This window comes from uncultured Cytophaga sp. (genome assembly GCF_937863595.1).
In the GTDB taxonomy this organism is placed as follows: Bacteria; Bacteroidota; Bacteroidia; order Cytophagales; family Cytophagaceae; genus Cytophaga.
In genome coordinates, this window is sequence record NZ_CALMGQ010000091.1 from 1 (window position 1) to 45,670 (window position 45,670).

40 protein-coding genes are annotated in these 45,670 nt (G+C 34.6%); 33 read left to right on the plus strand and 7 right to left on the minus strand.

What is annotated here, in order from left to right; translation table 11 throughout:
* From Q0543_RS08505 to Q0543_RS08515, 3 genes are all read left to right on the plus strand, one after another.
* The coding region (locus tag Q0543_RS08505) for a T9SS type A sorting domain-containing protein (RefSeq protein ID WP_299251318.1) at positions 1 to 1,801 on the plus strand (1,801 nt) is incomplete at its 5' end.
* Between the two features lie 373 nt (positions 1,802 to 2,174).
* Positions 2,175 to 3,722, plus strand: coding sequence for a protein adenylyltransferase SelO (locus Q0543_RS08510; protein WP_299251320.1), 1,548 nt, complete (start codon positions 2,175 to 2,177; stop codon positions 3,720 to 3,722).
* A 17-nt stretch (positions 3,723 to 3,739) separates the two neighbouring features.
* On the plus strand, positions 3,740 to 4,003 hold the full coding sequence (locus Q0543_RS08515) for a hypothetical protein (RefSeq protein ID WP_299251322.1): 264 nt from the start codon (positions 3,740 to 3,742) through the stop codon (positions 4,001 to 4,003).
* Between the two features lie 69 nt (positions 4,004 to 4,072).
* On the opposite strand, the gene Q0543_RS08520 is transcribed toward Q0543_RS08515, so the two are convergent.
* Both Q0543_RS08520 and Q0543_RS08525 read right to left on the minus strand, forming a co-directional pair.
* Positions 4,073 to 7,489, minus strand: coding sequence for a glycosyl hydrolase family 8 (locus Q0543_RS08520; protein ID WP_299251324.1), 3,417 nt, complete (start codon positions 7,487 to 7,489; stop codon positions 4,073 to 4,075).
* A 314-nt stretch (positions 7,490 to 7,803) separates the two neighbouring features.
* Entirely contained in the window at positions 7,804 to 9,069 is a 1,266-nt protein-coding gene (locus Q0543_RS08525) for an Hsp70 family protein (protein ID WP_299251326.1), read from the minus strand.
* A gap of 225 nt (positions 9,070 to 9,294) precedes the next feature.
* On the opposite strand from Q0543_RS08525, the gene Q0543_RS08530 reads away from it, so the two are divergent.
* From Q0543_RS08530 to Q0543_RS08550, 5 genes are all read left to right on the plus strand, one after another.
* Entirely contained in the window at positions 9,295 to 9,924 is a 630-nt protein-coding gene (locus Q0543_RS08530) for a hypothetical protein (RefSeq protein ID WP_299251327.1), read from the plus strand.
* A gap of 18 nt (positions 9,925 to 9,942) precedes the next feature.
* On the plus strand, positions 9,943 to 11,004 hold the full coding sequence (locus tag Q0543_RS08535; protein WP_299251330.1) for an arginyl-tRNA--protein arginylyltransferase: 1,062 nt from the start codon (positions 9,943 to 9,945) through the stop codon (positions 11,002 to 11,004).
* Between the two features lie 8 nt (positions 11,005 to 11,012).
* Complete coding sequence (locus tag Q0543_RS08540) at positions 11,013 to 12,326, plus strand: leucine-rich repeat-containing protein kinase family protein (RefSeq protein WP_299251333.1); 1,314 nt, start codon at positions 11,013 to 11,015, stop codon at positions 12,324 to 12,326.
* 93 nt (positions 12,327 to 12,419) lie between these two features.
* Positions 12,420 to 13,952: an OmpA family protein gene (locus Q0543_RS08545; protein WP_299251336.1), complete on the plus strand. Its 1,533-nt coding sequence runs from the start codon at positions 12,420 to 12,422 to the stop codon at positions 13,950 to 13,952.
* Between the two features lie 301 nt (positions 13,953 to 14,253).
* The gene (locus Q0543_RS08550) at positions 14,254 to 14,478 is read left to right on the plus strand and encodes a CDGSH iron-sulfur domain-containing protein (protein ID WP_299251339.1); all 225 of its coding nucleotides are present in this window, start codon (positions 14,254 to 14,256) and stop codon (positions 14,476 to 14,478) included.
* 121 nt (positions 14,479 to 14,599) lie between these two features.
* Here the strand turns inward: Q0543_RS08550 and Q0543_RS08555 are convergent, their stop codons facing one another.
* From Q0543_RS08555 to Q0543_RS08565, 3 genes are all read right to left on the minus strand, one after another.
* The gene (locus Q0543_RS08555) at positions 14,600 to 17,497 is read right to left on the minus strand and encodes a sensor histidine kinase (protein ID WP_299251341.1); all 2,898 of its coding nucleotides are present in this window, start codon (positions 17,495 to 17,497) and stop codon (positions 14,600 to 14,602) included.
* A 60-nt stretch (positions 17,498 to 17,557) separates the two neighbouring features.
* Complete coding sequence (locus Q0543_RS08560) at positions 17,558 to 17,914, minus strand: two-component regulator propeller domain-containing protein (protein ID WP_299251344.1); 357 nt, start codon at positions 17,912 to 17,914, stop codon at positions 17,558 to 17,560.
* Positions 17,915 to 18,235: 321 nt separating this feature from the next.
* Positions 18,236 to 20,200, minus strand: a complete 1,965-nt coding sequence (locus Q0543_RS08565; RefSeq protein WP_299251348.1) for a T9SS type A sorting domain-containing protein — start codon at positions 20,198 to 20,200, stop codon at positions 18,236 to 18,238.
* Between the two features lie 262 nt (positions 20,201 to 20,462).
* Between Q0543_RS08565 and Q0543_RS08570 the strand changes: the two genes are divergently transcribed.
* From Q0543_RS08570 to Q0543_RS08580, 3 genes are all read left to right on the plus strand, one after another.
* The gene (locus tag Q0543_RS08570; RefSeq protein ID WP_299251351.1) at positions 20,463 to 20,900 is read left to right on the plus strand and encodes an NUDIX hydrolase; all 438 of its coding nucleotides are present in this window, start codon (positions 20,463 to 20,465) and stop codon (positions 20,898 to 20,900) included.
* A 71-nt stretch (positions 20,901 to 20,971) separates the two neighbouring features.
* Positions 20,972 to 21,466, plus strand: a complete 495-nt coding sequence (locus Q0543_RS08575) for a cation transporter (protein ID WP_299251354.1) — start codon at positions 20,972 to 20,974, stop codon at positions 21,464 to 21,466.
* Complete coding sequence (locus Q0543_RS08580) at positions 21,466 to 22,458, plus strand: hypothetical protein (protein ID WP_299251357.1); 993 nt, start codon at positions 21,466 to 21,468, stop codon at positions 22,456 to 22,458. Before Q0543_RS08575 ends, Q0543_RS08580 begins: the two co-directional genes overlap by 1 nt.
* Before the next feature lie 14 nt (positions 22,459 to 22,472).
* On the opposite strand, the gene Q0543_RS08585 is transcribed toward Q0543_RS08580, so the two are convergent.
* Positions 22,473 to 22,799, minus strand: coding sequence for a DUF3817 domain-containing protein (locus Q0543_RS08585; protein WP_299251360.1), 327 nt, complete (start codon positions 22,797 to 22,799; stop codon positions 22,473 to 22,475).
* Positions 22,800 to 22,949: 150 nt separating this feature from the next.
* Here Q0543_RS08585 and Q0543_RS08590 point away from each other — a divergent pair, with 150 nt between their 5' ends.
* The 21 genes from Q0543_RS08590 (at position 22,950) to Q0543_RS08690 (ending at position 44,269) form a co-directional block, all read left to right on the plus strand.
* Positions 22,950 to 24,632 carry a C45 family peptidase gene (locus Q0543_RS08590; RefSeq protein ID WP_299251363.1) on the plus strand — a complete coding sequence of 561 codons (1,683 nt, stop codon included), beginning with the start codon at positions 22,950 to 22,952 and terminating at the stop codon, positions 24,630 to 24,632.
* Positions 24,629 to 25,012 carry a holo-ACP synthase gene (gene acpS, locus Q0543_RS08595; RefSeq protein WP_299251366.1) on the plus strand — a complete coding sequence of 128 codons (384 nt, stop codon included), beginning with the start codon at positions 24,629 to 24,631 and terminating at the stop codon, positions 25,010 to 25,012. The genes Q0543_RS08590 and acpS overlap by 4 nt, the downstream gene beginning before the upstream one ends.
* Positions 25,013 to 26,296, plus strand: coding sequence for an AMP-binding protein (locus tag Q0543_RS08600; RefSeq protein WP_299251369.1), 1,284 nt, complete (start codon positions 25,013 to 25,015; stop codon positions 26,294 to 26,296). It abuts the gene before it with no gap.
* 146 nt (positions 26,297 to 26,442) lie between these two features.
* Positions 26,443 to 27,975, plus strand: coding sequence for a histidine ammonia-lyase (locus tag Q0543_RS08605; protein WP_299251372.1), 1,533 nt, complete (start codon positions 26,443 to 26,445; stop codon positions 27,973 to 27,975).
* A 7-nt stretch (positions 27,976 to 27,982) separates the two neighbouring features.
* A complete protein-coding gene (gene fabG, locus Q0543_RS08610) occupies positions 27,983 to 28,726 on the plus strand; it encodes a 3-oxoacyl-ACP reductase FabG (RefSeq protein ID WP_299251375.1) in 744 nt (247 codons plus the stop codon).
* 63 nt (positions 28,727 to 28,789) lie between these two features.
* Positions 28,790 to 29,686 carry a lipid A biosynthesis acyltransferase gene (locus tag Q0543_RS08615; RefSeq protein ID WP_299251378.1) on the plus strand — a complete coding sequence of 299 codons (897 nt, stop codon included), beginning with the start codon at positions 28,790 to 28,792 and terminating at the stop codon, positions 29,684 to 29,686.
* Positions 29,687 to 29,715: 29 nt separating this feature from the next.
* Positions 29,716 to 30,786, plus strand: coding sequence for a class I SAM-dependent methyltransferase (locus Q0543_RS08620; RefSeq protein ID WP_299251381.1), 1,071 nt, complete (start codon positions 29,716 to 29,718; stop codon positions 30,784 to 30,786).
* Between the two features lie 2 nt (positions 30,787 to 30,788).
* Positions 30,789 to 31,214, plus strand: a complete 426-nt coding sequence (locus Q0543_RS08625) for a 3-hydroxyacyl-ACP dehydratase (protein WP_299251384.1) — start codon at positions 30,789 to 30,791, stop codon at positions 31,212 to 31,214.
* A 3-nt stretch (positions 31,215 to 31,217) separates the two neighbouring features.
* Positions 31,218 to 31,637 (plus strand): acyl-CoA thioesterase, encoded by a 420-nt coding sequence (locus tag Q0543_RS08630; protein WP_299251387.1) that lies wholly within the window; start codon positions 31,218 to 31,220, stop codon positions 31,635 to 31,637.
* Between the two features lies 1 nt (position 31,638).
* The gene (locus Q0543_RS08635) at positions 31,639 to 32,766 is read left to right on the plus strand and encodes a beta-ketoacyl synthase N-terminal-like domain-containing protein (protein ID WP_299251390.1); all 1,128 of its coding nucleotides are present in this window, start codon (positions 31,639 to 31,641) and stop codon (positions 32,764 to 32,766) included.
* A complete protein-coding gene (locus Q0543_RS08640) occupies positions 32,763 to 33,392 on the plus strand; it encodes a hypothetical protein (protein ID WP_299251392.1) in 630 nt (209 codons plus the stop codon). Before Q0543_RS08635 ends, Q0543_RS08640 begins: the two co-directional genes overlap by 4 nt.
* On the plus strand, positions 33,389 to 33,658 hold the full coding sequence (locus Q0543_RS08645; protein ID WP_299251393.1) for a phosphopantetheine-binding protein: 270 nt from the start codon (positions 33,389 to 33,391) through the stop codon (positions 33,656 to 33,658). Before Q0543_RS08640 ends, Q0543_RS08645 begins: the two co-directional genes overlap by 4 nt.
* A 15-nt stretch (positions 33,659 to 33,673) precedes the next feature.
* Positions 33,674 to 34,882, plus strand: a complete 1,209-nt coding sequence (locus Q0543_RS08650) for a beta-ketoacyl-[acyl-carrier-protein] synthase family protein (RefSeq protein ID WP_299251394.1) — start codon at positions 33,674 to 33,676, stop codon at positions 34,880 to 34,882.
* Positions 34,876 to 35,940 (plus strand): beta-ketoacyl synthase chain length factor, encoded by a 1,065-nt coding sequence (locus tag Q0543_RS08655; protein ID WP_299251395.1) that lies wholly within the window; start codon positions 34,876 to 34,878, stop codon positions 35,938 to 35,940. The genes Q0543_RS08650 and Q0543_RS08655 overlap by 7 nt, the downstream gene beginning before the upstream one ends.
* Positions 35,927 to 36,694, plus strand: coding sequence for a polysaccharide deacetylase family protein (locus Q0543_RS08660; RefSeq protein ID WP_299251396.1), 768 nt, complete (start codon positions 35,927 to 35,929; stop codon positions 36,692 to 36,694). The genes Q0543_RS08655 and Q0543_RS08660 overlap by 14 nt, the downstream gene beginning before the upstream one ends.
* A 6-nt stretch (positions 36,695 to 36,700) precedes the next feature.
* Positions 36,701 to 37,345 (plus strand): outer membrane lipoprotein carrier protein LolA, encoded by a 645-nt coding sequence (locus Q0543_RS08665; protein ID WP_299251397.1) that lies wholly within the window; start codon positions 36,701 to 36,703, stop codon positions 37,343 to 37,345.
* Positions 37,323 to 37,976 (plus strand): hypothetical protein, encoded by a 654-nt coding sequence (locus Q0543_RS08670; RefSeq protein WP_299251398.1) that lies wholly within the window; start codon positions 37,323 to 37,325, stop codon positions 37,974 to 37,976. The genes Q0543_RS08665 and Q0543_RS08670 overlap by 23 nt, the downstream gene beginning before the upstream one ends.
* Positions 37,976 to 38,347 carry a hydroxymyristoyl-ACP dehydratase gene (locus Q0543_RS08675; protein WP_299251399.1) on the plus strand — a complete coding sequence of 124 codons (372 nt, stop codon included), beginning with the start codon at positions 37,976 to 37,978 and terminating at the stop codon, positions 38,345 to 38,347. The genes Q0543_RS08670 and Q0543_RS08675 overlap by 1 nt, the downstream gene beginning before the upstream one ends.
* Position 38,348: 1 nt before the next feature.
* Positions 38,349 to 39,533, plus strand: coding sequence for a DUF2062 domain-containing protein (locus tag Q0543_RS08680; RefSeq protein WP_299251401.1), 1,185 nt, complete (start codon positions 38,349 to 38,351; stop codon positions 39,531 to 39,533).
* 11 nt (positions 39,534 to 39,544) lie between these two features.
* Positions 39,545 to 43,369, plus strand: coding sequence for an MMPL family transporter (locus Q0543_RS08685; RefSeq protein ID WP_299251403.1), 3,825 nt, complete (start codon positions 39,545 to 39,547; stop codon positions 43,367 to 43,369).
* A 27-nt stretch (positions 43,370 to 43,396) separates the two neighbouring features.
* Positions 43,397 to 44,269 (plus strand): cation diffusion facilitator family transporter, encoded by an 873-nt coding sequence (locus Q0543_RS08690; protein WP_299251405.1) that lies wholly within the window; start codon positions 43,397 to 43,399, stop codon positions 44,267 to 44,269.
* A 62-nt stretch (positions 44,270 to 44,331) separates the two neighbouring features.
* Here the strand turns inward: Q0543_RS08690 and Q0543_RS08695 are convergent, their stop codons facing one another.
* Positions 44,332 to 45,105: a hypothetical protein gene (locus tag Q0543_RS08695; protein ID WP_299251407.1), complete on the minus strand. Its 774-nt coding sequence runs from the start codon at positions 45,103 to 45,105 to the stop codon at positions 44,332 to 44,334.
* Between the two features lie 111 nt (positions 45,106 to 45,216).
* On the opposite strand from Q0543_RS08695, the gene Q0543_RS08700 reads away from it, so the two are divergent.
* Positions 45,217 to 45,489: a hypothetical protein gene (locus Q0543_RS08700; RefSeq protein ID WP_299251409.1), complete on the plus strand. Its 273-nt coding sequence runs from the start codon at positions 45,217 to 45,219 to the stop codon at positions 45,487 to 45,489.
* The last annotated feature ends 181 nt before the right edge of the window (positions 45,490 to 45,670 follow it).

Below are 45,670 nucleotides of genomic sequence, written 5' to 3' on the forward strand. Positions count from 1 at the left end.
TGGCTTCAGCTATGTTTGGAATAAAGATGCAACGCCAATTTCAGGTGCAACAACAGCTACGTATTCTGCAACAGCATCAGGTTCGTACACGGTAATCGTAAGTTCTAACGGATGTTCTGCTACATCGGCAGCAAAAGTGGTTACAGTAAATATATTGCCAACAGCAACAATTAGTACAACCACATCCACCACATTCTGCACAGGCGGAAATGTATTGTTGTCTGCGAATACGGGAAATGGCTTCAGCTATGTTTGGAATAAAGATGCAACGCCAATTTCAGGTGCAACAACAGCTACGTATTCTGCAACAGCATCAGGTTCGTACACGGTAATCGTAAGTTCTAACGGATGTTCTGCTACATCGGCAGCAAAAGTGGTTACAGTAAATATATTGCCAACAGCAACAATTAGTACAACCACATCCACCACATTCTGCACAGGCGGAAATGTATTGTTGTCTGCGAATACTGGAAATGGGTTCAGCTATGTTTGGAATAAAGATGCAACACCAATTTCAGGTGCAACAACATCTACCTATTCTCCAACAGTATCAGGTTCGTATACAGTAACCGTAAGTTCTAACGGATGTTCTGCTACATCGGCAGCAAAAGTGGTTACAGTAAATATATTGCCAACAGCAACAATTAGTACAACCACATCCACCACATTCTGCACAGGCGGAAATGTATTGTTGTCTGCGAATACGGGAAATGGCTTCAGCTATGTTTGGAATAAAGATGCAACGCCAATTTCAGGTGCAACAACATCTACATATTCTGCAACAACATCAGGTTCGTATACGGTAACCGTAAGTTCTAAGGGATGTTCTGCTACATCGACAGCAAAAGTGGTTACAGTAAATCCATTGCCAACTGCAACAATTTCAACAACAACATCCACCACATTCTGCACAGGCGGAAATGTATTGTTGTCTGCGAATGCGGGAAATGGGTTTAGTTATGTTTGGAATAAAGATGCAACGCCAATTTCAGGTGCAACAACATCTACATTTTCTGCAACAGCATCAGGTTCGTATACAGTAACCGTAAGTTCTAACGGATGTTCTGCTACATCGGTAGCAAAAGTGGTTACAGTATCTACTTCAGTTACCTGGTACCGAGATGTAGATGGTGATGGTAAAGGGGATGCAAGTGTATCGCAAACATCTTGCACGCAACCAATAGGTTATGTATCCATATCGGGTGATTTGTGTCCCTTAGATGTAAATAAATTTGCACCGGGAAGTTGTGGCTGTGGAAATTCAGAAATAGATACGGATCAGGATTTAATAGCAGACTGTATTGATACGGATGATGATAATGACGGAGTCTTAGATGCTGTTGATTGTAACCCATTAGATGCATCGATTGGCTCTAAAACTGTTTGGTATCAAGATGTAGATGGGGATGGTAAAGGGGATGTAAGTGTGTCACAAACATCTTGTACGCAACCAATAGGGTATGTTTCTGAGTCTGGAGATAGCTGCCCAACAGATGCTACTAAATTAAGCCCTGGACTTTGTGGTTGTGGCATAGTTGAAGGTACATGTACTACGACTGGTATTGTTGATTTGAAATCTACAGATGCAATTAAAATTATGCCAAATCCAAGTTCAGAACAATTTAACTTAGTTCTTAGTGAATCTGCAATGATATATATATCAAGTATCGATGGTAAATTGGTAGAAACATTTTCAAATGTTTCTGAACTTAAATTCGGATCGGATTATGCTAAAGGCGTATATGTCGTTCAAATCATGAATGGTTCTTCTTCTCAGATTCTTCGAGTTGTTAAACAATAATATTAAAATAGAAATCACGTATTTTATTTAAAATAAGCAGGTTTTTCCAGTCTTTTATAGATGGGGAAAACCTGTTTTTAATTATAAATGAATATTGGTGGTTACTTTTTTAAGCTAATTCCGTCTTTATTATAGAAATATCACATTCAATATAAAAACATTCAGGTGTGTTATTTATATTGAATAAAAGGGAATCATTGTGTTCAACCAATTAGATGCTATGATTTCTTGATATCTTTCCTGTTTAGTAAAAGGCATACGTGGTAACATGTATGCCTTTTTTTATTCATAAAAACTGGTTTAAGCTTTTTTGTATTCAATCTCTTTCATTTTTACTAACTTGTATCTACATATAGTTGAGTGAAGAGTACGGATGGAGCATTTATATAAAAAACAAATCAGCAACGCATTTGTAGATACATTTCCTGGAGATGTATCCATGAACAATGCCAGAAGACAAACACCTGGCTTCTTGTATTGTAGTGTTTTACCTACTCCTGTTCAGAAACCACGGTTGTTGGCATGGTCAGAAGATGTAGCTACTATATTGGATCTAGAGAGCCCAAATGAGGGAGATGTACAAATACTAGCTGGGAATGTTGTAAGTCCTACAATGAAGCCGTATGCGTCCTGTTACGCAGGTCATCAGTTTGGTAACTGGGCTGGTCAACTTGGGGATGGTAGAGCCATTTCATTAGGCTTTTGCCAAGGGAAGGATGGGAGTGAATACGAAATGCAATTGAAAGGAGCTGGTCCAACGCCATACTCTAGAAATGCAGATGGTAGAGCCGTATTGCGTTCTTCTGTTCGCGAATACTTGATGAGTGAAGCCATGCATTACTTGGGTGTACCAACAACACGTGCACTTAGTTTGGTTTCCACAGGAGATGATGTATTGAGAGATATGTTTTATAATGGTCACCCTGAATATGAACAAGGTGCGATTGTATTGAGGGTAGCTCCTTTATTTGTTCGTTTTGGGAATTTTGAAATGTTGGCAGAACGAAATAATCTAGTTTTGAGTAAACAGTTATGTGATTGGGTGATTGAACGATATTATCCTGAAATAGTAGGCGAGGATCGTGTCGTAAAACTATTTCAAGCAGTAGCGGAACGTACCGCGGATATGGTTATTGGTTGGTTGCGAGTAGGTTTTGTACATGGTGTTATGAATACAGATAACATGTCCATACTTGGATTAACAATTGATTATGGTCCGTATTCGTTTATGGATGATTACGATGCACGCTTCACACCTAATACAACTGATTTGCCAGGTAGGAGATATGCTTTTGGAAATCAGGCATCTGTTGCTTATTGGAATTTAGGAAAGTTGGCAAATGCTTTCGCTTTTTTAGTACCCGATACGGATAAATTGGTTGAAGTATTAAACAACTATCAAGGTTTATACGAAGGTAAGTATTATTCTATGATGGCGAATAAATTAGGCTTTGATGTGTTACGTGAAGAGGATCCTGTATGGATAGATTCTTTTGAAGAAATGCTACGAATACTTAAGCCAGACATGACCATCTTTTATCAATTATTGATTGATTTACCTGAAAAAATTGGTACTGCTGCTGAACTCAAACAATACTTTCAAGAATCGTTTTATACAGAACCAGATGAAGCATTGTTACATGCTACATTGAAAGCATATGCTGAAAGAATTAAAACAAATACGTGTTCAAAAGAAATCTCTAAAAATAAAATGCAAGTTTCAAACCCTCGTTTTATTTTAAGAAATTATATGTTGCACGAAGCAATTGAAAAACTTGAAAAGGGGGATGATTCTTTGTTTAAGAAATTAGAAGAATTTTGTAAGCACCCCTATACGAATAAGGGTGATGCATATTTTATAAAACGTCCAGATTGGGCAGCACAAAAAGCTGGCTGTTCTATGTTGTCATGTAGTTCTTAATATATCTGTAATGAAATATGAAAACGGGTCCTAGATATATTGGGGATGTAAACTATGCATCCATACGTGCACACATAGAAAAGTTAAACATTCGGGATGGATATAAAATTAAAATGAATCCGATTGATTTTGAAAAACTTGTTGTAGAATATCGACAGTTGTTTCAAAAGGATTTTTATGTAGTTATGGAAATTGCAGGTATTTCTGTAGAACAATTTCAAGCAACACCTGTGAATCGGATTTGTGTTGTAGAAAATAATTCAGATGGATGTGTGATTTAGAATGAAAACTAAAAACCGCCAGGTTACAATATGTTTCCTAGGCGGTTTTTAGTTTGATTAATAGTTGTTTTAATATTTAATTATTTTTTGAATTACTTTGTGCGAATCCCAAGTAAGTAGCAATTGATACATGCCAGAACTATAGGGCATTTCAATCACAATTGGAACAACTGAATAGGCTTGCGTTGAAGTCAACACAACATTTCCAATCGCATCTATAAGTGTATAGGTAATATCCGTATCTATTGATTCCGTTAATTCGATAGTGATTTTATCGGTACATGGAATGGGATATATCTTAATGGATGACTCTATCGTTGAAACAAGTATTGGAGTAGTCGTTCCAACAGATATCGGTAATGAAAGTGTTGATGTTTGTCCACCTGATTTTGTTTCAATCAAGGTAACATTGCCGCTCGATGTTCCAAAATTTACAACAATTGAATGCGTTCCTTGTCCACTTACAATCGTTGCACCTGCTGGTACAGACCACGTATAGGTCATTCCTGTTTGACTTGGCACCGAATAACTTACAGATGTTTGATTTGAAACTACCGAAGTTGGTCCAGTAACATTTAAATCAAAACCAGGATTTGCATTTACTGTAACCTTAATTGAATTTGAATTCGCCTGAGGGGTATTTAGGCAGGCTGCATTTGAAGTCATTGTTGCTGTTATAGCATCGTTATTTGTTAATGCCATTGTTGCATAACTTGAATTCGTCGCTCCTGAAATAACGGTTCCATTTTTTTTCCATTGGAAAGTAGGAGCGTTTCCACCATTTGTATAGTTAACTGTAAATGTAGCAGATTGACCTGCATAGATGGTATTACTTGGTGTAACACTAATGGAAATAGTGGGTGTAACCTTTGCATTCACGGTAATTACTTTTGCTGTGCTGGTAACAGATACGTTCGATGGACAGCTGATATTGCTTGTCATTGTTACGGTATAGCTATCATTGTTTGCAGCACTATTTGTGGTATAACTTACGTTGGTTGCGCCACCGATTGTAGTTCCTCCTTTTTTCCATTGGTAGGCAGTGTTCGTTCCTCCATTTGTAGGCGTTGCTGTTAGTGTAATACTTGTTCCTGCACAAATGGATGTTGTTGCAGTGTTTATTGTTACAACTGGCGTAACAGTTGCATTCACAGTAATATTTATAGTGCTTGGTGAACCACTACCGCAGGTATTTGTAGGCGTAACTTTTATTGTTCCACTCGTTGTTCCCATTTTGACAGTAATCGTATTTGTACCAGAGCCAGCTGTGATTGTTGCACCTGATGGAAGAGTCCATGTGTAGCCTGTTGCATTTGATACAGATGAAATACTGTAAGTTACATTCGTGGAATTTGCACATACAGATGTTGAACCTGAAATGCTACCTGCAGCTGAGGGAGCAGTACATGCAGAACCTACTAGAATAGCTGTTCCTGCGTATGAAGGATTTGTCCATGCTTGATCTGCACTTGCAAACCAAGACATTTTTCCATCTCGCGCATTGCCATCATCGTCATCATCTACTTCCACATCAAATCCAATCAATTGATTGTTTGCTGGTGTATTGTTAATGGTAGACCAAGGAATTCGTATTTCCGTAATATAGCCACCAGTTTTTGCAACGTGTGCAAAGGTAATTCCTGTTGTTGATTTATTGTTCGCTTCAGTTACTGTCGCATCATTCCAACGGAACATGTATTGAAAGTAATTACTACCAACAGATGTTGCTTTTGTATTTCCAACATCAAAAAATACTTCAATATTGTCATCGTCGTATTTATTTGTTCCACTGTCATTTATTAATATATTATCGTTTAAATCAACAAGTAGATATACATAGGTATTGTCCCATAATGCTTTAAATGTTCCTGACAAATCAGTGGCATTACTTATTGTTCCGGATATAACAGTATTCAAATTTCCTGCGTTATTTGTATTCCATATGGCTTCTATAGTTCCATCAATGGTAGGAGCTGTAGATGTTTGATTAATCGCTTTATATACATTTAAAGATACAGGAGTACTTGTGCCCGTTGCAGAACTTGAATTATATGCTACGGCAGTGATAGATACTTTTCCTGAAGTATTAATTGTCCATGATACATTATAAGGAGATGATGTTTTTGTACCAATAAGAGTAGTACCATTATAAAATTCTACTTTAGAAATTGTTCCGCTAGTAGTTGTTGCTGTAGCAGTAAGTGTTATTGTTGCCCCTTCTGTATAATTTCCCGCTGTTGGAGAACTTAAATTTGCAGTAACAGCAGTCGTAGTTAGAGAACTGGGATTCCAGAAATTGCCAGTTTGCATAAATAAGGAAATAACTCTTAGTGTGTTTCCAAAATAACCCGATCCATCAACCGTATTTACTGTCTTTGTATACATGCTATTCATAATATTTTGGTAGGTGGAGGTAGCTCCACAAATGCCAGCAGCATACATTGATACAAACGTCGCATTAACCGTTCCGTTTCCGCCTGATTGTGCTACTGGTCCACCTGCATTATTTGCACCCTTACCGTTTACATAGGCCGCAATGGGAACACAAAAGTTCGTTTGTGCAGTTGTATTTCCAGTCCATAATACTTCCGTCGCCATTCTCCATGGACTGCGGCAAGCATCGTATCCATATTCATTTGACCCATTACAATTATTTGGTGAACCATTTTGGTCTGACCAATTACTTACTAAACCTGTTGTCGTATTTCTATTTGCGTTTATAAGATTGTAAGCTGCTGTTATTGCACTGTTCCATGTACTTGCTTGTGAGGATACCAGGGTAGCAAATTGTCTGTAATAAGCAGGTGATTGATAACTTGGATTTCTACAGTTTGAGCCCATTCCCCAACCATCACCGTTGATTGATTGAAAAGATGTATTATGTATTTCGTATGTTTTAATTGCCGTAATTAATGTAGTCGCTTCAGTGCTATATTTGTATGGACTAGTTGCAGAAGGCCATTGTTTTGATGCAACGATTAATGCCATTGCTGCATCAAGGTCTGCGTCTGTGGCACCATTCGAACCTGATGCTCCGGAACAACCACCAATCTTCCAATTCATCAATCCATTGTTATTGGAATTTGTTTTATAGTAAGCCCACAAGCCATCAAATAATGCTTTGTCAGCTGCATAGGCAGCTATCAGCATCCCGTATCCAATTCCTTCTGAAACAGTGGAAGAATTATCATCAAATAGAACTCTGTATTGCGAGCCACATGCTTGTACGTATTTTGTTTTCCATGAAGTATATGCGCTATAGGCGTCCTGTGATTTTCCATATTGATTACTTGCTGGTGTATAAGCACCAGTAGGTAGTGTAGCAGGTATAATTCCATATCCATACGGATTAGCTGATGCCGCTATTTTAGAACCAAAAGGTACAGCTGGTGCACTCGGTGTATTAACTTGTGCGTATGAGCGCGAAATAAGGGTTATTAGGATTACAGTAAATAACCAATTTATACACTTGTAAATAATCTTCATAGGATTTCTTTAAGGCGATGTTTCTACTTATAATTTAGCATAAAAACCTATAACTTATTGAAATGATGACAGAAAATATCAATAAAATCACATTTTAAATTAATTGAATGGATTATATCCTCATAATCAATGGAGTTGAAAAGTACTATTTAAAAAATAAAAGGGATAGTGTACTATTTATCAGATGATTTATCGAAATGCAAAATTAGATAGGGTACTCTTGAAAATGCGGAGATTGTTGATCGTATTGAAATTTTGGTTAACAGATATGATAACTATGTCAGGGTCTATTTTATTATTAGTGGTTATTTCTTTTACTCAAACAAATAACCACTATAGGCCAAACCCTTAGCTACGCTTACAAAATTATCATCTGATTTAATTGGTGTATTCGGGAATACACTTTTAAATAAGTCCTGTACAGCCAATACCAATGAACTTCCACCCGTAATGAAAAGTGTATCTATGTCTGTTAATTTAATGTCGTTTTGCTCTAAAAAAAGTAGTAAGTATTTTTTTATTTTAACAATGTCTTTACCGATGATGCTATTGTAATCTGTTACGCTTAGGTGTTCTTCAATATCGATATCCAATGCATGATATTCAAATGTAGATTCTGATTTTTTTGATAATTCTACTTTTGTTTTTTCTATGGATTGAAAAATGGAATACCCCAAATTATTTTCTGTAAGTGTTATGAGATTTTTAATTTTTTTATTTTGATTCGTATAACTATAATATTGCCTCAAATCATTTTGCACTTTTAATCCATTAAAGAAATTCATTTTTTCCCATGAGCAAATGTTGCTAAAAAAACTTGGTGGAACGTCTACTTGCTTACCTGGCATGGATTCGTAGGTAAGTCCACGACCAAAATTAGGTGTGCCTTTGTCCCACATCAAGGCCGAATCAAAACTATCGCCACCAATATAGATACCACCTGTAGCAAGTATGTCTTTTCTTCTATCTTTTTCAAACGTTCTGTTGGGGTCTAATTTTATGAAGGTAAAATCCGTTGTACCTCCACCTAAATCGGCTACTAGAACGTGTTCTTTCTTTGAAATCGTTTTTTCATATGCAAATGCTGCACCAATCGGTTCAAATTGAAATCGAACGTCTGTTAATCCCGCAATATCGGCGGCTTTTAGTAAACGTTTTTGGGCCAATGAATCAAATTGGCTGTTGTCTTCATCAAAAAATACAGGTCTTCCTATGATTGCTTTTTTACAATCGTAACCAACGATGCTGTCTGCTTTTTGTTTTAAATCTTTTAGGATCAAACTAATTAAATCCGAAGCATTATATGATTTAGTATGTATTCGGGTTTCAGTAAAATTACTTCTCGGTAATACACGTTTTATGGATTTCATAAAACGTCCTTTCATTCCATCTTTTACATAGTTTGTTATTGCTTCTTCGCCAATAAAATAAGATATAGGTTTAGTTACATCAAAATCATTGGGGAAATATAATATAGAAGGTACTGTAATGGTGTTAATTAATTCATTTGTCTCTTCATCAAAAATACACAGAACGGAATTAGAAGTTCCGAAATCTATACCATAAAGGTGCTTACTCATTATTTGTTCTAGATTTAAGCGTGATGGTTATTCTAATAATCATCAATTTGAATGTCTTTTTTGTAAAGGTACACATTCAAATGAACCATTTAAAATTGCGGACAAAATTATTGAAGATTTAATTTGTTGGTAATTGGTATATTGAATCTTAGTAATGTGGAAACCATGTATAATAGGATTTAATTTATTACATTTAATTAAATAAATCTAGGAATAAAATACAATATGAATATTCGTACTTCAGTTTATATATTTTTTTTGACCCTATTTATTCCTAAAATATGTTGTAGTCAAATATTTAGTAACGGAGACGAACGTAAAATCGAAGTTTCAGGTCAAGTTGGTTGGTTGTTGGCTGGAAGAAATCCTGGTGCCAAAATAATTAATGCACCAATCTATTCGCTGTCTGCTGCATATGTTCGTAATCCTCAAGTTTCATATGAAATAAATGTAAATACATTCTACTCTAAGATTGTATTTAATGGCTATCAAGGCAAGTTTGATACTACGGCACGATATTCTCAAACGTATGTAATGTTTGGTATCGTTCGAGCTTTTAATATTGATATTAAAAATTTTACACCATACCTTTCTACATTGATTGGCTTTTCAAGTTCTACAATAAAATCAAATGCAACTGCTCCTCAAACGCAACTTGCAGCTGGTATAATGGGCGGTGTTAAATATGATCTAACTTCTAGAATGGGGGTTAAATTTCAAGCACGTATTCAAGCACCATTAAGTGGTATTGGTTTGGGCTTAAGTATTGGTAGCGGCGGACCTTCTGTAGGTATAGGAAGTTATTCTAGAACCATACAATTTGATGTATCAGCAGGCGTATTTTTTAAATTATAATTGTTTAATCTATAAAATATGTTTGCGAACGTTCATAACCCAGAAACATTAACTGGTGAAGAGTTGGATAGATATTTATCTGATGGGTGGTTTCGAAACGCACAACGTATTTTTACAACCAATTTTTTAAGTTTTAATAAAACTTTTTACAGTGCTATTTGGCTTCGCATTCAATTGGATCAGTTGGTTGAAAATGATACTTTCAAAAAGTTATCTCATATCAATAAGAATTTTAAGATTACCATTCAAGAAGCAAGTATTACAGATGAGAAGGAAGCTTTATATGAATCCTACAAACAAGGGATTTCGTTTTCAGCATCACAATCACTTCACGCACTTTTACTTGGTGATTCCAGTCGTCGGATCTACAATACCTACGAAGTGCTTCTGCATGATGGAGATGTGCTCATAGGTGTTGGGTATTTTGATGTGGGTGATCGCACAGCCGCAGGTATTGTTTCTTTTTACAATCAAGCATACAAAAAAAATAGCCTAGGCAAATACTTAATTTTATTAAAGGTTAATTATTGTAAAAAAAAGCAATTAGATTATTTTTATCCGGGTTATTTTGCACCCAATTATCCAGCATTTGAGTACAAACGTTCCATCGGTAAAGAAGGCTTACAATATTTGCAATTAGCCACTTCAAAATGGATTCCTATGAATCAATATGTTCATTCTGATGATATATATTCGGTGATGCATGCGAAACTTTTGGAAGCATTGACAACATTGCAGGACAACAACATTCAAGCGAGTTTATTGCATTATACCTTTTTTGAAGCGAACATTATTCCCAATTTAGCAGGGCATCACTTATTTGATTTTCCTGTTTATATAAGTTGTTTTAGTATAATAGAAGGGGTTATAAATCCCATGATTGTATTTAATATCCAGACAAATTGCTATCACATTATTGAATGTATGAGTGTTTGGAAGGCAGATGAGAGCGAGCAGGAAGTTGGATTTTATGCCGAACATTTATTGAAGTTAAAACGCGTCGTTTACTCATGTGCGCATGCGGATACATTGGTTGAAAAAGTAGCTCGAATATATTTAAAAAATCCTCAAATTGATTAAGATGAAACATGCAAACACTAGAAGAAGTAAAATCGGGTAAAATAATCGGCATTACAAATATTAAACTCTCGGAGGAGATTACTTCGTTTCCAACTGAATTATACCAATATGCAGATACCTTAGAAGTACTAGATCTAAGTGGAAATAAGCTTAGCGAACTGCCTTCAGAATTTACTTTATTTAAAAAACTTCGAATTTTATTTTTATCAAATAATTTGTTTGAACTATTTCCAAGCGTATTAGCAGAATTGCCTATTCTTGATATTGTAGGTTTCAAGGCAAATAAAATTAAGACAATATCTGAAAAGGCAATTCCAAAATCGTTGCGTTGGCTTATTTTAACAGACAATAACATTGAGGCTTTGCCAAGATCAATTGGAGAATGTAGTTCATTGCAAAAAGTAATGTTGGCTGGTAATGCGCTAACAACTTTACCAGATGAGATGGCTGCTTGTGTACATATAGAATTGTTACGGATTTCTGCAAATAAGATTGAACAATTACCTACATGGTTATTTACACTCCCCAAGTTGGCTTGGTTGGCTTTTTCGGGTAATCCATGTAAAGAACTTCAGCTAGATCAATATTCAACCGAACCAAATATTAAGTCTATTCCTTGGAGTTCCATTTCATTAGAAGAACAAATAGGAGAAGGTGCATCAGGTACGATTTACAAAGCTCGAGTAACAGAAACGAATGAAGCAATCGCTGTAAAAATATTTAAAGGTTCTATTACGAGTGATGGGTTTCCAAAAGATGAAATGGATGCGTGTATTCACGCGGGAGTCCATAAAAACCTAATCTCTGTACAGGCTGTTATCTCTGAACATCCGGAAGGTAAATCAGGATTAATTTTTAAATTAATCCCTAGAAACTTTACAAACTTAGGTTTACCACCAAATTTCGTAACATGCACGCGGGATACGTTTGATCCATTTGTTAAAATAAACCTAGATGGTATTCGTAAAATAGTATACCAAACGGCCTTAGTTATGGAGTTTATGCATGCACGTGGAATTATGCATGGGGATTTTTATGCGCACAATATTTTAATCAATGAAGAATATACTCCATTATTAAGTGATTTCGGAGCGGCAACAAGGTATTCCCAAGAAAATAAGGAGCATTCAATCTTATTGCAAAAATTAGACGTTCGGGCATTTGGCTGCTTGATAGATGATTTATTGAGACTTCAAGATGTGAGCGAAGGTGATGCATTTGAAGCATTGATACAACTTCGAAATGAGTGTTTGGATGCTAATACTTGTACGCGTCCAATATTTAAATATATTTTAGAAAGATTGTTGTCTAATTCGATATAATAAAGACGAATAATATTTGTAAAATCATATTCAAACAACTAATTTAGCTTGTATAGCTATGTTTATAGTGAAAAAGTATAAAATTTGAGTAAAATGAAAATTAAAATCTTTTTAGGATTATTTTTGGTTAGTAATGTTTTACTAGCGCAAGAATCAAATGAAGTATATCTTCATCAGAATTTAGGTGAAAATATCAATTCAAAAGCTACGGAATTGACACCTCGTATTTCTGCAGATGGACAAATGATGTTTTATGTGCGAGATGGTCACCCAGATAATAAAAATCAACAAGATATATGGTATTCTGTAAAGGATAGTGTAGACAATTGGTCACCTGCAGTACGTGCAAATGACAATATCAATCAATTGCCAGCCAATTGTGTTTGGTCTGTAAATGCAGATGGTAAAACACTTATGATTCGTGGGGCATACGATAACGGTAAGTATATTGGTAAAGGTTTTTCATTGACGCGTTTATCAAAAGAAGGCTGGTCTAACCCACAAATGTTAGAGATAAAAGATTTAGATAAAGTGAATTTAGGTGAAAGTGATGGAGCTTATTTATCTATTGATGAGAATGCAATCATTTTTACGATGTGCGATAAAAAGAAATGTACGCTTTATGATTTGTTTGTGAGTACAAAGCTGAATGATGGTACATTTACTAGACCAGTAAAATTGAGCAAAACTGTTAACTCTACGGATTATAACGAATTTGCACCATTTTTAGCTGCAGATAATACTACGCTTTATTTCTCTAGCGATCGCCCAGGTGGTTTAGGTTTAACGGATGTATACAAGATTGAAAGATTGATTGATTCGTCTTGGTTGGAGTGGAGTACACCGATAAACTTAGGTCCGCAAGTAAATACTGAATCTAAAGATGCATACTATGTTACAGATGCAAAAGGAGAGTATGCATACATGGTTTCAGACCTTAATTCATATGGAAGTGCTGATATCGTTCGATTTAAATTGAAAGCAGAGAATAAGCCTAAACCGGTAGCATTATATGATGGTAAAATCTATAATGCAAAAACAAAAGAGGTAATAAAAAATGCTACAATTGAATACAAAATTTATCCGGATGAATCTGAAGAAGGTGTCGCATACACCGATCATGAAACAGGTCAATACAAAATTATATTACCTTTTGGTCATAGTTATTCAATAGATGTATTTGCACCAGGTTTTGTACCTGATTACGATACTATTTCTGTTTCGAACAAGAATGAATACAGTGAAATAACACGGAACTTTTTTCTAACGCCTATTGAAGTAGGACAAAGTATTCATTTAGATCACATCTATTTTGAAACTAGTAAATACGATTTATTGACGCAATCTTATTATGAATTAGATAAAGTTGTTAAATTATTGAAAGAAAATCCCTCTATGAAAATTGAAATAGAAGGACACACGGATAATGTAGGAAGTCCTGAAAAGAATCAAGTATTGTCTCAAGATCGTGCAAATGCTGTTATGAACTATATTATTTCTAAAGGTATTATGTCTAACCGAATAACTGCTAAAGGTTTTGGAAGTACAAAACCTAGAGTTGAAAATGATACGCCAGAAAATCGTCAATTGAATAGGAGAGTGGAGTTTACGATTAAACAAAAATAATGTCCATCCTTTTTATTCAACACATTTTAAAAAAAGGATTCAACGTAAGTTGAATCCTTTTTTTTATGCATCTCTATTAATTCAATCAGAATAATCGTATATTTGTTATGCAAGCTTGTATACATTGTCAATGGCCGATATATACGCATGGATATAACAAAAAATCGTCTATCTGTACTGTCAAAAGTCACATAACATTTTTTCCAAAACATAAATATGCGTGTGCCGACAGTGAATTCACAAGCTTGCTTTTTTAATTTAGTAAAACTGAAAATCATCCCTATTTATAACTCATAAAATTATGTCAACTACAAAAATTACTATTAATAACAACGGATCCGTAAAAATTGATGGCGATTTCGAAATTGTAGATATGGCAGGAAATAGCTATGACTTACAAGGAAGAACAGTTATTTCACTTTGTAGATGTGGATTGTCTGCAAATAAGCCCTTTTGTGATGGTGCACACAGACAAGGGTTTACGCACGAAGCAATTGCATTTGGCTTACCTCCTAAGAAGGTGTAAGTAAGTGGTCAGTGAACAGTAGTTTCATCTGGCTGTTGTTCGGTGTTCCAGCCCGTACAAATATTTAATCGTGCAGAATCCAAATCGTCGGTCATCAACAACTTGCTGAAAGTATCAGGAGTTATTTTTTCTTATATGGTGTGTAAATATAAAACGTAGCGCCCGAACCTTCAATGTGCGCGGCTTCAATCCATCCTCCTGTTCTCTTAAGCATGTCGTTGCAGATTGCCATTCCTAAGCCTGCACCACCAGTTAAGCTGGATTCTTTCATGCCTTTAAATGCTTCACCTTGTATCATTTTATTGACCTCGTCCACATCAAATCCTTCTCCAAAATCTGTTATTCTCAATCGAGTATAAGTATCATCAACTATATCAGAACAGATTTCAATTATTCCTGCTTCCTTTGAAAAACGTATACTATTTGAAAGTATATTTCTAATTGCCGCCAATGTAATTGGCGGTACACCAATAATAATTTCATCATCTGAAACTGCTATTTGAACTGTTATTTTCTTTGCTAAATATTCTGTTTCAAGTTCCCTATGTGATTTGTCAACCACTGATTTCCATGAGAAGGTAGTCGTTGATAATTTATTTTCATCTTCTTTTAGTGTAGCCCAATCTAATAGATTTGTTGCTAATAAGGAGATGGAAGTAGACATCTCTTTCATTTTTTCCAATGCCCATTCAGCAGAATCAGAATCCATGTATTTAAATAACATGGAAAACTGATGTAATGGTCCACGAATGTCATGGCCTATAATAGATATTAAGCGTTTTTGAAATTCATTCGATGCTGCTAATTGTTTGACATTTTCTTCTAAAACGTTTTTCTTTACAAGTAACTCTTTTTGTTGATTTAAAATCTGAATCGATTGAAATTCTACTTTAGTTTTTTGTTCTGTTAAAATACTATTCGTGTTTTCAAGTTCTTTTGTACGGTCTATAACTAATTTATTTAACCATTCATTTCGATTTTTTATAGATTTTATTCGAATTGAAATAAACGCATATATTAAAATAATTACACTTAATAGGATGATTACATTGAACCACCACGTTTTCCAGAATGGAGGACGGATTGTGATTTTAAATTCAGTTGTTACTGCATCATCCCAAATATTTTTATTATTAGATGCTTTCACCTTGAAAATATACACGCCAGGATCTAAATTAGTATACTTAGCAATTCGTTGATTATCAGTAAATGTCCATATCTTGTCAAAACCTTCCAGCATATAGGCGTAATGGTTTTGTTTTGGAATGATGAAGTTTAATGCTGCAAAACTGAAACTTAAGGTGTTTTGATTATAATCTAATTCTATTTCTTTGGCTTCTTCAATTGCAATGGGTAATGGTGTGTTTTTTAACGTAGGTGTAATTTGTAAATTGAAGATTCTAAAATCTGTAAGTATTACTTTAGGAAAAGAAGAAGATGCATTTGATAGATTCGGATCAATAATTAAATATCCATCATTTGTGCCAAAATATATTTTACCCTGAGCATCTTTAAATGTAGAATTTGGGTAGAATGATTTTATAGGTAAGCCGTCATCAATACCGTAATGTGTGGCTAGGCGCTTTTCAACATTAAATTTTGTAATGCTATTTTTATTCGTAAGCCATATATTGCCAATGTTATCTTCAATAATTGCCTTTACAGAGTTATCCGACAGACCATTTTCAATAGAATATGAAATGTGTTTTTGTGTATTAATGTCAAATAAAATCAAACCGCCGCCTTGCGTTGCCACCCATAGATTTCCTTTTTTATCTTCTAGTATATCAAATACAAAATTTATATCAGAGTTTATTGATTTTTCAAATATGTATTTTTTAAATTGATTTGTTTCTGGAATATATTCACAAATACCCTTATTGGTTCCCAGCCAAAATCTGTTTTTTGAATCCCTTTTGAATACATTTATCCAATTAGTATGAATTGAGTTGGTATCGGTCGGATTATTTTTGTAATGTCTAAATTTTTGTGATGTTAGATTAAATATACTTAATCCCATGCCATAGGTACTGAGCCAAATTTCATTATTATATTCACCAACACCTTTTATTTTATTTCCAATAATACTATTGGGATCAGAATCTATGTGTTGGTATATGGTAAAGTCCGTTCTACTTTTATAAGCAGTAGCGCCCCCCCCATATGTAGCGATCCAAATAGTGCCTCTGCTGTCTTCAAAAATGCGTATTACCGCATTGGAATTTATTATTGGATTGATATCATCGCTTGTAAACTTTTGATAAACAGATGATCCTTTTTCTTTTAAATACAAGCCTCCGCCATCTGTAGATACCCAAACATTCCCTTTTTTATCTTTCAAAATAGAACTAACAATACCATTACTAATTTGAGATTTTGATCCAGGATTATTTTCTACAGAAACAAAGAAATTAGTAATGCTATTGGAAAAATTGATACCATTTAAGAAGGTGCCAATCCAAAGTGTATTTTTCGAATCTTGATACACCTCGGTAACATTATTGCTGGATAAATTGCTTCCATTCTCAAAGGTATGATGCGTAAACGTTTCGTTCTTAATTATAAATTCATCAAGTCCATTACCATCTATACCGATAAGTAAATGATCTCCCATAGGAATAATCGCACAAATATTATTTCCATTTATGCTTTGGGGATTGTCGATATCATGAAAATATTTAGTACTTTCTTTTGTATCAATAGAAATTTTTCGAAGTCCGTGAGTTGTTGCAAGCCAAAGTATATGATTCGCATCTAAATACATACGATTTATTTCATATCCACTTCCAAATTCTTTTCTACAGTCCTTAAATGTTTGATCTTTTATGTTAAAATATAATAGACCATCTTCAGTACCTACCCACAAATTATTCTCTTTGTCTTCGGTAATAAATTTAAATCTGTTTTTTATTATTTTATCAGAGAATTGGTAGCGTATGGGTTTTTTATCAAAAGAATCAATTCTAAACAAACCTTCGCCATTGATAGCAACCCAAATAACTCCTTTAGAATCTTCCATGATAGATTCTATATATCCTGATAGGTATTTTAATGCTAAGATACTATCCGTATTAGAATTTTAAAATCGATTCTTTAAAGGATCATATACATTTAAGCCTTGGCGTGTGCCAATCCATAAATTCCCCTTTGAATCATTGAAGATGTATTTTATTCTGTTGCTATTAATGGAATAGGGATTGTCTTTTTGATTTAAATAAACCGTAAAATTATATCCATCGTACTTGTTTAAGCCGTTTTCAGTTCCAAACCACATGTACCCTTTTTTATCAGAAGAGATGGACCTTACCGTGCCTTCGGATAAACCATCTTTAATACCGAGTTTATGAAAAACGAAAGCGTTTGATTGTGCTAGACTAGTATATACGGTTAGTATAAAAAATATAAAAGAACATACAAACCTTAAAAGTGAAAACATCTGCTATAAATTAAAAGCGCTAACTATTTAAAAGAACCATATCTTACATATTTACTAATTAAAAATAAGATATTTAAAGGAAATAACGTTTATATCGGCGCTTATTTCATCAGATCAGCTCTTCCTTATGATATTCTTTTATTTTAACGAGCTATTGACTCAAAGGTTTTGGTTTAACATGTTATAAAAAGATTTAATATTATGCAATTTGCTTTGCATCTAATATTACCGTTTTTCTGTTTCTTAGACCAACCACTTGCTCGTGTACATAAGTGACAAAGTAGGATTAATTATAGGATATCTTACAAGTAAGTGGATGTATTAGTATACAATTATTTTTTTTGATTCTATCGTATTTGTTTTTTGTAAACGTACAATGTAAAGTGCAGCCGATAGATCGCTTACTTGTATTTCTGATTCATAATCCGAGGAGTTAAATTCTCTAACTACATTACCCGTAACATCAGTTACGGTAATAGATAGTATATCACTCGGATTTAAGTTTGATTTAATAGTAAAGTTGCCATCGGTACTTGGATTTGGATAAACAAACCAATCGGATAAATTATTTTCCATAGTTACTGCAACGGTATTGGAATAGGAATAACTTCCATTGAAATCAGTTTGTTTTAAACGGTAGTAGCTGGTTCCTGCAAGTGGAGAATAGTCGTATTCTGAATACGTTGCGATCGAACTGCCTTTCTGTATTGCCGGCACAGTTGCGATTGTGGTAAAATGAATACCATCAGTAGAACGTTCAATTGTAAAGTAGTTATTATCTATTTCTTCTATTGTTTTCCAAACAATTTTAACAGAACCGTTCGATGGTATTGCGGTAAATGAAATAAGTTTTATAGGTAATGGTTTGCATGGGTTGGTACAACTTGAGTATCCTAGATAGGTTGCTGTACCTAATTTTAATTTGCTTTGGTCAAATACAACTACTGCTGCACTTATATCGGAGCCACTTATGAAGGCACTACCAATTAAATCAATTGTGGTTGCATCAACTTTAGTTACTTGCCATAAGCCATTTAAATTATTACCACCACCCGTAACGCCTGTTATTAAAATATATTGATTGGTACTTAAGCCAGATCCGCAAGTGAAAATTCCTGTAATTCTGTACGCTCCACTACCATTATCAGAAACAGAAGTTGGTGTTGTTGTACAACCACCGCTTTGCGTGGGAGGCGACCCACAAAAGTTTAGGTTTGGATTTCCTAAAAAGTTTGAATTGATATTTGTTGTACTTGGAGTGGTACTACCTATGATACTTGCACAACCTGATACTAAGTTTATAGGTGTACCATTCCATGTTGTAACGTTTTGAATGATATTCAATAAACTATGATCATCCATATTGATTGTACCATTGTTTTTATATAAAGTATTAACCGTAGTTGTTGATTTTGTATTTAAATTTAATGTTCCACCATCCAAACGTAACTCACTTGAAAATGCCATTGTACCATTGTTTGTAGTGGTTCCTCCAGCAAGATAGAATGTTCCTAATACATTAAGCGTACCGTTGTTTAGGATGTTGGGTTTGTTTGCAGAACCTGAACTGGTAAAGTTAAGGGTGCCACCCAAGTCATTATTAAAGCTTGCTCCAGTAGTATTTAGGACAGGAGTATAGGTAAGATTTCCTGCATTATTAAAGACGGTACTTGCTGGCATTGCTCCGCCGGGTACACTTGTAATTTCCATACTTGACCCAGCAGTATTATTAAATGTTATACCTTGGTTCCAAGTACCCGTTATACTAAATTTTAAATTTGAAGCATAATTGTTTAGTATACCTCCTGCTGCATCTACTGTACCGAAGCTAATGGTTGCATTTGCAGCATAATTATTTACGATACCTCCTCCGTATTTAAGCGCTAATGTAGTGGCAGAGTAATTGTTTAACGTTGTATTTGTGTTGAAATTTCTGCTGCCGGATATCGTTCCACAATTATTTATTATACTGGATGATGTTGATGTCATATCCTTAGTCAACGTGCCGCCAGAAGCTATGTGAAGGGTTCCTGTAGATACAGTAATATTGGCGCCACTATTTAAATTTCCACCAGATTGAACAATTACCGTTCCTCCGTTTAGGGTTATGGTGCCTGAATTATAATTTGTGTTTATACATAATACATCGCCAGAAGCGACAGTATAACTCGTTCCAGAGGTAGCTGTTAGTGTGCAGGTAGGGCTACTTGGGCATTGTCCTAAACTTTCTTTCGATACTAAAGTGATAAGCAAGAACAACACAAATAATGAGATGATCTTTTTCATAACCGTACTTTTAAAAGCAGATAGTGTTCTACTACATACGATGCCTATGAAAAAAGGTAACATTTATCAGTTTTATTTAATAAATAGATACTATTTATACCAATAAACGAATGTTAAATTCAAATGATTGTAAGTCAATTATATATAATTATAAAATGATACGCTACTTCTATTGTTAGCATTCTTTTAAAATGGATTTCAATTCATTTTTTTCTCTTCAATTTTTAGTTGTATTTTAGATGAATTCATACTTTAAAATCTCATGAAGCATAAATCTAAAATCTTATTTGTTCATAAAATTTCACCCATCGAATATCGATTACTACTCGGCAGAAGAGTATCTAATAATGAATCTTTCTGGTGGATACCTGGTGGTTCAGTAGAGCAAGGTGAATCTGATTTTGAAGCAGGTTTACGTGAATTAGGTGAAGAGCTATTTTTGACGAATGATTACATAGCCGCATTGGATGCATATACACTTAAAAATGAGATTCCGAATAAGATAGAATATCTAAGTCCACAGGCTAAAAATATTATTTTCATTGTGCCAATGTTTCAGGCAACAGCCATTCAATTGCCTCTTATCAAAGATGAGTTTGAAGAATTGGCTTGGCATAACCTAAATACCTTGCCTAGTAATATGTCTAGAGAGTTCTCTTACGTTCAAAATCAATTGGAATCTATTTTGAAATTAATATAATTTATTCAATCTAATATTCGTTTGATAGGAATATATTTCTGTTATAATGTATTATAAAATCTTGTATCACCATGCGTAAATTAGCTAGCATAATCGTCTTATTTTACGCAATTAATTTCTCTTGTTTTGCTCAACTAGATACAGTACATATTTATGTAATTGGTTTGACATGTTCTAGTTGTTCAAAATCTGTAGAAGAAAAACTGATACAAGTTCCTTTTGTCAAAAAGGTTAACATGAATTTAAATAACAATGAAGCAATCGTACTCGTAGACTTTTCGCAGACGGTAGATTGGAGGTTATTGGCTAATGCAGTAGTGGATGCAGGATTTTCAGTTGGTAAAATGACAGTGCCTAACTGCAGTAAGTGCTCCTATCTATTCAACAGCAAAACGTGTAAAGATGTATATGTATATATAGGACCAAATGCGGAATTGGATTTACTTCATTACAATTTAGTAGGGAAGAAATTTTTAGATAAGAAATCCTATAAAGTATGGTTACAAAAAATAATTTCTCAAGGCTATCCAGATCCTTCTAGCGTTTCTTATTACTATTATTATTAATGAATACGAAGCTCGGACTATTAGTTTTAACGATTTTCTTTTCTTTTTATTCAAAAGGGCAAGAGTTGTATCCCAACACAGAATCGGCATCCAATGTACCCAAAGGTATTGTAGGAGTACGATTAACGTATGATCGCTACAAGGAGCAATCTTCCAACAGAATCAAAGAAGCATATCATGCACGAATTATGTATGGCATCACTCCTAAATGGACGATCATGTCTACCATAGGTGTTTCAAATCATCATTATAATAAATTCCCTACAGATATTCTTCAATATTTTTTTAACCACCATTTGAGATCGTATCCTGCTGCTGGCTTTGGGATTGAAGGTGTTAATTTATATTCTAAATATCGATTTCTAACTCGGGATGGTTATCATACACATTTTCGTATGGCTGTATTTGCAGAAGGATGTAAATCATTTATTGCTCATGATAATGCAGAACCAACATTATTAACAGATAACTCTGGGTATGGAGGGGGTATTATTGCAACCTACTTATATGAAAAATTTGCGATTACCTTTACTGGAGGATTCATTAAGCCTTTGATGTTTATTCAGCGCGATATTGATATTAGATTCAAATCGGGTAATGCCGTGTATGCAGAATTGTCGCTCGGGTACAGATTGTTCCCGATTCATTATGCATCTTACTCTGATATTAATATTAATATTTATTCTGAATTTAAGATTAAACAATATGGCGCGGCTTATGTAGAGCAATATGGCAAAGAAATAGATGTTTCCTTATATGCAGCAAATAATCCCTATGCGTATAAAGAATTAGCCGGTAGTTATTTCGTTGATGGGCATTTTTCTGTTCAATTTATTTCAAACTCCAACAGCAGATTAGATGTTGGAGTAACACTTGCATTAAAAAACAGATCCTATATCTATTGGTCGCCTATGTTTACGCTGCAATATCAAACCTATTTATATAAACCAAAAAAGAAAAAGAATCTAAAATTTCAAAATGGTCTTAATTGATTCGAGTCATATTATTACACCATTTTTTTCTCTTCTTTAATCAGTTGTACATCTAATACGAATGTTCCGAAGGGAAGTAAAGATGCTACAAAAGCCCAAGTTGCACGCAGAAAACTCCATTTAAGAATAACTATTCCTGCACCAATAGCAATTACAAATAAGACAAACAAAATACCATGCAACATTCCGAGGTATTGAATGCCAGCATGCACATCTATAGAAGTAGTTCTTTTTAAGATCGAAAGTGTCAATAATAGTAAGTAAGAAATACCTTCCGCAACTGCTACATATCGAATTTTTTTCGAGATACTTTTAAGCGATTGAACAGATCTTGTTGTCATGATTTTTTGAGTTAAATACAAGGAAGCATAAAATTAGAGTAAATACCCTTAAAAGCGCTCTTTTACGGGTATTTTTTTATTCAAGGAATCAAATGTGTATATTGCTTGTTGTTATGTAGTCATTCAAAATTTCTACAAAAGGAAGGTAATATGCGTTGGAAATCAATAGGTAAGAAAATAGCAAAGGTTGTAGGAGTTATTTTGCTGGTATTTATTATTATTATTTCTGTTTTTTTATGGATGGTTTCGCTTTCTGCTCCTGAAATTAACAACCAAGCTCAGTATCAAAAACTAAGACGGGATTCTATACAAGATGGTTGGAAATCTGGTAAAAGCTGGATTCATAAAAATAACTATGGCTTGTATGAAATGTACTTGGAAGGGAAACCTTATGAAAGAGGATATCTACATGGCTTGTTGGCGGAAGAGTTAGTTGTTCGTCAAGAAGATTATTTTGTAGATCGATTAAATGCGCTTATTCCATCTCGAATGTATCAGCTGTTTTTAAAGCAAATTGTATTGTGGTTGAACAAAGATTTGGATGAAAATATTTCCGATGAATACAAACAAGAAATCTATGGCGTTTCTCAATTTGCATCACCCAAATACGATTACATTGCACCAAAGTATCAACGTATTCTAAACTATCATGGAGCGCATGATATTGGACATGCTATGCAGAATATGAATTTGGTTGCCTGTTCATCTTTTGGAGCCTGGAATGGGTATACTGCAGATAGTAGCTTATTGATTGCACGAAATTTTGACTTTTATGCGGGAGATGATTTTGCACAAGAAAAAATTATTTTATTTGTAAAACCTGATAGTGGCTATAAACTGATGATGGTTACTTGGGGCGGTTTCACAGGGATTACTTCAGGTATGAATGAACATGGCTTAACGGTAACCTTAAATGCTGCACCATCCACATTGCCCTCACATACTGCTACACCGATTACGTTAATTTCTCGCCGAATTTTACAATATGCCAAAAACATTGACGAAGCATTTGCCATAGCTAAAGCTTCAAAAAGTTTTGTGTCAGAATCTTTTTTGATTGGTTCTGCATTGGATCATAAAGCGGTATTGATAGAAAAGACACCCGACACAACAATCTTATATACCAGTCCGAAAGATGAAATTTTAAGTACAAATCATTTTCAAAGTCAATACTTTATGAATGATCCTGTGAATATGAAGCACAAGGAGGAGAGTGCTACTGTATTTAGATATAATCGATTACAACAATTATTAAGCGAAGAGAAATTCCATACACCTACCTCTAGTGTTGCAATTTTAAGAAATCGATTGGGTTGGAATAATACCGACATTGGTTTGTCTAATGAAAATGCACTGAACCAATTAGTCGCGCATCATTCCATTCTTTTTTTACCTGAAAAGAAATTGGTATGGGTATCTTCAAATCCTTACCAAATGGGCGCATATGTGTGTTATGATTTTGATAAAATATTTTCTTCCGATTTTAGTGTTTCAAACCACGAGCAGGTTTACGAAGCGGATAAAACCATAGCTGCAGATCCGTATTTGCAAACCTCAGAATATGCAGATTATGTGTATTACAAGGTAATCTTGCAAAAGTTACAAGGTACTTCTTTTAAGACGACATTAACTGAATCAGAAATTGCAAAATTTGCAGCTTCAAACCCCGAATATTTTGATACGCACGTGCACATTGCCCAATATTATATCGAGCATAAAGCCTATGAAAAGGCATTGCCCTTTTTGAAAACTGCGCAAACTAAAGTTATTCCTAGAAAAGAAGATCGAGATAAAATCGTGAAACTTATTTCAATGTGTAACAAAGAAATATGATTCAAGGAATTGGAGTTGACATCGTTGATGTGGAACGGATAAAACAACGCATCACTTCCAATTCAGGTTTTTGTGAGTTGGTTTTTTCACTTGAAGAAATAGCTTATTGTACTAAAAAAGCCAATCCGTATGAATCTTTTGCAGCACGATTTGCAGCAAAAGAAGCTTTCTTAAAAGCAGTTGGCACGGGCATTGACTTTACGATTGAATTAAAAGAAATACAAGTTTTAAATACTGAATTTGGCAAGCCATATTTCAAGCAAACCTCAATAAGCGAGCAATATTTAATGACGCAATTGGGATATATTCCAGATATTCAACTGAGTTTGTCTCATACCTATCAACAAGCGATTGCTTTTGTTTTATTTAATAAAATATAGATGAATACTTCATTCAAAATGGAAGTCCAGACGTTAGACCAGCAAGCCTTGGCCTTAAAGAAACAGTTAACCTATTTGGCTGAAAATTCTCCGTATTATCAACGAATATTTAAAGAACAGTCCATTGATATTTCTACGATTCTAACGATGGAGGATTTGTCTAAACTGCCGTTTACAACGAAGGAAGAACTAAATCAATACTATCCAGAAATGCTGTGTATTTCTGAAAAAAATATCGCAGATACGGTCATCACATCAGGGACTTTAGGAGAACCTATTCCATTTCATTTATCTGAAAATGATTTAAATAGATTAGCGAATAATGAATTTTTATCGCTCACAATTGCAGGTATAACATCGGATGATAAAGTATTATTGTCTGCCACGATGGATAAACTTTTTATGGCAGGCATTGCGTATTATATGGGTTTGCGAAAAATTGGAGCAGGCGTGATGCGTGTCGGTCCGGGTGCACCCGAGTTGCAATGGTCGATCATTAAACGATTTTCGCCAACTGTTATCATTGGCGTACCTTCGTTCATGTTAAAATTGTTGGATTATGCGCAGGCAAATGGAATCGATCCTTCTAAAACTTCAGTTAAAAAAATTGTTTGTATAGGAGAAGCGATTCGTAATGAAGACTTTACCTACAACAATCTTGGGAAACGCATCATACAACGTTGGCCTGTTTCGCTGCATTCAACTTATGCATCTACGGAAATGAGTACCGCATTTACAGAATGTGAAATGGGGAATGGTGGGCACCAATTAATGGATCTAATTATTACAGAATGTGTTGATGAGCAGGGGAATCCTGTTCAAGATGGTGAAGTAGGAGAGTTGGTGATTACCAATATTGGAGTAGAAGGGATGCCCTTATTGCGTTTTAGAACAGGTGATTTATGTCAGTTTTATTCTCAACCATGTGCATGTGGCAATTCTTCCAAGCGAGTTGGTCCTATTGTAGGTAGAAAAAAACAAATGATAAAATTTAAGGGAACAACCTTGTACCCACCTGCCTTGAATGAGATTTTAAATGAAATTACTTGCATTAAGTCTTATTATACAGAAGTTTACCGAAATGAATTGGGCTTGGATATGATACGTGTGCATGCTGCATGTATCAATGAAAACGAAGAAAATGATAAAATAATTAAAGATCATTTTAAAGCAAAAATACGCGTAACTCCAGAAGTTGTATATGAAAAGCTGGAAACGATTGATAAAGTTCGAAATGGCTTAAATTTTCGCAAACCCGTTGATTTTCTTGATAATCGTAAATGATAGAACGTAAAAAAAGTGTATTTATTTTACAATTATTTCTTGAAAAGCTGTAAAACAATTATCATTTGATAATTGTTTATTCACAATTTTAAGAAATATCCGTACAAAACAGTACTTTTGTGGATTATTTATATTGAAATATTGGAATGGCAATTATTGGAGATCAACTATTAACATTAAGTCAATTAAAGGGATTTTTATATTCTGGTGACCGTCTTGAAATTAGTGAAAAGGCGCTTCAACGAGTAAAAAGCAATCATCAATTTTTAGTTGATTTTTCTACAGATAAAATTATCTATGGTATTAACACCGGTTTTGGTCCTATGGCTCAATACAGAGTCAGTGATGAAGATCGTAAAGTATTACAATATAATTTAATTCGAAGCCACTGCTCAGGTACTGGTGCCCAATTAGATCCTATATACGTTAAAGCTGCCATGATTGTACGCTTAAACAGTTTCTTAATCGGCAAATCTGGTGTGCATGAAAGTCTTGTACTTTTGTTACGTGATTTAGTGAATAATAATATTACGCCTGTTGCATACGAGCATGGCGGAGTAGGTGCTAGTGGTGATTTGGTGCAACTCGCACACCTTGCACAATGTTTGATTGGCGAAGGTTCCGTAAACCACAATGGAGTTGAATGTTTGGCTTCTGAAGCATTTGCGAAGGCAGGCATTAAACCTATTACCATACAATTGAGAGAAGGTTTGGCTGTTATGAATGGTACTTCATTCATGACAGGAATCAGTGTGGTGAATTTAATTCAAGCGCATAACCTAGTAGATTGGTCTATCAATTCTGCAGCGTTAATTAATGAATTGATTGCATCGTATGATGATTATTTTTCAGCTGAATTGAATGGGGTAAAATTACATCCAGGTCAGCAAACAGTTGCTACTGAAATTAGAAAACGTTTAGAAGGAAGTACATTAATCAAGTCTCGTGCTGCCCACTTATATAAGAAGGTAGATGAAATGTATTTTGAAGACAAAGTTCAAGAATACTATTCCATCCGTTGTGTACCGCAAATCGTTGGTCCTATTATGGACACCGTACAATATGCTACACAAATTATAGAAAATGAAGTAAACTCCGTAAACGACAACCCAGTCGTAGATCAAGAAACAAATAATATTTACCACGGTGGAAATTTCCATGGAGATTATATTTCCTTAGAAATGGATAAAGTGAAAATTGCCATTACAAAATTAGCGATGCTAGCCGAACGTCAGGTAAATTACTTGATGAATAGTAAGCTAAACAATATGTTGCCACCATTTTTAAATAAAGGTGTGTTGGGTTTAAACTTTGGTTTGCAAGGCGTACAATTTACAGCAACTTCAACAGTTGCAGAATGTCAAATGTTGTCGAATCCGATGTATGTACATAGTATTCCAAATAATAACGACAATCAAGATATTGTAAGTATGGGCGCAAACTCCGCATTAATTTGTGCGAAGGTGATTGAAAATGCTTACCAAGTAGTATCTATAGAGTTGATGTCTTTGGCGCAAGCAATTGATATTTTAAAATTAACGGATCGACTATCAAAATACAATACAACTGTGTTGACTCAGATACATTCTGCTTTCACACCTTTTATAGAAGATCAACCGAAGTATAAAGAAATCCAAGCGGTATTATCTACCATCCGAATTTCCAAATCAGTTAATTAATACTTTTATGTCTGTTAAAATCAAATATGCTTTAGTAACTGGTGCAGCAAGAGGTATTGGTAAAGCAATTGCCATTAAACTTGCAGCAGATGGCTATCATGTATTGATTAATTATAAATCAAATGATGTTGAAGCTGAAAAAACGAAATCCGCGATTGTAGATCAAGGAGGCAATGCTACATTATTAAAATTTGATGTTTCTAATCGTACAGAAATAACGGCTGTATTGGTTGCTTGGTTAGAGCAACATCAAGACGATGCTGTTATTGAAGTATTGATTAATAATGCAGGCATCCGCAACGATAATTTATTGATGTGGATGGAACCACAAGATTGGGATGGCGTGATAGATATTAACTTAACCGGTTTTTATAATGTTACCAAAGCACTCATCAATCAAATGATGTTGAATCGCTATGGTCGTATCGTTAATATTGTTTCTTTATCTGGACTGAAAGGTGTACCTGGCCAAATGAATTACTCTGCAGCAAAGGCTGGGGTAATTGGAGCAACAAAAGCTTTGGCGCAAGAAGTGGGCAAACGTAATATTACCGTTAATGCTGTAGCACCTGGGTATATCAAAACAGATATGACGAGCGATATAAATGAAAACGAAGCTAAAGCACAAATTCCTGCGAATCGTTTTGGTGAGCCAGAAGAAGTTGCTGAATTGGTTTCTTTTTTAGCATCCAAAAAAGCATCGTACATAAGCGCTGAAGTCATTTCCATAAATGGAGGTTTGTATTCATAATAAAATTCTTTTTAATAAATAGGGTTCTCATAACCGGGCCGTATAACAAATAAATTAGTAAACATGGCAGCATGGGATGGTAAATCGAAAGGTTCAAAATCTGGCTACTCATTCTTTGTATTTATACTCAGAACGTTTGGTGTCTGGCCAACCTATATCGTATTGTATCCTGCGGCATTGTATTTTTTCGTTCAACCCAATCAAGCCTGGTCTTCTATCTATTCTTTTTTGAGAACAAAAGTAGGTTTTTCTCCCATTAAATCTTTTATGGGCGTATACAAAAACTTTTACGTGTTTGGACAAACACTTGTAGATCGGGTGATTGTAATGGCAGGGCTTGGTAAATTTACATTTACTTTTGATGGGGAAGAAAATTTAATTGAAATGGTAGAACAAGGTACGGGTGGCTTATTGGTAAGCGCACACCTTGGTAATTGGGAAATCGCAGGACATTTATTGTATCGTGTAAAAGCGAAAATCAATGTTGTCATGTTTGAAGGCGAACACGAAAAAGTAAAAGAATACATGGATAGCGTTAAGGGTGAAAAAAACCTTAATATTATTGCCATCAAAGAAGACTTATCTCATCTGTATGCCATTAACGATGCATTTGAGCGTAAAGAGCTTGTGTGCATGCATGGCGATCGTTTCTTGCCAGGTACGCGGGTTATCGAAATGCCTTTTATGGGAGAATCTGCTTGCTTTCCGAGCGGTCCTTTATTGATGGCATCAAAATACAATGTACCTGTTTCTTTTGTTTTTGCAATGAAAGAAACTTCATCTCATTATTATTTTAGTGCTACAAAAGGTGTGGTACATACATACAGTAGGGATAAAGTAAAACAATCAGAAGAACTAATATCTTCGCTCCGTCCATTTGTTCAATTAATAGAAAAAAATATATACAAGTATCCATACCAATGGTTTAATTATTATAATTTTTGGAAAACAGGAAAATAGATATGCAAACAAAAGAAACAAGATCCTCAATGAGATTCTATCAAGAAGACAAATTAGCTGCAGTAGATGCTAAATTTGAAGCACAAAAAATTGCTTTTGCACCTTTTGTCTTTCAAGCTTCACTTGCATTACGTGATTTGGGAATTCTAAAAGTCATTGAAGATGCAGGTGTTACTGGTATTACTCAAGAAGATATTGTTTCTAAAGGTACACTAACAAATTATGGTGTGCGAGTACTTGTAGAAGCAGGTTTGGGCATGGGCTTACTTATCATAAATGATGGTAAATATACTATAACTCGTGTTGGATATTATATTTTAAATGATCCGATGACCATTGCCAATATGGACTTTGTTCAAGATATTAATTATCAAGGATTTTTTCATTTAAAAGAAGCGATTGAAACCGGCAAGCCTACAGGCTTAAAAGTAATTGGAGAACAATACGAGACATTTTACCAGGCATTATCTGAACTTCCTGAAAAAGAAAAGAAAAGTTGGTTGGCATTCGATCACTTTTACTCAGATGATTCGTTTAGCAAAGTGTTACCGATTGTATTTAGATTCAATCCTAAAAAGATGTTGGATGTGGGTGGTAATACAGGTAAATGGTCTGTTACCTGTGTGAACTACAACAAAGAAGTAAACATGACGATTGCAGATTTGCCTCAGCAAATTGCAATGGCAAAAGAAAATGTGAGTCAGTATGCAGAAGGCAATCGAATTTCTTATCATCCATTGGATATATTAAAGCCTGAAACAAGCTTACCAACAGGGTTTGATGTTGTTTGGATGAGTCAATTCTTAGACTGTTTTTCTGAAGCTGAAATTGTTGGAATCCTAAATAAAGCAATGGCTGCATTAAAAGATGATGGTAAATTGATTATCATGGAAACATTCTGGGACAGACAAAAATTTGAAGCAGCAGCATTCTGTTTGCAACAAACTTCGCTCTATTTTACCTGCATTGCGAATGGCAACAGTCAAATGTACCATTCAGAAGTATTTATTCGCTGCATTGAAAAAGCAGGCTTTGTAGTAGAGGAAGATATCAATAATGTAGGTATCAGTCATACGGTATTAATTTGCAAAAAGAAATAAGGATGCAATCAACACTTCCAGATTCTAATGTACTTCCATACATTCCGCAACGTGCACCAATCATTATGATTGATACACTCGTGTCTGTGAATGAAAAAATAACGGAAACGTCATTCACTGTTCAAGAAGGTGCATTGTTTGTGAGCAATCACAAAATGCAAGAACCTGGTTTGATTGAAAATATTGCTCAAACGGCAGCTGCTGGTGTTGGCTATACGTGTGCGCTTAATAATGAGCCTGTACCCGTTGGTTTTATTGGTGCAATTAAAAATTTAACAATTGATTATTTACCTTCTGTAGGTGAAAAAATTGAAACACGAGTTGAAGTACTGGAAGAAATTTTTGACATGTCTCTTATAAAAGGAGAAAGTTTTGTAAATGGCAAACCTGTACTTTCTTGTGAAATGAAAATTGTTTTGAAAAAATAACGAATGAAAACCATAAGCCATATTTCTGAAGTTGTTGTTCGATTTAGCGAAGTAGATTCCTTGCTCATTGTTTGGCATGGACATTATGTTCGATATTTTGAAGATGCACGCGAAGCATTTGGTTTAGCATATGGTATTCATTATTTAGATGTACATAGGGCTGGTTATTCAACACCAATAGTTAAAGTGCATTGTGATTATAAGCGTTCTTTAAAATATGGAGATACCGCAGTCATTGAAGCTACCTATTTTGATTCAGATGCTGCGAAGTTGATCTTCAATTTTGTAATTCGAAATAAAAGCAATAACGAAATCATTGCTACTGGTGAAACGGTTCAAGTATTTCTAGATTCCAATAAAGAACTGTGTTTGCTAATTCCTCCATTCTTTACTGATTGGAAAAAAAAGAACGGGATACAATAATATGAAAAAGCCCGTATACATACTTGCAGATTCGATTGTAACGCCTTTAGGCAATACAACTGAAGAGAATATGGAAAAACTCTATAATTTGGAGTGTTCTATAAAATCCGAGACACATCCGCAAATGGGTACGGTTTTCGCCTCAACGTTTAACCCCGACAAACATTTTTCAATTGAAAATCCTTCTGAAACGTTCACAAAAATTGAGCGTCTATTTATATATTCTATTGAACAAGCAATTGATTCCTTGAATGTACCATTAGAACAATCAAAAGTTTTGTTTGTGTTTGCTTCAACCAAAGGAAATATCGAATTTTTGAGTGATCCAACGTTTGATTCAAATAGATTACGCATTGGTATCATGGCGAAATATATTGCAGCATACTTTGGCAATAAAAATAATTCTGTTGTTGTTTCAAATGCCTGTATTTCTGGCTTACAAGCAATACAATATGGTTGCCATGCTCTGCAGTCAGAAAAGTATTCGCATGTTATTGTTACTGGTGCAGATTGTGTGTCGGAATTTGTTCTTTCGGGTTTTCATTCTTTCCATGCCTTAAGTTCGTTTCCAAGTACGCCCTTTGATAAAAATAGAGCAGGTGTTTCATTAGGAGAAGGATGCGGAACACTCATTTTATCTTGTACACCAACTACCGAAAATAATATTGAAATTCGTTCTGTTGTTTCATCAAACGATGCAAACCATTTATCTGGTCCTTCAAGAACTGGAGAGGGTTTAGCTTCTGCCATACAAGGTGCAATGAATGATGCTCAAGTAGATTATAAAGAAATTGACGTCATCTCAGCACATGGTACTGCAACTATATACAACGATGAAATGGAATCCTTGGCATTTAAAACTACAGGCGTTTCAAATGCACCCGTATACAGTATAAAAGGAAATCTCGGACATTGTTTAGGTGCTTCAGGTATTATAGAAACAATTGTTTTGGCTAATAGCATGTTAGCGGATACCTTAGTTCCATCGATTGGTTTTAAAGAAACAGGTACATCCGTGACGTTGAATGTTGTTACGAAATCAATGCATAAACATATGCGTGTTGGATTGAAAACAGCATCGGGTTTTGGTGGTGGAAATACAGCCTTAATTTTAAAAAAGCAAAAATGACATATATCATATCTCGTTTTTGTCGAATTGCGGCACATGAAACGCAAACAGAAACGCTTAGAATTACCACAAATTCAGAAACGTTCATCCTCAAAAATGAATTTTCCGATTTATATAGAAGTGCCTCAATGGAATACCCCAAATTTTTTAAGATGGATTCCATCTCAAAATGTGGAATTCTTGCTTCAGAATACCTACTAAAAGGTATAGATATAAAGGGTAAATATAGCGATACTGAGATCGGAATTGTGTTATCGAATGCAACAGGATCATTAGATACAGACCTCGAATTTCAGAAAACTATCAACAATAAGACGAGTTTCTTCCCGAGTCCTGCTATATTTGTATATACGCTCTCTAATATTGTTATGGGAGAGATTTGTATAAAGCATAAAATTAAAGGAGAAAACATGTTTTTTCTCAGCGAAACATTTCCCTCTGACCTATTACAAGAGTATGTAGCGGATTTGTTTCAAACGAATAAGGTTCAATCTGCCATTGTAGGTTGGGTTGAATATAGTACTGGGAAACCAGATGTGTTATTACTTTTTGTTGAAAAAACGGAAACATTAACAACGGAATTAGAATTTACTTCAAGTCAAATAGCATCTTTATACGCATTATGAACCAGTTAATAACTGAATTAAAACAAGAAATTATTTCCCAGCTAAATCTTCAAGATGTAAGTCCAGACGAAATAAAGGATAACGCTCCTTTATTTGGTGATGGCCTTGGGCTTGATTCCATTGATGTATTGGAATTGATTGTATTGCTACAAAAAAAATACGGAATCAAAATAAATGGTGCTGATGAGGGGAAAACAGTATTTTACTCTGTGAAATCTATGGCTGAATTTATTCATGCGCATCAACAAAAAAATCTACAAAAATAATCTAACCAGAGATACATGTCTGTGCGTATTTTGATTACAGGAATTGGTTCTGTTTCTTCGATAGGCTTAACGATTGAAGAATTGACAGAGTCCATTTTATTATCCAAAACAGGTGTATCTTCTCAGACGCGTTTGGATTCCATTTTAGCTCGTTCCTTACCAACTGCTCAAATACAATTGAGTAACGAAGAGTTACAAGCTAGGATTCCAAACATTGATCAATCACATATCCATTCACGTACCGCATTACTCGGCATGTTGGCTGCTTCTGAAGCAGTAAAAATGGCTGGTTTAAGTGATCATGAATGTAAATCCGCAGGACTCGTAAATTCTACCAGTGCTGGAGGGATGGATTTAGGCGAACTTTTTTATGCCGATTATTTACAAGATCCCAATGGCGGTAATTTAGCATTCGCACAAACACATGATTGTGGAGATGCTGCCGAACAAATGGCTGCTTTATTACACATTGAAAAATACATTACAACCATTAGTACAGCATGTTCATCTGCTGCCAATGCCATGATCCACGCTGCACGTTTAATTAAAGCAGGCATATGCGATATTGTGGTTGCAGGAGGTTCGGATGCGATTGGCAAGTTTACAATCAACGGTTTCAATTCCTTAATGATTCTTTCGGATGAACCGTGCCAACCCTTTGATAAAAATCGCAAAGGATTAAACTTGGGGGAAGCTGCAGGTTATTTTGTATTGGAATCAGAAGCGTCTGCAAAACGCCGCGGTGCAAAAGCCTTAGCTGTATTATCTGGTTATGGAAATGCATGTGATGCCTATCATCAAACAGCATCGTCTCCAAACGGAGAAGGCGCATACTTGGCGATGATGCAAGCAATCAACGTTAGTGGATACAAGCCTTCAGAAATTGATTACATCAATGCACATGGTACAGGTACTCAAAATAATGATATGTCTGAGAGTGTTGCCTTATTACGAATCTTTCCAGATCATTTACCTCCTGTTAGTTCAACCAAAGCAATGACAGGCCATACGCTTGCAGCTGCTGGTGGGATAGAGGCTGTTATGTCTGTATTGGCACTTCAACATGATTGGGTTTTTCCGAACAAAAATTTTAAGGATGCAATCGAAGAAACGGGAATTATTCCTGTTACGGAATTGCAAATAAATAAACATAGTAAACACATTCTCTCTAATTCATTTGGTTTTGGAGGTAATAATTCATCTTTACTTATTTCAGCATGTTGATCCAAAATGTATTTATTAATGGATTATCAAGTGTTTCAGCACAAGCAACGTTTGATGAAGAATTTTTAACAGGAACTGTTAACGAACCATCATTCGAATATGTAGGTTGTGTTGAACCAGAATATAAAAACTTTTTGAATCCTACAGCAAGTAGACGTTTTAGTCGTATCATTAAAATGTCTTTGGTTGCTGCTCAAAGAAGTATTGCAATGGCTGATAACATCATGCCTGAAGCTATTATTACGGGTACAGGTTTGGGGTGTTTAGAAGATACGGAAAAGTTTTTAAGTGGATTGATTGTAAATAATGAATCCATGCTTTCTCCGACAGCGTTTATTCAGTCTACACACAATACCCTAAGCGGACAAATAGCGATGATGATCAAATGTTATCATCCAAATTATACCTATTCCAACAGATATTTTTCCTTTGAATCCTCTTTGTTGGATGGCTTATTGATGTTGCAAGATAAGAGTTGCAAACACGTAATGGTGAATGCAGCCGATGAAGTTATTCCTGCGGTACACAACATAACAAAACGCATGGGCATGTGGGATCGTCATGAATCTATTGCTTCTAATGCAAAGATGCCTGTAACAATTGGCGAAGGCGTAGTAAGTATGATTCTTTCCTCGGAAAAGCATAAACATACCCTTGCTCAAGTTAAAGCCTTTTCTGTGTTGTATAAACTTCCAGAAGGCAGCAGCATTGAAGAACAAATCAATCTGTTTTTAGCAGAAGTATCGCTAACAATTTCGGATATTGAAGTTGTTGTTTTAGGCTTAAATGGCAATGCTGAAAATGATGCATTTTATGCGCCAGTTCAAAAAGTATTCAATCAATCGACACAATTGGTTTACAAACATTTATTTGGTGAATCCTTTACCGCATCTGCCTTTTCGTATTGGTTGGCTGCACACATGATTCACAATCAAAATGTAATTGAACAGTGTATCTTAAGCGATAAAGGTCACCGGAAGCCGAAACATATCTTGATTTACAATCAACATAAAAATACCTATCACTCATTCTGTTTACTTACAGATGTGGAAGTATAGCACATTAAAATACATCTTTTGGCCTATTTTTATAGGTGTATTTCTTTATTCATTCATTGTTGAATCTTTAGGAATTTGGGTCTTCGTTGGCTTGATCCTTTGCTGGCTGAGTTATATTGTATTCGGCGTATTTCGCATGGAAGCAGGTATTTTTTTAACTGCCGTTTGTCGATTACCACATGTAACTAAAAAAAATCTGATACTAACATTTGACGATGGTCCAGATCCAGACCATACTCCTGAAATATTAGATATATTGAAACTACACCAAGCCCAAGCAGTATTTTTTTGTATTGGGAAAAACATACAAACCTTTCCGGAAATTGTAAAACGTATTGTAGCCGAAGGACACATTGTTGCCAATCACAGTTTTCATCACTCCAATTTTATCGGATCGTATTCAACACAAAAAGTTGTTACAGAAATTCAGCTTACAGAAAATGCCATTATAGACTGTATCGGAGAGTCGTTACAGCTTTATAGACCACCTGTTGGGGTAACCAATCCTAATATTGCAAAGGCTATAAAGAAATTGAATATGACGGTATTGGGCTGGAGTGTACGTTCGTTTGATACGGTAAGCTCCGACAAAAATGAATTGTTGCGTCGCATAACCTCTACGCTTAAAAACGGCGATATTATTTTGCTACACGATACCAAACCAGTCACAAAAGATATTTTGGCCGATTTTTTGTTGTATTCAACCAATAAGGGTTTTACTTTTGATATAAATCCCGTTCGAGCAATTAAATAAAGGGTTATGAAAAATACTATTGCCATTATCGGTGTCCTTTTTTTTATCGTTTTTTGTACTTCGTGGGTGCAACAAAACGATCCATATGTAGCATTAAAAGATGTGTCTGGATTTAAAACTAAATTGAATCAAAAAAATCAGGCAACAAGTACCTTGGCCTGCGATTTTGTTCAAGAAAAGAGTTTGAGTTTTATGGCTCAAAAAGTGCTTTCAAAAGGTACCATGAAATTCAAGAATCCAGATATGATGAAATTGGAATATACCACTCCATTTCAATATATCATGTCCTTGTATAAAGGGAAAGTACTTATCAAAGACAATGGGAAAGTTAGTAAATACGACACCAATTCAAATAAAGTATTTAAGTACGTAAATGATTTAATGATCAATGCGGTGAAAGGGAATGTTGCGGATAGCAAAGAATTTTCAATCGTCTACAAAGAAAATGCTAAAACGGTATTGATGGAAATGACGCCAATTGACGTGACAATGAAAGATTACGTGAATAAAGTTTTAGTAACGGTTTCAAAAGCAGATTATGGGGTTTTAAAAGTAGAAATGACTGAAAAATCGGGTGATTATACCTTAATAACATTTAGTAATCGTGTATACAATACTATAATCCAGGATGAAGTATTTATTGTTCGTTAATTTTTTTCTTGCTTGTTTCGTCTTTACCACGATTACATCCTGTTCCCACAAAACATATAAAAAGGTTTCTGTTGGACCGTCCTATACGTATACCATTCAATCAGATTTTTTCAAAACCGATTCTGTACATTATTTTAAAACAAGTATCGATACCTATGGCAAAGCTTTAAGCGGTATCTTGGCGATTAAGAAATTAAATGCAGATACCTTAAAAGTATCTTTTTTTACTGAACTTGGAGTTTCTTTTTTTGATGTACTCATCATGCACGATTCCTATAATTTGGTACGCTGTATTCCGCAATTGGACACTAAGGGAGTTATGAATACCATTGTGGAAGATATTCGTTGGGTAGTATTATTTAATCTCAATCAATTGTCACAGCCTGTTTGGGTTAAAAAGGAAGGAATGGAACCTACTGTACGCTTAAATTATCAGGATGTGTATATTTTTTCTCAATTATCGCCAGATAATCTACCTTTACAGATTACCTATGTGTATGGTTCAAAATTTAAGAGTAAATTTGAAGTGAAATATGCACAATTTGAAAATTCAATTCCAACTAAAATTTTCGTGTCACATTTCAATATTGATCTAAAAATTGATTTAACCGCAATTACATTTTCGAACTAATGCTTGTATCAAATTTATATCGTATTCTCAATCAACAGCAAGAAGGAACAGTTATTCGTGCTGAATTAGAAGTAGATCCCTTGCATGATATTTTTAAGGGTCATTTTCCTTCGGTACCTGTATTGCCTGGTGTGTGTATGGTGCAATGTGTAAAGGAAGTTCTTGAATCTGCTTTGAACAAAAAAACGCAACTTAAAAAAGCGGATATGATTAAATTCTTGACGATGCTGAATCCGCAAGAATCTACATTGATTGTGACGGAAATCGTTATTCGGGAGCAAACTGATAGCGAAATTTCATTTCAAGCAAGCTTAAAAAGCAACAATCAGTTTTTATTAAAATATACCGGTAGTTTATATATTTTGAATTAAGATGGATCATCAAACGCTACATCATAAATTTATTCATCACAAATCTTGTGTACTTATCCCAACTTTTAATAACGCTACCGCGATAAAAGAAGTATTGGATGGTGTATTGGAATTTACTTCCAATATCGTAGTTGTGAATGATGGTTCAACAGATAATACAGCTTCTATACTTTCTGCGTATCCAGATCTTCTTGTGATCAATCACCCTAAAAATATGGGGAAAGGAATGGCACTGCGAACAGGATTTAGAGAAGCATATAAAAATGGCTATCATTATGCCATCTCCATTGACAGCGACGGACAGCACTATCCAGATGATTTACATTTATTTGTAGATGAGATTGAATTACATCCCAAAGCAATCATCATTGGTGCTCGAAATATGGATCAGCCCAATGTACCAGGTAAGAGCTCCTTTGGAAATCGTGCTTCTACCTTTTGGTTTTGGGTTGTTACGGGTATAAAATTAACGGATACGCAATCGGGTTATCGTTTGTATCCATTGGAGCCTTTAAACTCCATACGATTCATCACACGTAAATATGAATTTGAGATTGAAGTAATGGTCCGCTCTTTCTGGAAAGGGGTAGACGTTTTATCGATTCCTATTAAAGTGTTTTATCCTCCTGCTGACGAACGCATCACACACTTCAGACCATTCAAGGATGTTACACGGATAACATTGTTAAATATTGTATTTGTACTCTTAGCTGCGTTTTGGTTTACACCCATTCGATTGATAAAAAACTTTTCATTTAAAGAGTCAAAAAAAAAACTCTATAATCATACGGTAGGTAGTCCCGATTCGGTGATTAAAAAGTCACTGTCTATGGGCTTTGGTGTATTTATGGGGATTGCACCATTTTGGGGATATCAAATATGGTTGGGCATTGGCTTAGCACATCTGTTGAAATTGAACAAGGTAATTGTTGCCATATTTTCTAACATAAGCATTCCTCCCTTTATTCCTTTTATACTTTATGCTAGTTATTACGTTGGGGCTAAATTTTTAGGACAGCCTATGGAATTGGTATTCTCTAAAGACATAAGCATTAGCGACGTATTGAAATCATTGGAACCTTATTTATACGGTAGTTTCTTGTTTGCTTTTATGGCAGGAGTTACGGTAACAATACTCGCTTATGTAACCTTGCATCTGCTTGCAAGATCTTCTTACAAAAAATAATAGAATATATAATGAATCGGATTGTTGTTGGTATATATGAGTTTTTAAAAAATAGAAAAGGTCTTTTTTATTCAATACTTATTAGTCTAGTTGTGGTTCTGGGTTTTTTCGCGAGTCGAATTACCTTGGAAAAGGACATTACAAAAATGATTCCGGATGACAAAGAAACGATTGGTTATAAGGAAACCATTCAAAACGTTCGCATCCTTGATAAAATTATAGTTAGCTTTCAAGCAGATAGCAGTGGGATGGAAGATAGTCTCATTGCTTGTGCAGAGAAGTTTGTAGCAGAATTGAAATCTGATTCTGCTTTGAATGGCTTGCTTTCAGATATTCGATATCGCATTGATGATGAACGGATCGCTGGTGTTACGGATTTAATTTATTCAAATTTACCTATTTATTTATCGGATAAAGATTATCAACGTATGGATAGTCTTACTTCTGAAGAAGGTATTAAAGAAGGTATCGAACGCAGCTATCGCAAACTGATTTCGCCTGCAAGTTTTGTTTTAAAACAATTTGTTTTGAAAGATCCACTTTCGTTATCTAATCCAGCATTCAAGGAATTTTCTAGTATGCAAGCGGATGAAAATTATGAGTTGCAAAACGGATATATTTTCAAAAAAAATAAAAACACCTTAGTTGTATTTTTAACACCAACGAATGCTTCAAATAAAACGGATATAAATGGAAAGTTAATTGATGGATTGGATAATACCATCAAGGCAACACATGCGCAATTTAAAAACGTTCATATAGATTATTTTGGTGCAGCAGCAGTAGCGGTTGCCAATGCGAGACAAATTGAAAAGGATATTAAAGTAATCTCGACGATTGCAATTATAATTATACTTGGATTTTTATACTTCTTCTACAGAAGTTGGTCCTTACCCTTATTGATGATTACGCCAATTGCCTTTGGCGGAATTTTTTCGTTGGCCATTATTTATTTTATACAAGGTAGCATTTCAGCAATTGCCATTGGTGCAGGTTCTGTAATTATAGGTATTGCTTTAGATTATTCATTCCACGTCTTTGCGCATTACCAGCACACACGAAATATTAAAACGGTGGTAGGTGATATTGCAGTACCCATGATGATTGGTAGTGTTTCTACCGTTGGTGCCTTTTTTAGTTTGTTGTATGTACACTCAGATATATTAAGTGATTTTGGTTTGTTTGCAGGTTTGTGTTTGATTGGCGCATCCGTGTTTGCCTTGTTTTTCTTACCGCATTTAATCGAACAATTTTCTAAGGTTTCAGAAGTAGATTCGGTAGCGCATAAACAAAATAAAGCAGAATCTTTCTTGCTGAAATTGATTGAACGAACGTCGGTAACAAGTAAATGGTTTGTTACAACCATTATTGTATTGACATTGGTTTTAGGCTATTTCTCCAATCGTGTAACGTTTGATAGCGATTTGTCTTCGATGAATTACATGCCCGAATCCTTAAAGGCGGCTGAAAAGAAATTATATGAATCCGATTCCAATTCTGGCAAAGCAGTTTTTTTTATTTTCAAAGGGAAAACGATTTCTGAAGCTTTATATCGCAACGAGGAAGCCTTAACCATTATTGATTCCTTAAAAGAAAAAGCACATATACAGTCTTATGCGGGTATATCTGGACTGTTGCCGTCGGATGCGGTTCAGCTAGAACGTATCGCAAAGTGGAAGGCATATTGGACGCCAGAAAAGGTTGCTCAAGTGAAGAATGATGTTTCAAAATATTCTATGGAACTAGGATTTAATGCAAGTGCATTTCAACCTTTCTTTCAATCGCTTTCAAATGAATATGGAGTAATGAATACGGAACATCGTTCTTTTCTACAAGAAGTATTTTTGCAAGATTATGTACAAATTGATTCCAATAATGTATCTGTTCTTGCGAGCATGCGCATTCCGACAACTTTTTCAACGGATAATTATAAATTATTTGATCGTATTGAAGGTTTGACTATTTTGGATAGACAATTATTTTATAATAAGTTCTTGATGATTGTGAAAGACGACTTCAATCAGATTTTGTTTTCGTCTTCCTTATTCGTTTTTCTAATTCTATTGATCTCTTACGGAAGAATGGAATTGTCATTGATTTCATTCTTGCCAATGCTGATAAGCTGGTTCTGGATACTCGGATTCATGGGCTTATTCAACATCCATTTTAATATTGTAAATATTATTATTTCAACCTTTGTATTTGGCTTGGGGGATGACTATTCTATATTTATTACCGATGGCTTGCAGAAAAAATATGCTGAAGGAAAAGATAATTTACCCTCCTTTAAAATATCGATCTTCTTATCTGCATTCACCACCATTATTGCAATGGGTGCATTGATTTTCGCTGAACATCCTGCATTGAAATCCATCGCACTAATTTCTATTATTGGAATTGCCTGTGTATTGTTTATTTCATACACCATCATACCATTGTTGTTTGCCTTGTTTATTACCAACAGAACAAATAAAGGCAAAGCGCCATTCACATTGGCAATCTTATTCCGGACACTTGTTTACGCACTTGTAGGATGTGCTCTTTGGATACCTTTATTAATATTGAGGCTGATATGTAAAGGATTTTATAGCATTGGACTGAAAAGCATTAGTAGAGACCTGTATAAAACACTATTCAGTGCGGGATTAAAGATTTTTGTTTTCTTGAGTTTCTACATGAAAATAAAAGCAGAATCGATTCGACCAAATCAAAAGAATGTAGTTATTCTGTGCAATGATGCTTCACCTCTTTCACTTTTAATCATATTGTCAATAGATAGCAGTATTGTGATTGTAAAAGATAACAAGCAGATACATTCAATACTTTCTCGCATACTTCTTTTCATGCAAGACATTGTTTCTGTCGATGGAAATGATTCTCGTACAACAATTGCCACACTTATCTCAGACGGATTTACACCAATGGTATTTTCTACACTAGAAACTGAAGAAGATGAGATTTTTGTAACAGTGAATGAAACGTTGTTGCAATCTGAAAATGAAGTGGAGTATATTCCGATGTATATTACGGGAACAGAGCATTGTTTGCAGCCTACTGATTTTGTTTTAAATAGAGGCGTAATTTGGTTGAAACAGTATGCATCCATACAAAGTAATGCAATCGACTTGTCCCACCGAATCGCAGCAACCTACAATGTTGCCTTCATGGAGGCCTTGAAAGGGATGCCGATGTCAAATTACTTCAATAAGATTTTGTCTTCTTATATCTATAAAGGACCTGTTTTAGAATGGTATTATAGAATCAAAGTTGCCTTAGAAAAATCGTATCAGGAGTTTGATGACTTGTTGCCACGTACTGGTCGTATATATGATTTGGGTTGTGGTTATGGTTTCCTTGATTATTTCTTGTATGCGAAATCAACGGATCGTACCATTATTGGTGTGGATTACGATGGCGATAAAATTACGGTTGCCAATCAATCGTATTTGAAACAGGAGAAACTGACGTTTATTGAAAGCGATGTAATGAAGGTGAATGTACAAGAAGCCGATGCGGTTGTAATCTTAGATGTCTTACATTATTTATCTGCTGAAAATCAACAGAAATTAATCCGATCTAGTTTTGAAGGCTTAAAGAATGGCGGGATATTAATCATACGCGATGGGGATAGCTCACAAACCGAAAAACATAAGGGTACGAAATTAACAGAATTCTTTTCGACAAAAGTGTTGATGTTTAATAAAAAAACCGAAGAGGAATTGTGTTTTTTATCTTCAGAAACAATAATGGAAACATTAAAAGACTTTACTGTAGATGTTAAAATTGTAGATCGAACAAAGTATACGTCTAATATTGTATATTATGTTAGAAAATAATCAAGCTAGGGCTTAGCATGCTATAACATGAAGAACAACGTACAAACTGCAATACGCACCACATACTTTAGTATTATAGGAAATGTTCTCTTAGCATTGATCAAAGGACTTGCAGGTGTTTTTGGTAATTCCTATGCCTTAATTGCAGATGCAATTGAATCAACAACAGATATTTTTTCTTCTTTTTTAGTATTAATTGGTTTCAAATATGCAGAACGGCCGGCAGATGAAAATCATCCCTACGGACATGGTAAAATTGAACCTATTATAACGTTTGGAGTCGTTGCATTTCTCTTTTTTTCTGCAATCGTCATTGCGTATAAAAGCATTTTAAACATTCAAACGCCGCATAAACTTCCTGAACCTTGGACCTTGATTGTATTAGGTGTAATCATTATTTGGAAAGAAATTTCGTTTCAAATAGTGATTAAAAAAAGTAAGCAAACACATAGTACTTCTCTTAAAGCAGATGCCTGGCATCATAGAAGCGATGCAATCACTTCTGTGATGGCATTTATAGGAATTTCGATTGCTATAATGCTAGGGGATGGTTATGAAGCTGCAGATGATTGGGCTGCCTTATTTGCTGCTGCATTTATTTTATATAATTGCTATCTCATTTTAAGACCTGCTTTGGGGGAGGTTATGGACGAGCAACTATATGATGACCTCATTATTGAAATCCGAGCAAAATCCATTCAAGTGGATGGTGTTATTGACACTGAGAAATGTTTCATACGAAAAGCAGGTATGAAGTATCACATCGATCTACATGCAATTGTTGATGGAAATATTTCTGTAAAAGTTGGTCATGATATAGCTCATAACTTAAAAGATTATTTGCTTACTGAAATACCTAATATTGGTAATGTATTCATTCACGTGGAACCGAGTAAGTAAAGTACTTTTAATGTCGAATCGATAAGTCGATTCGACATTTTATCATTCAATTCTGTTAGTTACTAAATAACTATAGCATCTTGTTCTTTATCTGGTTTACTAAGTAAACGTCCAACAAGAAGAACAACAAATAAATTAGACCACACTGCTTCAATAATTCCTAAGTTTTGTATGATAGGTGCGGCTTCAAGAAGAGAGTCATGACCACCAATGATTGTCATACTGTAATAAATACAAACCGTATAACTTTCTAAGCCTTGAGATAGATTTGTTCCAATACTTCCAGGCTGAACAATATTTACTAAGTCGTATAAACTTCCAAAAGATATTCCAATCATTAGATAGATACAGGCAGCTCCCCAAATCTTTTCCGCAGACAATTTTTTACCCGTGAATATATCGTTTACACAATGATATATTACAATTGTTTCAACCGTAAACAGACAAAAGTGAACAAAAAACAAATAAGGTCTTTTTGAATTTTCCGAATCAAAAAAGTCATACACAGGATTAGCAGCAAAAAAAGCTACTCCAAGTCCGAACACAATTAAGATAAATAAACTAACTAAAAGGGTATTGTTTTTTGTGAGATTACGTAGTAAGTCCCATAAAATAAACACATAGGTACCTCCCAAGGTCAAAAATAATAAATCTCTGGTTAAGTTAGAGTGTGCTACACTTACACCAGCTATAAAGAGTATTTCTTTTAAAAGCATAGCAGATGCGATTATAAGTACCTGAAGCATAACAATATGTCTATAATCTTTTCTCTTTTCTTCATTTAATTCTTTTGAATTCAAATTTTGACGTTGAATATAAGAAAGATAACGTTTCATCATTTCTGGGTTAAAAAGTATTTTTTTGAATTTATTTATCGATATCATACTAAATGAGTAGGGGTATTTCTTATTTGGATTGTCTTATATACGAACAAAACATCTATTTGTATGTACAAACCTACCATTAAACATATATTAATAACAATCTTAGCTACAGATTTGTTGATTAAAAATAGAGATATTCATACATTCGATCGATTTGATTCCGACCTAAAGCTCTCAGATACAGATTTTAATAATTTGCTTTATTTTGCTGAGATGAATTTTAAAATGGATTTATCTGCTCAAAATATTTCTGTGCACAGCAGAATTTCTGATTTAGTTGCATGCATTTACAATCAAAGTAATTATAGCAATCAATTTGCATTGAAATCTGCTTAGTTTTTTAATAGATTATTTCAATGGGTATTATTAAAACTGTTGGTTAAATTCGGTTTTAATTTTGCTTTTGGTTTTCTATGAACCACTTAATATGTTTAATGAAATGCAAATTGCTAGTATATAAGCTATTAAAAATATTTTAGTTAACATAAGGTGGTTTTCTTATCATTCATACCCTTAA

Coding starts and splice junctions, on each gene's coding strand:
- Q0543_RS08510 (WP_299251320.1), top strand. CDS start 2,175: ATGGAGCATTTATATAAAAAACAAATCAGCAACGCATTTGTAGATACA.
- Q0543_RS08515 (WP_299251322.1), top strand. CDS start 3,740: ATGAAAACGGGTCCTAGATATATTGGGGATGTAAACTATGCATCCATA.
- Q0543_RS08520 (WP_299251324.1), bottom strand. CDS start 7,489: ATGAAGATTATTTACAAGTGTATAAATTGGTTATTTACTGTAATCCTA.
- Q0543_RS08525 (WP_299251326.1), bottom strand. CDS start 9,069: ATGAGTAAGCACCTTTATGGTATAGATTTCGGAACTTCTAATTCCGTT.
- Q0543_RS08530 (WP_299251327.1), top strand. CDS start 9,295: ATGAATATTCGTACTTCAGTTTATATATTTTTTTTGACCCTATTTATT.
- Q0543_RS08535 (WP_299251330.1), top strand. CDS start 9,943: ATGTTTGCGAACGTTCATAACCCAGAAACATTAACTGGTGAAGAGTTG.
- Q0543_RS08540 (WP_299251333.1), top strand. CDS start 11,013: ATGCAAACACTAGAAGAAGTAAAATCGGGTAAAATAATCGGCATTACA.
- Q0543_RS08545 (WP_299251336.1), top strand. CDS start 12,420: ATGAAAATTAAAATCTTTTTAGGATTATTTTTGGTTAGTAATGTTTTA.
- Q0543_RS08550 (WP_299251339.1), top strand. CDS start 14,254: ATGTCAACTACAAAAATTACTATTAATAACAACGGATCCGTAAAAATT.
- Q0543_RS08555 (WP_299251341.1), bottom strand. CDS start 17,497: ATGGAAGATTCTAAAGGAGTTATTTGGGTTGCTATCAATGGCGAAGGT.
- Q0543_RS08560 (WP_299251344.1), bottom strand. CDS start 17,914: ATGTTTTCACTTTTAAGGTTTGTATGTTCTTTTATATTTTTTATACTA.
- Q0543_RS08565 (WP_299251348.1), bottom strand. CDS start 20,200: ATGAAAAAGATCATCTCATTATTTGTGTTGTTCTTGCTTATCACTTTA.
- Q0543_RS08570 (WP_299251351.1), top strand. CDS start 20,463: ATGAAGCATAAATCTAAAATCTTATTTGTTCATAAAATTTCACCCATC.
- Q0543_RS08575 (WP_299251354.1), top strand. CDS start 20,972: ATGCGTAAATTAGCTAGCATAATCGTCTTATTTTACGCAATTAATTTC.
- Q0543_RS08580 (WP_299251357.1), top strand. CDS start 21,466: ATGAATACGAAGCTCGGACTATTAGTTTTAACGATTTTCTTTTCTTTT.
- Q0543_RS08585 (WP_299251360.1), bottom strand. CDS start 22,799: ATGACAACAAGATCTGTTCAATCGCTTAAAAGTATCTCGAAAAAAATT.
- Q0543_RS08590 (WP_299251363.1), top strand. CDS start 22,950: ATGCGTTGGAAATCAATAGGTAAGAAAATAGCAAAGGTTGTAGGAGTT.
- acpS (WP_299251366.1), top strand. CDS start 24,629: ATGATTCAAGGAATTGGAGTTGACATCGTTGATGTGGAACGGATAAAA.
- Q0543_RS08600 (WP_299251369.1), top strand. CDS start 25,013: ATGAATACTTCATTCAAAATGGAAGTCCAGACGTTAGACCAGCAAGCC.
- Q0543_RS08605 (WP_299251372.1), top strand. CDS start 26,443: ATGGCAATTATTGGAGATCAACTATTAACATTAAGTCAATTAAAGGGA.
- fabG (WP_299251375.1), top strand. CDS start 27,983: ATGTCTGTTAAAATCAAATATGCTTTAGTAACTGGTGCAGCAAGAGGT.
- Q0543_RS08615 (WP_299251378.1), top strand. CDS start 28,790: ATGGCAGCATGGGATGGTAAATCGAAAGGTTCAAAATCTGGCTACTCA.
- Q0543_RS08620 (WP_299251381.1), top strand. CDS start 29,716: ATGAGATTCTATCAAGAAGACAAATTAGCTGCAGTAGATGCTAAATTT.
- Q0543_RS08625 (WP_299251384.1), top strand. CDS start 30,789: ATGCAATCAACACTTCCAGATTCTAATGTACTTCCATACATTCCGCAA.
- Q0543_RS08630 (WP_299251387.1), top strand. CDS start 31,218: ATGAAAACCATAAGCCATATTTCTGAAGTTGTTGTTCGATTTAGCGAA.
- Q0543_RS08635 (WP_299251390.1), top strand. CDS start 31,639: ATGAAAAAGCCCGTATACATACTTGCAGATTCGATTGTAACGCCTTTA.
- Q0543_RS08640 (WP_299251392.1), top strand. CDS start 32,763: ATGACATATATCATATCTCGTTTTTGTCGAATTGCGGCACATGAAACG.
- Q0543_RS08645 (WP_299251393.1), top strand. CDS start 33,389: ATGAACCAGTTAATAACTGAATTAAAACAAGAAATTATTTCCCAGCTA.
- Q0543_RS08650 (WP_299251394.1), top strand. CDS start 33,674: ATGTCTGTGCGTATTTTGATTACAGGAATTGGTTCTGTTTCTTCGATA.
- Q0543_RS08655 (WP_299251395.1), top strand. CDS start 34,876: ATGTTGATCCAAAATGTATTTATTAATGGATTATCAAGTGTTTCAGCA.
- Q0543_RS08660 (WP_299251396.1), top strand. CDS start 35,927: ATGTGGAAGTATAGCACATTAAAATACATCTTTTGGCCTATTTTTATA.
- Q0543_RS08665 (WP_299251397.1), top strand. CDS start 36,701: ATGAAAAATACTATTGCCATTATCGGTGTCCTTTTTTTTATCGTTTTT.
- Q0543_RS08670 (WP_299251398.1), top strand. CDS start 37,323: ATGAAGTATTTATTGTTCGTTAATTTTTTTCTTGCTTGTTTCGTCTTT.
- Q0543_RS08675 (WP_299251399.1), top strand. CDS start 37,976: ATGCTTGTATCAAATTTATATCGTATTCTCAATCAACAGCAAGAAGGA.
- Q0543_RS08680 (WP_299251401.1), top strand. CDS start 38,349: ATGGATCATCAAACGCTACATCATAAATTTATTCATCACAAATCTTGT.
- Q0543_RS08685 (WP_299251403.1), top strand. CDS start 39,545: ATGAATCGGATTGTTGTTGGTATATATGAGTTTTTAAAAAATAGAAAA.
- Q0543_RS08690 (WP_299251405.1), top strand. CDS start 43,397: ATGAAGAACAACGTACAAACTGCAATACGCACCACATACTTTAGTATT.
- Q0543_RS08695 (WP_299251407.1), bottom strand. CDS start 45,105: ATGAAACGTTATCTTTCTTATATTCAACGTCAAAATTTGAATTCAAAA.
- Q0543_RS08700 (WP_299251409.1), top strand. CDS start 45,217: ATGTACAAACCTACCATTAAACATATATTAATAACAATCTTAGCTACA.